This is a genomic window from Streptomyces sp. NPDC056224 (assembly GCF_042267665.1).
Taxonomy (GTDB): Bacteria; Actinomycetota; Actinomycetes; order Streptomycetales; family Streptomycetaceae; genus Streptomyces.
In genome coordinates this window covers 1-54,005 of record NZ_JBHJTK010000035.1, presented here as the reverse complement: position 1 = coordinate 54,005, position 54,005 = coordinate 1, and the positions used below count along the sequence as shown (strand labels likewise).

Genomic DNA, 54,005 nt, shown 5'->3' with positions numbered 1-54,005 from the left:
CGCCCCGCACCACGCCGTCCTCGTCCTGACCCCCGAGGCCGACGCCGAGCGCGCCGCCGAGGCCGTGCGGGTCGGCGCCCAGGACTTCCTCTTCCGGGACGAGCTGGACGGCAGGCTGCTGAGCCGCGCCATCCGCTACGCGGTCGAGCGGAAACGGGCGGACATCGCCCAGTACAAGCTTGCAGAATCGAAACTGCGCGCCCAGGAGAACGCCCGTCTGGAGCGCGGGCTGCTCCCCAACCCCCTCCTGGAGGGCTCCGACCTCCGCTTCGCCGCCCGCTACCGTCCCGGCCGCAGCCGGGCCCTCCTGGGCGGCGACTTCTACGACACGGTCCGCACCCCCGACGGCACCGTCCACGCCATGATCGGCGACGTCTGCGGCCACGGCCCCGACGAAGCCGCCCTCGGCGTCGAGCTCCGCATCGCCTGGCGCGCCCTGACCCTGGCCGGCCTGTGCGGCGACGACCTGCTGGCCACGCTCCAGGAGGTCCTGGAGGTGGAGCGCCCCTGCGAGGAGATCTTCGCGACGCTGTGCACCGTGGACATCTCGCCCGACGGCCGCCGCGCGGGCCTGTGCCTGGCCGGGCACCCGGCCCCGCTGATATCCAGGCCGGGCCGCCCCGCGCGGCTCCTGCCGTACGAGAACAGCGGCCCCGCACTGGGCCTGCTGCCCAAGGCCCGCTGGCCGCGGCGTCAGGTCGAGCTCGGCGGCACCTGGAGCCTGATGCTCTACACCGACGGGCTGATCGAGGGCCGGATCGGCGAGGGCAAGGAACGTCTCGGGCAGGACGGCATGGTCGAGATGATCAACCGCCACCTGGACCGGGGGCTGAGCGGCGAGGGGCTGCTGGAGGCCGCCGTCACCGAGGCGCGCCGCCTGAACGGGGGCGAGCTCACCGACGACGTGGCCGTGGTCCTGCTCTCCCGCGCCGAATCCTGACGGCGGTCTTGAGGGCGGTCCTGACGGCGGGTCTGGCGACCGGCACACCGCAGCAGCCGTGAGCGGCGGGAGCGGCGGAAGCGGCTACCGCCCGCCGTTGTACGGCCCGTACGGCCCGTCGCTGCTGCTGCCGCCGCTGCGCCGCCCGCCGCCCGAGACCTGCTTGAGCGCGGGGCGCACGTCGACGAGGAACACGATGGTCGCGACCAGGCCCGCGATCGTCAGGAACAGCATCCCGGGCAGGAAGAAGTCCACGACGACGGTGATGCCCAGGATGACCAGCCAGAAGGTCTTGGTCTGCTTGCCGGCCGCCCGGTAGGCGTCCTCACGCCCCAGCAGCGCGAACACGAAGGCCACCACGGCGAGCGCCAGCATGGCGAGCCCGAGCAGCGGGATCACGCCTCGATCGAACCCATCCATCAACATCGCTTCGACCGCCTTCTCATGCTCGTGTTGCACGCGCCTGATTCCACGCTACCGGCACGAACGCCCTCATGAACCACAACGGGCCGGACACCCTCAAGGTGCCCGGCCCGCCGTCGGTCATGCTGTTCAGCTCTCGTCGCCCGCCGTGACGGTGGCCTTCTTGGCCGTGCTCTTGCGCGCGGTGGTCCGCTTCGCGACGGGCTTCTCCTCACCGGCGGACGCCTCGGCGGCGGCGGGCTCGGAAACGGACCCGGCGGCCGGCTCGGCGTGGGGCTCGACGGCCACGGCGATCTCGACGATCTCCTCGGAGACCTCGCCCCGCCAGGCGCGGACGGCCTGCTCGCCGTGCTCGGCGACCTTGTCGTACGTCTCCTTGGCGCGGACCGCGTATTCGGCGGCCACGCCGACGCCGCGCAGCGCCAGGTCCTGAGCGGTCTCCCCGAGCTTCTTCGGGTCGATCGCGCCGAACACCTCGGTGACCTTGGCGGCGACCGCCTCCTGCGCCTCCCTGGCCGCCTCCCTGGCCTTCTCCTGCACGACCTTCGGGTCGGTGTTCTTCACGGCCTCGATGCGCGCGGGGGCCTCGGCGCGCAGCTGCTCGATGAGCCCCGGCACCTTCTTGGCCTGCTGCACGGCGAGGTCGGCCGTGCCGGCCGCGAAGTAGAGCGGGGTGGGGTCGGTGAGGGTCTTCTTCAGGTCATCGGCGATGGCCATGTGCTGGTCCTCCCGGATCAAGTTCAGTCCGTCGTTTTCGACGGGGTCTCTTCGTCGGCCTCATCAGGCGTGTCGAGCGCGTTCTCCTTGCGGAACGACTCGTAGATCTGGAGCAGCACCTGCTTCTGCCGCTCGTTGATGGACGGGTCGGCGAGGATGACGGCCCGCGTCTCCACCTCGTCCCGGTCCCGTTCATCCAGGATCCCGGCCTGCACGTACAGCGTCTCCGCGGAGATCCGCAGCGCCTTGGCCAGCTGCTGGAGGATGTCCGCGCTCGGCTTGCGCAGCCCGCGCTCGATCTGGCTCAGGTACGGATTCGACACCCCCGCGGCGTCGGCCAGCTGCCGCAGCGAGAGCTGGGCCTGCCGACGCTGCTCACGGAGGTACTCGCCGAGGTTTCCGACGTTGAGCGTTGCCATGTACTGAATCCTGCCCCATCTTGCTAACTATTGCAAGCAGACGCTTGCAACATCTCCCACCCGTGAAGCGGTCAGACCGCGGCGACGACCACCGTCGCGTACAACTCCTCCGAGGTCACCACGCGGGTCGCGAGGCCGGCCGAGGTCAGGGCCGCGGCCGTCGACGGGCACTGGCGATCGCTCGTCTCGATCAGCAGGTGCCCGCCCGGGGCCAGCCAGGGCAGGGCGCCCGCCGCGACCCGGCGGTGGACGTCCAGGCCGTCCGCGCCGCCGTCCAGGGAGACCAGGGGCTCGTGGTCCCGCGCCTCCGACGGCATGAAACCGATCTCCTCCGTCGGTACGTACGGGGCGTTGACCACCAGCACGTCCACCCGTCCGCGCAGCGACGCCGGGAGCGGGGCGTACAGGTCGCCCTCCCACACGCTGCCGCCGTACGGAGCCACGTTGCGCCGCGCGTACGCCAGCGCCGCCGCGTCGACGTCCGCCACGTGCAGCTCCACACCGCCCGGCACCCGCGCCGCCACCGCCGCGCCCAGGGCGCCCACGCCGCAGCACAGGTCCAGCACGACCGCGCCGGGCGGGGCCAGCGCCACCGCCTCCGCCACCAGGAACTCGGTGCGCCGGCGGGGCACGAAGGCCCCGGCGCCCACTTCCATCCGCAGCCCGCAGAAGTCGGCCCAGCCCACCACGTGTTCCAGCGGTTCGCCGCCGACCCGCCGGCCCAGCAGCTCCGCCAGGTGGCCCTCGTCCCGCGCGGCCGCGACCAGCAGGTCCGCCTCCTCCTCCGCGAAGACACAGCCCGCCGCACGCAGTTGTTCCACGACAGTCGTCAAATACCTCAGTCCTCGGTGCTCACAGGTCGGCCATCAGAATGATCAAACGATAGGGTCGCCGCCCCGCACGCGCCGCCGTCCAGCGGTCCGGAGGCGAAGCGGCCCAGGGGCAAAGCAGCCCGGGGGCGACGGTTCACGCGGCCGAGGGCTCAGAAGACGTCCGGGCACCACGGCCGGCGCGCCGTGCGGAACACCGCGTCGGCCAGCGCCAGCGCCCCCGGCCGCTCCTCGGCCACCCGGCCGAGCGCGCCCAGCCGCACCGCGGACTCGTCACCCAGGTACAGGGAGCCCAGTACGGACACGTCCAGCCGCAGGTCCGCGGCCTCCCCGGTCCGCTCGCACGTACCGGCGCCCGCGTCCAGCCGGTAGCGGCCGCCCGCCGGGCCCGTCGCGTCCGTCACGTCGAGCACGAGCACCCCGCCCACCGCGTACGTCCGCGCGCTCAGCGCCCGTACGACGTCCAGCAGCCGCACCCACAGGAAGTCCGCGCAAGTCACCGGGCGGGCGGAACGCGGGTCGGGCAGAAGCTGCGTGACCAGGTCGTCGGGGGCCCGGTAACCGGTGCGGACCTTGAGCACCCAGTCGATGGAGCACAGGAAGTGCCACAGCGCCCGCTGCGCCTCGGGAGTGACCGCCAGCAGGTCCCTGACCTGCACGGTGTTCTGCGGGAGCTTCGCGTCCGTCCAGTGGTCGTCGGCCTGGTAGGTGACCAGGCCCGCCACCTCACCGGCCGCCGTGCGGTACACGGCGTGGAACTTGTCCCGGTACGGGCGGTACGACATCTCCTCCAGGCCGGTCGTCAGGCTCCACCAGCGCTCGTCACGGTCCACCGCCCCGTGCGTGACCGCGCGCAGCCGCTCGTGCAGCCCGGGACCCACGCGCCGGACCTCGGCGGCGTCCACGAAGTCGATCCGGCCGCCGTCCAGGTCGGGGGGCAGGTGCCGGTCCAGTCCGGTCCGCGGTACGTCGATCTCCCATTCCGACGCAGTGGCCGCGGGCCCGTAGCCGTACCGCCCGTAGATCGGGTACTCGGCGGCGACCAGCGTCGACACCACGTCCCCGCGGGCGTGGGCGGCGGCGAGCTCCGCGGCCATCATCCGGGTCAGAATGCCCTGGCGGCGGTGCGTGGCCAGCACCGCCACGTTCGATACGGCGCTCGCGGGAACGGCCGCCCCGCCGGGCACGGTCAACTCCTGCGCGAAGGAGCGGAAGGCCGCCACGCAGCGGCCGGTGTCGGTGTCGAACGCGCCCTGGACGCGGGCGAGGTCGTTGTGCTTGGCCCGCTGGGCGACATCGGCCTCCGTGACCCGGGCCGGGGTCAGGAACCCCGCGTTCAGGGTATTCGACCACTCGTGGAGTTCGGATTCGGCGATCGGCCGGACGTCAGCACTCATAATGTTCCACGCTAATCGCCGGGCCTGCCCAAGTCGCCCGGTTTTCCGGCGCCCTGCGACGGCCTGCGACGGCCTGCGGCGCCTCAGACCAGCAGGTCGTCCACCTGCGCCTCGCCCTCCCGGTAGCGGCGGGTGATCTCCTCGCTGCACTCGTCCACCGTGCGCTGGAGCTGCTGGCGGCGCCACGAGACCTGCTGCTCGTAGCGGACCAGTTTGCCCATGCCGTCGTACAGCTCGCCGTCCGTGCGCGCGCCGAGGTCCGAGAGTTCCACGTCGGCCAGCATCTCCGCCGCCAGCAGCCGGTACTCCTCGCTGTGCGGGGTGCCGAGCGTGACGTGCCGGGCCGAGGCGCTGCGGCGGGAGGGCGCGTCGGCGAGGATCTCGGAGAGCCGGTCCACCACCGGCGTCTCGGGATCGGTCCGCCGGGCCAGCTCGGCCCGCAGGATGTCGATGCGGCCCTGGAGCAGGCGGCGCACGTAGCTCAGGTCGGCCTCGTCGCGCTGCGCGTCGCGGCGCAGCGCGCGCAGTTCGGGCAGCCCGAGCGCGCTGGTCGGGGCGGCCGCCACCGTGACGGCGGTCGTCGCCGTGGCCGTTCCCGGCGCGTCGGAGGTGCGCTGCGCGGGCGGTCGTACCGCGGCAGCGGACATGGGCCCGGGCGATGCCGGTACCGAGGTACCAGAAGTATTCATGCGAACGAGTCCGTCCCCTCGACCGGTGCGGCGCACCCGCACCGCCTGCGTGCATCGTGCCACTCTCCGTGGTGCCGGTGCAGTCCCACGCCACCCGATCGGCCCCTGATGGGTGCACGCCTGGTACACAGGTGGTATGCGAGCTGTGGTGCAGAGGGTGGACGGCGCGAGCGTCGTCGTGGCCGGCGAGACGGTGGGCGAGATCGTCGGCGAGGGGCTGTGCGTGCTGGTGGGGGTGACCCACGACGACACGCCGGAGAAGGCGGCGGTGCTGGCACGCAAGCTGTGGTCCGTGCGGATCCTGGACGCGGAGAAGTCCTGCAGTGACGTGGACGCGCCGCTGCTGGTGATCTCCCAGTTCACGCTCTACGGGGACGCCCGCAAGGGCCGTCGGCCCACGTGGAACGCGGCCGCGCCGGGACCGGTGGCCGAGCCGCTGGTGGACGAGGTCGTGGCGCAGCTGCGGGCGCTGGGCGCGACGGTGGAGACGGGCCGGTTCGGCGCGGACATGCGGGTCTCGCTCACCAACCACGGCCCGTTCACCATCGTCATCGACGTATAGGCCCGTCGGCCCGTGAGCCCGTGAGCCCGCAGGTTCGCGGGCCGGTGGCACCGCAGGTCAGGGCGCCACGACGACCTCCTGCGCGGCGGCCGTCCCGCCGGCCAGCAGCGGCGCGTCCACCGGCACGTTCCGCTTGACCAGCGCGAGCGCGATCGGGCCCAGTTCGTGGTGGCGGACGGCTGTGGTGACGAACCCCAGCTGTCGGCCCTCCTCCCCGTCGGCGGCGAGCCGGACGGGCGCGCCGTGCGCCGGGAGCAGCACCTCGGAGCCGTCCAGGTGCAGGAAGACCAGGCGGCGCGGGGGCTTGCCCAGGTTGTGGACGCGGGCCACCGTCTCCTGGCCGCGGTAACAGCCCTTCTGGAGGTGCACGGCGGTCCCGATCCAGCCCAGCTCGTGCGGGATGGTGCGGTGGTCGGTCTCCAGGCCGAGCCGCGGCCGGTGCGCCTCGACGCGCAGGGCCTCGTAGGCGAGGAGGCCCGCGGCCGGGCCGTGCGAGGCGGCGAAGGCCTCCAGCTCGGCACGGGGCAGGAAGACGTCCCGGCCGTGCGCGGTCTCCCGTACGACGAGCTTCTCGGCGACCTCGGCGATGGAGCCGGCCGGCAGGTGCACGACCGCGAACTCCCCGGTGCGGTCGGCCACTTCGACGCGGTAGAAGAACTTCATGGACTCCAGGTAGGCGATCAGCTCGCCCTCGGTGCCCGGCTCCACGTGCGCCCACGTGGTCTCGCCGTCGTCGACGAGGTAGAGCGCGTGCTCGATGTGTCCGTGGGCGGAGAGGATCAGCGCCTCGGTGGCCTGCCCGGCCGGCAGCTCGGTGAGGTGCTGGGTCAGCAGCAGGTGCAGCCAGCTCAGCCGCTCCGGTCCGGTGACGGTGACGACTCCGCGGTGCGAGAGGTCGACGAAACCGCGGCCGTCCGCGAGGGCGCGCTGTTCGCCGTACAGCTCTCCGTAGTGGGCGGCGACGCCCTCGTCACGGCCTTCGGCCGCTACGGCGCCGGGGAGATGGAGCAAAGGGCTGCTGGTCATGGGACCAAGCGTACGACCCTGCCCGGACGGGGCCCACGCTGCCTACGCGTGGCCGTCGCGGTGCTTGGCGGCGCACTTCTTGCACAGGCCGAAGATCGCGAAGTGCTTCATGTCGGTCTCGAACCCGAACGTCTCGCGGAGCTTGGCGGTGAACTCGGCGGCGATGTCCACATCGGCCTCGATGACGTCGCTGCAGTCGCGGCAGACCAGGTGGATGTGGTGGTGCCGGTCGGCGAGGTGGTACGTGGGCGCGCCGTGGCCGAGGTGGGCGTGCGAGACGAGCTTCAGCTCCTCCAGCAGCTCCAGCGTGCGGTAGACGGTGGAGATGTTGACGCCGGAGGCGGTCTTGCGCACCTCGGCGAGGATCTCGTCCGGGCTGGCGTGCTCCAGGGCGTCGACCGCTTCCAGGACGAGCTGGCGCTGCGGCGTCAGGCGGTATCCGCGCTGCCGCAGGTCGGTCTTCCAGTCGGTGCCTTCGGTGCTCTCGGTGCTCACCACCCGGCCAGTGTAAGCGCGCGGAGGGGACCGCGGACTGCCCGCGGTCCCCTTCCTGCACAGCCTGTGGATATGTCCGGCCGGTCCGGCCCGGCTCCGGTCAGCGGAAGAAGGCGATGCCGTCGTCCGGCATGTCCGGGAGGTTGCGCGCCATCTCGGCGACCTCCTCGGGCGTGACGACCTTCTTCAGCTGGGCCGACATGTACGGGCGCAGCTCGACCTCCGGGGTGGCCTTCTCGCCGACCCACATGAGGTCGCTCTTCACGTAGCCGTAGAGCCGCTTGCCACCGCTGTAGGGGCCGGAGGCGGCGGTGCGGGCGACGGCGTCGGTGGCCAGGTCGATCTGGGGCTTCTGATCGGCGAGCTCGCCGTACCAGATCTCGACGACGCCCTGGTCGCGGACCATGACGATCTCGACCTTGCGGTCCTTGTCGATGCGCCAGTAACCCGACTCCGACTCCAGCGGCCTCACCTTCTGGCCCTCGGAGTCGAGGACCCAGGTGTGGGACGTGTAGTGGAGGAAGTCCCGGCCGTCGTGGCTGAAGACGACCTCCTGGCCGAAGTTGCACTTCTCCTCGCCCGGGAAGTCGAAGACTCCCGCGCCCTCCCAGTTGCCGAGGAGGAAGGCGAGGGGGACGAGTCCCGGATTCAGGTCGGACGGGATCTGGATCATGATTGGCTGCTCAGGCGATCTGTGGGAGGGGTTCCGGCGCGGTCTGCTGGGCGGATGCTCAGCGCTGACCCTGGTACAGCTTCTTGACTGCCAGGCCGGTGAAGGCGAGGACGCCGACGCAGACCAGGACCAGCAGGGAGGTGAAGACTGCCTCAAGCACGGGGTGCTCCTCGGAGGATTCGTTCGGGGGAGGTACGGCCGGTCCCCAAGCCTACTGGCCCGGGGACCGGCGCACTCTGTGAGGTGGCCCGTTGCGCCCGTTGCGCCCGTCGCGGGGGCCGCCGGGGCTCAGCCCAGCAACTGGTGCTGCAGGATCACCGTCTGGTGGAGGGGGACGGCGGCCACCTCGCCCTTGCGGGTCTGCAGGATCACGGCCTGGATGTCACCGGACTGGATGCACGCGGCCCTGACCTGCTCGTCGCCGAACGGGGCCGATTCCTTGCGGACCGAGATCCCGCGCAGGTACGGCTGGGACTGGGACGCCTTGGCCTTGGCCCAGTCGCCGTCGGCCTCGATGCGCTTGACCCCGTTCAGCGTCATGTCGGCGCCGCAGCCCGTGAAGGCGTCGGCGAAGCCGGACGAGTGGAAGCGCAGCATGTAGGCCCGGGTGCGGGTGCCGTCCGCGGTGGTCCAGCCGCGCGCCACGATCTGGCGCAGACCGTTGTCGGTGAAGCCCTGCTTCAGCTTCTCGCGCACGGTGGGGTCGTACTCCTCCAGGAAGGTCTCCTGGGACACCACGGAGTCCTTCTCCAGCTTGAGCGCGGCGTCCGGCGTGGAGCCCTTCGGTGCCGGGAGGAGCAGCTCGGTCAGGCCCGCGTAGTGGATGCCGTCCGGGTTGTCCTTGGCGAAGGGCAGGGGCGCGCCGGGGGGCAGGGGCGGCTTGGCCAGGGCCGGGTAGACCCAGCGGCCGTCGTCGTGGGTGGAGAGACCCGGGACGTCGGTGCGCGCGGGCTGGCTGATCGCGTACGCGGCGCCCGTGCCGAAGCCGGCGAACGCGACGGCCGCGGCCGTCCAGCGCAGGACGGCGTACAGCGTGCGCCGGTCCTTGGGCGCCGCCGACCCGGCGGGGGTCTGCACCGGCTCGGGAGCCGCGGTCTCCGGGGCCGGGTCCGGAGCCTGCGCGGCCGGAGCTGCCGGAGCTGCCGGAACGGCCTCGGGGGCCTCCGCTGCGGGGGCCCCGGGGGCCGACGGCCGCCCGGAGGGAGCGCCGGAGACGCTTTCGGCGGTGTTCTGCTCGGTCACACGGACTCCCCGGGGGACTTCAGGTGGCTCAGCTGGTTCTTGAGGAACCCGACGGCATCGGAGGTCGGGAAGGGCTTGCGGCCGTACGCGCGGAAGTTGAGCATCACGTCGCCCTCGACCGCCACGCAGTAAAGGGAGTCGATCTTCTCCTTCTTCTCCTCGCCGACGGCCACCAGCGCACACCTGGCATCCGGGTAGCCGTCCACCTTCGGCGCCTCGCGGCCGTCGCCGGTGATGTCGAGGAGCTTCTTGCTGACCTCGGAGAAGGCCCCCAGCGTCTGCGGGTCGGCCTGCGTGATGCGGACCTCGATGACCAGGTCGCCTTGGCGCCCGGTGTAGCCGCGCCCGGCCAGGCCCTTGAGCTTCAGGCCGGCCAGGGCCTCGTCACGCTTCTTGCGCTCCGAGGTGGACAGTCCGCCGCCCGCCTCCTTGAGGCCCTCGATGGCCTTCTCTCCGGTGACGAAGAAGTCGTTGCCGTCACCGTCGAGGTCCGGTCCCGGCGAGTAGTCCTGCGGCACCGGGAGCAGCTTGCCCGTGAGGGCGTTCGCGGGCACCGGGCCCGTCTCCCCGGCCTTCGGCATCCGCTCGCCCTCAGCGACCCAGTAGGCCGTGGGCGCGCTCCGGTCGGCGTTCCCGAGGGCCGAGGCCGCCCAGACACCGCCGCCCGCGAGGACGGCAACGGCCACGCCCGCGGCGACGAGCGCGAGCTTCCTGCGGCCGACCTTGCGCGCGGGCTCCACCGGCTCGGACTCGGGCGGCCGGGGAGCCTCGGTCGCGTCGTTCTGCGGCTCGGTCACAGGCGCTCCAGCTGTCGCTTGGCCAGCTCGATGAGGTCGCTCTCGGCGATGTTCCTGCCGCGCTGGTCGTTGTGGAAGATCTGCACGACGATGTCGCCGCGGCGGACGACGGCCCGGGACTGGCGCACCGGGTAGTACCCGGGCTTCTCGTCGGTCTCGGAATGGACCCAGACGTGTCCGAGGCCCGGGGGGACGCCCGGGATGGCCACCCCGCCATTGCCCGCGTAGTCCTTCTCGCCCATGTAGGACGACTGGTCCCGCTGGTACTCGTCGGCACCGGAGAAGTCCCTGAACTGGACCAGCCGGACCTCCGTGATCTGCTCGTCCTTGCGCCAGGTGACGGCCGCGATCCGCCGGAGGCCGTCGTGCGCCAAGTCGCTGAGGACGGCGTCCGGCGCCTTGAAGCTCGTCGCGAAGGAGTCGAGCGTCTCGTAACCGGGTTCCTCGAGGGTCTCGGCGCCGTCCGGCGCCCCGATCAGGAGCTTGGTGAGGTCGCCGTCCGACGTATGCCAGCGGTTGGCGTTGATCGTCTGGTGCGTCGTCGCGTCGTCCGGCGCGAGCGCCCCGGGCGCGGGGAGCTTCTGCTGCGCGAGCGGCGGCAGCGGGGTCGGCGGACGGTGGTACTGGACCGCGTAGCCGGTGATCGTGCCGGCCAGGATGCCGAGGACGGACGCGCCGGCGATCAGCAGGGGCGTGCGCGCCCGGCCCCGGCGGGGAGCCGGTGTGGTGCCGGGGACGGGGGCGTCGGCGGCCGCGGGAGCGGCGGAGACGGCGGAGGGAGGGGCCGAAGTGTCCGGCGCCGGACCGCCCTCCCCCTCTCCGCGCTGCTCGGGGCTGGTTCGTTCGTGTTCCAAAGGGTCCCCCCACAGGACGTGCGACACGGGTTCGATTACCCGCGCGTATCCATGATCCGTTCCGGGGGGACGCAGTTGTATGAATGCTTATTACATTCTTATCTCGTTGGGTGCGCGCCGCGTTTCAGTCCTCGTGACGGCGCTTTCCGTCCAGCTCGTCCCACCACTCGTCGGACTTGGGATCGCCCGAGGGGTCGTCCCACCAGCGGTCGTCCGGGCCGCGCCGGTTGGCGATCATCGCGGCGACCGGCGGGATGACCATGGCGACGACGCACATGGCCACCGCGGCCTCCACCGAGAGCAGGCGCACGAAGGTCCAGGCGGAGACGAAGAGGACCAGGCATCCGCCCATGAGCAGGAAGTAGACGCGCCGGCGCCGGGCGTACATGCCTCCAGCGTAGGGCCGGCCCGTGCGAAGGCAAGGCCACGCGGACGGCACGAAGGGCCGCACCCCGTTCCAGTGGCGTCCAACCCCTGGGGTGCGGCCCTTCGGCCGGTTCGGCTGTCGGTCAGACCGCGATCGCCACGTCCGTCACGCCGCCGGCCTCGGCGACGACGACCTGACGGTCCGCCGTGCCACCCGGGACGAGCGCCCGCAGCGTCCAGGAGCCGGTGGCCGCGTAGAAACGGAACTGGCCGGTCGCCGAGGTCGGGACCTCGGCGGTGAACTCGCCGGTCGAGTCCAGCAGTCGGACGTAGCCGGACACCGGCTCGCCCGCCTTGGTCACCTGACCCTGGATCGCGGTCTCACCGGGCTTGAGCGTCGCGAGGTCGGGCCCGCCGATGGGTGCTCCACACATGTTCTCTGTCCTGTCCTAGAGAGGTCGTACTGGCTTCTACGGGCCCTGCGTGCCCGGCGGGGTTACTTGTTGGCGCCGAGCTCGATCGGCACGCCGACCAGCGAGCCGTACTCGGTCCACGAACCGTCGTAGTTCTTGACGTTCTCCTGGCCCAGGAGCTCGTGCAGCACGAACCACGTGAGCGCGGAGCGCTCGCCGATGCGGCAGTAGGCGATGGTGTCCTTCGCCAGGTCGACCTGCTCCGCCTGGTAGAGGGCGGTCAGCTCCTCGTCCGACTTGAAGGTGCCGTCGTCGTTGGCGTTCTTCGACCACGGGATGTTGCGGGCGCTCGGCACGTGGCCGGGACGCTGCGACTGCTCCTGCGGGAGGTGGGCCGGGGCGAGCAGCTTGCCGGAGAACTCGTCGGGCGAACGCACGTCGACCAGGTTCAGGGAGCCGATCGCGGCCACGACGTCGTCGCGGTAGGCACGGATCGACGTGTCCTGGGGCTTGGCCTTGTACTGCGTGGCCGGGCGGTTGGGCACGTCCTTGCCGTCGACCAGGTCGCGGGAGTCGAGCTCCCACTTCTTGCGGCCGCCGTCGAGGAGCTTCACGTCCTGGTGGCCGTAGAGCTTGAAGTACCAGTAGGCGTACGAGGCGAACCAGTTGTTGTTGCCGCCGTAGAGGACGACGGTGTCGTCGTTGGAGATGCCCTTGGCGGAGAGGAGCTTCTCGAAGCCCTCCTGGTCCACGAAGTCGCGGCGGACCGGGTCCTGGAGGTCCTGCTTCCAGTCGATCCGGACGGCGTTGGTGATGTGGTTCTTCTCGTAGGCGGACGTGTCCTCGTCCACCTCGACGATGACGACGTCGGCGTCGTTCAGGTGGGCCTCGACCCAGTCGGCGTCTACGAGGACGTCGCTGCGGCTCATGGTGTTCTCCTCCGGGGCAGTGTGCGGCGGGGCGGTGCGGATACTGCTGCGAACCGGCGGGACCGGTTGCGGGTGCTGCTCGTGCGTGCGTCCGGGTGCCTCGGAGTCTCCCCCGGTGCAGGAAGGCGTCAGGGGATCAGGAGGCAGGTGCGGTCACGCGGGAAGGGGCAAGTCGTCCGGCTGATGGAGCGGATGCGCTCACAGGTCACATGGATCGACAGAGCATGGCGGCGACGCGACACAGGTCTACTGCCCGCCGCTTCGTGAGGTCCGCCTGCTGATGCTTCATAGCCATGGATCGTAGGGACGAATCGGCCGCCCTGTCACCGGTGTGTCATATTCCGAGACAGGATCGTCCGGATAGTGGGACCACTGCTCCGTAGGCGGCCCCCGCGCCGCCCTCCGGAGCCGCCGTGCGGCCCGCCCTTCTGCGGATCGGACCGCTCCGTCTCACGATCCGGCCAGCGCCACGTCCGTACCGCCCAGCGTGAGGTGCACACCGGACTCGTCCGAGGTCAGGGCGGACAGGTGCAGCCCGGACGGCAGCCCGCTGTCGAGGGTGCGGTCGAAGTCGGTCTTCCTGCGGATCAGCTTCTCGACACCGGGGATGCCCTCGCCCGGCACCTCGTCGGCGCGCACCCGGACGATCCGGCCGCCCTTGCCGTCCTGCGCGTCCTCCAGCGTGATGGTCGACACCACACTGCGCGTCAGCGTCTTGCCGAGGACGTCCACCGCCGCGGTCACCTTCACCTTGCCCGGCGCCCCGCCGTAGGAGAGGGTCGCGCCGGTCTGCGAGGCCGCGGTCAGGTCCGCGTACGTGATCAGGCCGGTGCCCTCGGCACGCTCGGCCGTACCGCCGCTGTAGTCCCCGTTCAGCTTCACCCCGCGGAAGCTCGCGTCGAGCTCGGAGAGCCGCGTCTTGCGGCCCTCCGCGGCGATCTCCACACCGCGGAGCCTCAGGTCCACCCGCTCCAGGTCGCGGCTGAGCGCCTGCGTGAGGAACGGGAATCCGTGGATCTCCACCTCCGAGCTCCCGGCCAGCCCCTGCCGGGCCTGGATCCGGTCGGCCAGCCGGTTCTCGGCATAGCCGACCGCCCAGCGGTCCACGCCCACGAACAGGGCCCCCAGAACCACTCCGATGATCACTATGGCGCGCAGGAAACGCACGGGCCACCCCCTACTAGTCGGTACGTGCGTTCTAGTTGACCATGTCCGTTGTCGGGGACAGATCAGCTCACCACCCGGCCGATCAGGTACACGGCCGGTGCGGCGGCCGCCAGCGGCAGCGCGACACCGGCCGTCATGTGGACGAACTTCGACGGGTAGTCGTACGCCGCCACGCGCAGCCCGATCAGCGCGCACACCCCGGCGGCGAGGCCGAGCAGCGCCCCGCCCACCCCGATGTCGGTCAGCCCGCCGACGGCGATGCCCGCACCGCCGGCCGCGGCCAGCGAGACGCCGACGGAAGCCGGGGTGGGCAGCGGCAGGGCGCGGGCGAACACGGCGACGGCGACGGCGGCCGCGCCGACGGTGACGGCGGCGGCGTCCGCGGCCAGGTATCCGGCGCAGATGATGGCGAGCGCGGCCGAGGCCACCGAGGCCATCAGGCCGTACATCCGCTCGTCGGGGTCGGCGTGGCTGCGCAGCTGGAGCACGAGGGTGAGCAGCACCCAGGCTCCGAGGGTGCCGATGATCGCGCCGGGGCCGTTCACCCCGTCCACCGCGAGCACGGCCACGTCGGCGACGACGGCTCCGGCGAAGGCGAGGGCGATGCCCTGGCGGGCCGGCCACATCCCGTTGAGGCGGAACCAGCCGGCCGCGGTGAGGCCCTGGAGGGCGACCAGCGGCAGGAGCAGCGCGTACTGCCCCAGGGCCGCGGCCACGGCGAGCAGCACCCCGAGGGCGGCCGTCAGTATGGCCGACTGCGGACCGGGGTCGATGATCGGCGACCGGCCCTCGGCGCGGGCCTGTGCCGGGTCGACGGCGCGGACGGTGTTGCCGGCGAGGGTGGGCGGGGAGTACTCCGGCTCCTCCTCGGGAGTCTCCGGCAGGACCGGGACCGGGACCGACGCCGATGCCGGGGCCGACGCCGGGACCGGAGCCTCGGGGGACCAGTGCGGGGCCGGAGCCGGAGCCGGGACCTCGTCGCGGAACCACCCCTCCGGCGTCGCCTGCTGCAGCTGCTGCGGCTGCTGCTGCTGCTGCGCGGGATCCGGGTACGGCGGCAGGTACGCGGTCTCCTCGGCCGCGGCCGGACCCGGGTAGGGCGGCAGGTACGCGGTCTGGGCGGCGGCGGGTTCCCGGGACCAGTCCTGGGCCGGAGCCGGAGCCTGGGGCCGTGCCGGGGCCGGGGCCGGGGCCGGGGCCTCCTCGCGGTACCACCCCTCCGGGGCCACCGGCTGTTGCGGCTGCGGTTGCGCGGGGTCCGCGTACGGCGGCAAGTACGCCGTCTCGGCCGCCCACTCCTGGGCAGGGGCCGGGGCCGGGGCGGCCTCGTCGCGGAACCAGCCCTCGGGCGCGAACGGCTGCCCCGGCACCCCGCCCGGCGGCGGCACCGGCTGGTAGCCGGTGTCCCAGGTGTCGGACTGCCAGGTCTGCGTCCCGTACGGATCCTGCTGTTGCGCGTACTCCTGCTGGTGCTGCTGGTGCTGCTGGTGCTGCTGGTACTGCTGCTGTTCTTCAGGCGTGCTCATGGCTCCCGCTCACCCGCCCGCGAACGGCGGGAGCACCTCGACGGTGCCCCCCTCGGTCAGCAGGACGGAATCGTGCGGGCGCTTGCCCACGGGCTGATCGTTCACGAGGAAGGAGCAGCGCAGCAGGACCCGGGTCAGCTCCCCGGGGTGGCGTTCCCGCACGCCGTCGAGCGCCTCGGCCAGTGTGCGCGCCGAGTACGGCTCCTCCGCCGTCTTGGCCGCGGCCTTGGCCGCCGCCCAGTAGCGGATGGTTCCGGTTGCCACTGCAGCTCCTATCGTCGGCTCTCTACCGTCGGCCTCCATGATGACCCCTCCCACCCCGCACTCCCGCGTGCCCGCGCACGCCCCCTTTGCGCCCGGCGGGCCCGGCGGTACCCCTCGGCGGGCCCCCGATCCGGTGAAACCGGGGCATACACGGGGCGGGGCGTGGCAGGAACCACAGAATGGGAAGGAACACAGGCCTCGGCCACGTAACGGCCAGTGGGCTATTCTGCTGCGAAGAGGATCCGGGCAACGTTGCCCCCGGGTCCTTTTGTGCTTTCAGCGCGTTGAACGAACCGAGAACAGACGAGAACGAACGAGACCGACGGCATCCGGCCGGGCCTCAGGGCGCGGGGCCGGGCGGACGCCGCACAGACGCACCACGTACGAAGCAGTACCGCGCACGTCCTCGACGGGACCGAGGAGGAACCGACGTGATGGACCAGCGAAACGTGTTCGACCGACCGACCGGCGGCGGGCGGGGTGGTCGGGCATGAGTTCACTCCTGCTGCTGACCAACGCCCTGCAGCCGTCCACCGAAGTACTGCCCGCCCTCGGCCTGCTCCTGCACAGCGTGCGGGTGGCCCCCGCCGAGGGCCCGGCCCTCGTGGACACCCCGGGTGCCGACGTCATCCTCGTGGACGGCCGCCGCGACCTGCCGCAGGTGCGGTCGCTGTGCCAGCTGCTCCGCTCCACCGGGCCGGGCTGCCCGCTCATCCTGGTCGTCACCGAGGGCGGCCTCGCGGCCGTCACCGCCGACTGGGGCATCGACGACGTGCTCCTGGACACCGCCGGCCCCGCCGAGGTCGAGGCGCGGCTGCGGCTGGCCACCGGCCGCCAGCAGCTGGGCTCGGACGACTCCCCCATGGAGATCCGCAACGGCGACCTGTCGGTGGACGAGGCGACGTACTCCGCCAAGCTCAAGGGGCGGGTGCTGGACCTCACCTTCAAGGAGTTCGAGCTGCTCAAGTACCTCGCGCAGCACCCGGGCCGGGTCTTCACCCGCGCCCAGCTGCTGCAGGAGGTGTGGGGCTACGACTACTTCGGCGGTACCCGGACGGTCGACGTCCACGTACGGCGGCTGCGCGCGAAGCTCGGTCCCGAGCACGAGTCGCTGATCGGCACGGTCCGCAACGTCGGCTACCGCTTCGTCACGCCGGAGAAGGTCGAGCGGGCGGCGGCGGAGGCCGCCGCACAGGCGGCGGCGAAGGCGGCGGCCCAGCCCGCCACCCAGCCCGCCGCGCCGACCGGGGCGGGCGTCACCCATCCGGAGGAAGACCCTGTGAGCATCCACTCGGCCGGACGCCCTGCCCAGAGGTAGGTCACCCCGCGTAGACTTCCGCGCGTGGCCAAGGTGACGCGGGACGACGTGGCGCGACTTGCGGGTACCTCTACCGCCGTCGTGAGCTACGTCATCAACAACGGACCCCGGCCGGTTGCCCCGGCCACGCGCGAGCGTGTCCTCGCCGCGATCAAGGATCTGGGCTACCGCCCGGACCGGGTCGCACAGGCGATGGCGTCGCGGCGCACCGACCTCATAGGCATGATCGTCCCCGATGCCCGTCAGCCGTTCTTCGCGGAGATGGCGCACGCGGTCGAACAGGCCGCCGCCGAGCGCGGAAAGATGGTGCTCGTCGGGAACTCCGACTACCGCGACGAGCGCGAGGTCCACTACCTGAGGGCCTTCCTCGGGATGCGGGTCTCGGGCCTGATCCTGGTCAGCCAGGGCATGAGCGAACGGGCCGCCTCGGAGATCGAGGCCTGGGACGCGCGGATCGTGCTGCTGCACGAGCGCCCCGAGGCCATCGACGACGTCGCGGTGATCACCGATGACATCGGCGGCGCGCAGCTCGCCACCCGGCACCTGCTGGAGCACGGGCACGCGTACGTGGCCTGCATCGGCGGGGTCGAGAACACCCCGTCGGTCGGCGACCCGGTCGCGGACCACGTGGAGGGCTGGCGGCGGGCCATGCTGGAGGCCGGGCGCTCGGTGGAGGGCCGGCTCTTCGAAGCCCCGTACAACCGCTACGACGCGTACACCGTGGCCCTGGAGGTGCTGTCGGGGCCGGACCGGCCGCCGGCGATCTTCTGCGCCACGGACGACCAGGCCATCGGTGTGCTGCGGGCCGCGCGCGAGCTGCGGATCGACGTGCCCGGGGAGCTGGCCGTCGCCGGGTTCGACGACGTCAAGGAAGCGGCCCTCACGGACCCGCCGCTCACCACCATCGCCTCGGACCGCCCGGCGATGGCCCGCGCGGCGGTGGACCTGGTCCTGGACGACTCCCTGCGCGTGGCCGGCTCCCGACGGGAACGGCTGAAGCAGTTCCCGTCGGCCCTGGTGATCCGCCGGTCCTGCGGCTGCCGCTAAGGGCACCCGGTTCTGTCGAGCCGTCCGGCAGCGCGCCGGACGGCGTGCCCCGGCCCGGTCGGCTCCGGGCACCGGCCCCCGTCTTCATATCGGGCATACGCGGTTCTGTCGGGCTTCTCAGCCGGAACTCAGGTAGCTCTCATGATCCGCGGACAGGGTCATCACCATGACCGACAGCTTCCGCCGCGAAGGCGAGTACCCGCAGGAGAACCGCCCGACCCAGCCGGCGCAGGGCGCCGCGGCAGGGAGCTACCCGCCGCCGCCCGGGTTCCCGCCCGCCGCGCCGGGGTGGTACGAGGCGCACCAGCCCCCGGTCGTCATCCAGGGCGAGACCGTCCCGGCGGCCCCGGCGGCCCCGGCTGCTTCCCCCGCCCCCGCCCCTGCGGCGCACGCCGCCCCCCGCGCCAAGCGGCCGGTCGCGCTGCTGGCCGCCGTCGCCCTCGCCGCGGCCGTGGTCGGCGGCGGTACCGCGGCCGCCGTCCAGCAGCTGATGGGCTCCCGGATCGCCGCCGGCGGCGCGGGCGTCAACGGCACCAACGTCTCGCAGTCCAGCAACGGCACCGTCGCGGGCGTCGCCGAGCAGGTCAGCCCCTCCGTCGTCCGCATCGACACCCGCACCGGCTCCGGCCAGGGCACCGGCTCCGGCATCGTCGTGACCGCCGACGGCGAGATCGTCACCAACAACCACGTCGTCGACGGCGCCACCGAGATCCAGGTGACGATGAGCGACGGCAAGAAGTACCGGGCCAAGACCGTCGGGACCGACCCCGACAAGGACCTGGCCCTGATCAAGCTGGAGGGCGCCACCGGTCTCAGGCCCGCCGTGCTCGGCGACTCCGACGGCCTGAAGGTCGGCGACCAGGTCGTCGCCATCGGCTCCCCCGACCGCCTCACCGGCACGGTCACCAGCGGCATCGTCTCCGCGCTCGACCGCGAGGTCAACGTCCCCAAGTCCGAGCAGCAGTCCCCGCAGCGCCGTCAGGGCGGCAGCGGCAGCTGGCCGTTCTCGTACGACGGGCAGCAGTTCAACGGCGACACCGGCTCGCAGACCACCTCGTACAAGGCCATCCAGACGGACGCCTCCCTCAACCCCGGCAACTCCGGCGGCGCCCTCGTCAACCTGAACGGCGAGATCGTGGGCATGCCCTCGGCGATCTACTCCCCCGCCGGCGACAGCTCCGCCGCCGGCAGCGTCGGCCTCGGCTTCGCCATCCCGGTCAACACGATCAAGGCCGACCTGGCCTCGCTGCGCAAGGGCGGCCCCGGCGGCACGGGCTCCGGCGGCGGTTCCGGCGGCAGCGGCTCCGGCAGCGCCGCCAACGGCTTCGGCACCTCCTACTGAGACCCTGGATCCTGGTACGTGCCACCGAACACCACCCCTGGGGGACCGAGATGAATCCGGCCGAAGGCGACCAGCAGCGGATCCTCGTCGTGGACGACGAGCCGGCCGTACGCGAGGCCCTCCGCCGCAGCCTCGCCTTCGAGGGGTACGCCGTGCAGACCGCCGTCGACGGGCTCGACGCCCTCGACAAGGCGGCCTCGTACGCCCCCGACCTGATCGTCCTGGACATCCAGATGCCCCGGATGGACGGCCTCACCGCGGCCCGCAGGCTGCGCGCCGCCGGCAGCGTCACCCCGGTCCTGATGCTCACCGCCCGCGACACCGTCGGCGACCGCGTCACCGGCCTCGACGCGGGCGCCGACGACTACCTCGTCAAGCCCTTCGAACTCGACGAGCTCTTCGCCCGCGTCCGCGCCCTGCTGCGCCGCAGCTCCTACGCCGTCCCGCAGGCCGGCGAGGCGGGCCACGAGGACGCGCTGACCTTCGGCGACCTGCGCATGGACCTGGCGACCCGCGAGGTCACCCGGGCCGGGCGGCCGGTGGAGCTGACCCGTACCGAGTTCACGCTGCTGGAGATGTTCCTCGCGCACCCGCGCCAGGTCCTGACCCGCGAGCAGATCCTCAAGACCGTCTGGGGCTTCGACTTCGAGCCCAGCTCCAACTCCCTGGACGTGTACGTGATGTACCTGCGCCGCAAGACCGAGGCGGGCGGCGAGCCGCGCGTGGTCCACACCGTGCGCGGGGTGGGCTACGTCCTGCGCGCCGGCGAGAGCGGGCCCGAGTGAGCCGCATGGGCCCGGCCGCCAGATTCCGCGCCCTCCCGCTGCGCTCCCGCCTCGCGCTGCTGGTCACGGTGGCGGTGGCGCTCGCCGTGGCGGCCGTGGCCGCGGTGTCCTGGGTGATGGTGCGGACCCAGCTCCGCAACCAGCTGGACCAGTCCCTGCGGGCGACGAACCCGAGCGAGCAGGTGCTCCGCCGACTGAACCAGGGCTGTGCGTCCCCGCCGGCCCAGGCCCAGCCGGACATCGCCGGAAACCTCAACCCGACGGTCCAGATCCTCGCCGCCGACGGCAGTCACTGCTGGGTGAGCGGCCGGACCGACCTGCCGGTCACCCAGACCGACAAGGACGTGGCGGCCGGACGGCTCGGCAGGGTCCTGCACGACGAGACGACGGACGACGGCGTCGGCATGCGCGTCTACACCATCCCCGCGCGGGCCCAGCCCGGCGGCCCGCTCTTCGCGATCGCGGTCGCCAAGCCGCTCGCCGACATCGACAAGCCGCTGTCCACCCTGGCCTGGGTGCTGCTCCTGGTCTCCGGGATCGGAGTCGTCGGCGCGGGCGCGGCCGGGCTGTGGGTGGCCCGTACGGGGCTGCGGCCGGTCGACGAACTCACGGGCGCCGTCGAGCACATCGCCCGGACCGAGGACCTGACCGTACGGATCCCCGACGAGGGCGACGACGAGATCGCCCGCCTGTCGCGGTCCTTCAACTCCATGACCGCCGCGCTCGCCTCCTCCCAGGACCGGCAGGCCCAGCTGATCGCCGATGCCGGGCACGAGCTGCGCACCCCGCTCACCTCGCTCCGCACGAACATCGAGCTGCTCGTGCGCAGCGAGGACACCGGCCGGGCCATCCCGCCCGACGACCGCAAGGAGCTGCTGGCCTCGGTCAAGGCGCAGATGACGGAGCTGGCCGCGCTGATCGGGGACCTCCAGGAGCTGTCCCGCCCGGACGCGGTGTCCCCGGGCCCGCTGCAGGTGGTGGCCCTGCACGAGATCGCCGGGGCCGCGCTGTCCCGGGCCCGGCTGCGCGGTCCGGAGCTGGACTTCAGCTCGTCCCTGGAGCCCTGGTACGTACGGGGCGAGGCGGCCGCGCTGGAGCGGGCCGTGGTCAACGTCCTGGACAACGCGGTGAAGTTCAGCCCGCCGGGCGGCGCGGTCGAGGTGACGCTGCGGGCGGGCGAGCTGACGGTGCGGGACCACGGTCCGGGCATCCCGCCCGAGGACCTGCCGCACGTGTTCGAGCGGTTCTGGCGCTCCCCCTCGGCCCGCGCCCTGCCCGGCAGCGGCCTCGGCCTGTCGATCGTGGCCCGTACGGTGGCCCGCGCGGGCGGGAGCGCCGAGCTGCGGGCGGCGGCGGGCGGCGGCCCGGGCACGGAGGCGGTGCTCCGCATCCCGGGGGCGCCCACGCCGCCGCCTCCCGGGCCGTCAGTTGTGCCGGATCAGTGAGGCGACCAGGCCGGAGCGGGTGTTCGGGAAGTCCATCGGGACGATGCCGAGCCCGGTCCGGCCGGCCAGCTCCCCGCCGTCGACGAAGGCGTGCACCTGGGGGTTCAGGCGGTCGGAGTTCCAGCGGGGCGGCATGTACGCCGAGGTGCTGGTGTAGTTCACGAAGAGCTTGCCGGGCTGCTGGACGGCCTTGCGGAAGTGGTTCTCGATCTTGCCGCGCTTGGCGAAGGGTTCGGCGTTCCAGTCGTCCTGGATGTCGAAGACGTTGCCGTCCCCGTAGCGCAGGCCCGGCAGGCCGCCGTTGTCTGCGAGCAGGACCACCTTGCCGCGGGCCTGGCCGAGCGCGGGCAGGGTGTCGGCGATCCGGAACAGCGGGCGCCAGCCGCGCTGGTCGAGGTAATCGTCGAAGACGGCGCGGAAGGTGGCGTCGCTGTCCTCGGAGTACTCCTGCTTGAGCCGCATCAGCACCGTCTCGGTGGGGTGCGCGGCGAGGAAGTTCCAGCAGGCCACGAGCACGTCGCCGAACATCAGGTTCTGGTAGAAGGCCCCGTGGTGGATGGCGAAGGAGCCGCCCGTCACCCGGCAGCGGACGTCGAGGAACCGGATGCCCGAGTCGAGCTGTTCGGCGATCGAGGTGTTCTGGCAGGCGACGTAGAGCCCGCCCTGGCGGGCGCCGGAGTCGTGCGTGCCGGGAATGGTCATCCGCTGGAGGGCCGTGGAGTCGGCCAGGCCCGCCATCCAGTCCTGGGTGCCGAGCGTGCCGGCGGCGGCGGGCGTCGCCACCGCCGTCCCCGTCACCGCCGCCGCTCCGGCCGCCGCCGCTCCGATCAGAAATGCCCGACGATCCAGTGCCATGCCCGCCCCTTTGCCGACCCGGTTGGTGGCTCCGGATTATGGCGTGCGGCACCAGGCTTTACTACCCGTCGGTAGAGGTCAGCTTTCGAGCAACTCGGCCATCCTGCGCAGCCCTTGGGCGAGCTCGCGGCCGTTCGGGGCCTGCTCCGGGTCGGTCAGGGTCTGCACCATCACCCCGGTCAGCAGCGCGATGTGCAGCGACCCGAGGGACCGTACGTCCTCCTCGGCGACCTCCTCCTCGGACACCCCGGCCAGCACGGCGGCCACCATGCGCCGGTTGCGGCGCTGACCCTCGGCCAGGATCGCGAGCAGCTCCGGCCGGGACTGCGCGTGCACGAAGGCCTCGACGGAGGCGGTCCAGAGCCAGCGCATCTCGCCGAAGTCCCGGATCTTGCGGTCCCAGGTGTCCGCGTACCGCTCCCCGGCGGTGTCCCCCTGGCCGCGGAGCCTGCCCGACCCGGCGGCCCACTCCTCCATGGCGTCGAACAGCGCCTGGTTGAGCAGGGCGTCGCGCGATCCGAAGTGGTAGCCGATCGCGGCCATGCTCACGTTCGAGGCCGTGGCGATGTCGCGCACGGTCGTACGCAGATACCCCTTCTCCTCCAGGCAGCGCCGGGCTCCGGCCAGCAGGTCCTCGCGATTTCCCATGCCGGGATCGTATCCGCGCCCCTTTTTGGGCAAGCGCGCTATACGAACGTATTGCGCGCTTGCCCAACTCCTGGCAGGCTGATGACCGGCCCACCGACCAGCACACAGGGGAGAGCAACGCCATGCGCCACGAGCTGAAGATCGACGACCGCGTCCTGTCCTACCTCGACTTCGGCGGCGCCGGCCGGCCGCTCCTCGCCCTGCACGGCGGGATGGCCGAGGGCCTCGCCTTCACCGGCCTGGCCGAGCACCTCGGCGACGGCTGGCGGGTCATCGCCCCCGACCAGCGCGGCCACGGCGACTCCGACCGGGCCCCCGACTACCGGCGCGAGGGCTACGTCCGCGACGCCGTCGCCCTGCTCGACCACCTGGGCCTCGACGCCCCCGTGGCCCTCCTCGGCTACAGCCTCGGCGGGCTCAACGCCTACCACCTGGCCGCCGCCCACCCCGGCCGGATCGCCGCCCTCATCGGCATCGACGCCAACATCGAGATCAACCCGAACACCGAAGGGACCCTCTTCGACTTCCTCCGCGGCATGCGGTACACCGCGCCCACCCGCGAGGAACTCCTCGACGCGGCCGGACCCGTGGGCGCCCAGTTCGTCGCCCAGGCCCTGCGCCCGCTGCCCTCCGGCGAGGGCTGGCGGCTGCCGTTCCACCCGCAGGACATGCTCGACTCGATCGAGGCCTGCCGGGGCGACCACTGGGACGCGTGGCTCGCGAGCACCTGCCCGGCCGTACTGATCCACGGGACCCGCAGCCAGGGACTCCCGCAGGGCACCGCCGACGCGATGGTCACACGGCGCCCCAAGACCTCGTACGCCCCGCTGGACGGGGACCACTTCGTGCCCTTCACCGACCCGCAGGGCGTCCACGAGGCCGTCGCAGCGTTCCTGTCGACCCTCTGACCGCCCCCGTCCGACCGCTCCGGCACGGGGGGACGGAGCGGAAAGGCCGGAGCGGAAAGGCCGGAGGGGCGGCGGGCCGTCTCGGGCCCACCGCCCCTCCGGGCGTGCTGTACGCGGGTACTGCCGGGTGCTACTTGACGACGGTGATCCGGCCCGCCGCCGGCGGGGCGATCGGGGTCGTCGCCGTCGACTTCGCCAGGAAGGCGTTGAAGCACTCCAGGTCGGGCGCGCCGACCAGCTTGTTCTTGTGCTCCTTCAGGACGGTGAAGCCGTCACCGCCGCCCGCGAGGAACTCGTTCATCGCGACCCGGTAGGTCTTGGCGGGGTCGATCGCCGCGCCGTTCAGCTTCACCGAGTCCACGACGATGCGGTCGGCACCGGTCTTCGTCATGTCCAGGGTGTAGGTGAAGCCCTTCGACACCTGCAGGATCTTCGGGTTCGGACCGTTGACCGGCCCGCTGACCTGCTGCTGGAGCGCGGTGATCAGCTGCGCGCCGGTCAGGTCCACGATGTTCATGAGGTTGTTGAACGGCTGGACCGTGTAGGACTCGCCGTACGTCACGACACCGTCGCCCTCGGTCCCCGAGGCCTTGTACGCGAGGTCGGCGCGGATGCCGCCCGGGTTCATGAGGGCCAGCTGCGCACCGCCCTTGTCGGCCGGAGCCAGCGCTTCGAGCTGCGCGTCGGCGATCAGGTCGCCGAGCGGCTTCTCGTACGCCTCCGAGCCGCGGCCCGGGATGTCGGCGGAGATGAAGCCCTGCGGGCGGTTGGCGACCGGGGCCGCCAGCGCGCTCCAGCGCTGGATCAGCTCGGTCATGTCCGCGGCCTTGGGCTGGTCCCGGGTGACGACCTTGTTGACCGGCTTGGGCGCGCTGACCGGCGTGCGGACGATGTCCTTGGTCTGCCGGTCGTAGGTGAGCGCGGTGTCCGTGAACAGCCGGCCGTAGGAGGCGGCCGAGGTCACCATGCGCGGGTTGCCCGCCGGGTCGGGGATGTTGCAGGCGTACGCCTGGTGCGTGTGGCCGGTCACCAGGGCGTCGACCTTCGGGTCCACGTTCTTGGCGATGTCCACGATCGCGCCCGAGATGCCGGCGCCGGCGCCCGGGGCGTCGCAGTCGTAGTTGTAGGCGCCGTTCGCGGGCAGGCCGCCCTCGTGGATCAGCGCGACGATCGACTTCACGCCCTGCTTGTTCAGCTCGGCGGCGTACTTGTTGATCGTCTCGACCTCGTCGCCGAACTTGAGGCCCTTGACGCCCTCGGCGGTCACGACGTCCGGAGTGCCCTCCAGGGTGACGCCGATGAAGCCGATCTTCACGTCCCCCTTCTTCCAGATGAAGGTGGGGTTCATCATCGGACGCTTGGTCTTCTCGTCCGTGACGTTCGCGGCGAGGTACTTGAACTCGGAGCCCGTGAACTCCTTGCCGTACTCGAAGCAGCCCTCGACCGGGTGGCAGCCGCCGTACGCCATGCGGCGCAGCTCGGTCTTGCCCTCGTCGAACTCGTGGTTGCCGACGCTGGTGACGTCCAGCTTGAGCTTGTTCAGCGCCTCGATGCTCGGCTCGTCGTGGAAGAGCCCGGACAGCATCGGGCTGCCGCCGATCATGTCACCGGCCGCTGCGGTGACGGAGTACTCGTGGCCCTTGCGGGCTTCGCGCAGGCTGGTCGCGAGGTACTCGACCCCGCCCGCGGGTATGGCCTTGGTGGTGCCGTCGGCCTGACGTTCGGTCACATTGCCGGAGGAGCCCTGCGGGGGCTCGAGCGTGCCGTGGAAGTCGTTGAACGACAGCAGCTGCACGTCGACGGTCCGGCTCTTGGCGGCACCGCCACCACTCGCGGCTCCGGCCGGCAGTGCGGCGGCGACCATCGCCCCGGCCCCGGCCGTGACGGCGAGGGCGGTGAGGGTCAACCGGCGGGCGCGGGGGTGCCGTTGTGGCGTCGCTGACATTTAGTCCCCTTTGTGGACAGCGAGACAAACTTGGGAGGTCCGCCGCAGCCTATTGTCAACGCGCGTAGCACGACAGGGGGTAGCCGGTATCGAGCTGGTTACGCGCAGAAGACGGATCGCCGCTGGGGCGCACTCCGCCATGCGTGCCCGGCGGTCGTAGGCTCGGGGTATGACTGACGCAGCAGCAGCGGCCCTGGAGCCGGGACGGCAGATCGAGACCCTCGACGAGCTGACGGAGGAACAGGCAGAAGCCGTACTCGCCCTGATCGAGGACGCGGCGCGCACCGACGGCACCACCGCCGTGTCCGAGCAGGGCCGGCTCCAGCTGCGCGGCGGGCCGCGCGAGGGCATCCGGCACTTCCTGCTCACCGAGGGCGGCCGCCTCGCCGGATACGGGCAACTGGAGGACACCGACCCGGTGGAGGCCCCGGCCGCCGAGCTGGTCATCCACCCGGCACTGCGCGGGCGCGGCCACGGGCGGGCACTGGGCACGGCCCTGCTGGCCGCCTCCGGCAAGCGGATCCGGGTGTGGGCCCACGGCGGCAAGTCGGCCGCCCGGCACCTGGCCCAGGTGCTCGGCCTGACCCTCTTCCGCGAGCTGCGCCAGCTGCGCCGGCCGCTCGGCCCGGACGCGGACCCGCTGCCCGAGCCGGCGCTCCCGGCGGGCGTGACCGTACGGACCTTCGTGCCGGGCAGCGACGACGCGGCCTGGCTCGCGGCGAACGCGGCCGCCTTCGCCCACCACCCCGAGCAGGGCGCGCTGACCCAGCGGGACCTCGACGACCGGATCGCCCAGCCGTGGTTCGACGCCAAGGGCTTCTTCCTCGCCGAGCGCGCGGGAGAGCTGGTCGGCTTCCACTGGACGAAGATCCACGCGGCCGAGCGGCTGGGCGAGGTCTACGTGGTCGGCGTCCGCCCCGGCGCCCAGGGCGGCGGCCTCGGCAAGGCCCTCACGGCGATCGGCCTGCGCCACCTCGCCGCGGCGGGCCTGCCGACGGCGATGCTGTACGTGGACGCCGACAACCCGGCGGCCCTCGCCGTCTACGCGGGCCTCGGCTTCACCACCCACGAGGTCGACCTGATGTACCGCACGGAGAGCTGAACGCAGGGGCGGCGCCGGATCCGGCCGCGACCGGGAAAGGGTCCGGGCAGCGCCCCCGGCGGCGGCGCCGTACCGGAACACGCTCCGGCGCACCCCGGCCCCGCCACGACGCAGTCGTGCACCCCGGCAGACCCGGGAGGCCACGCGCCATTAACCGGGCATTAAGACGCGCTTGCGACTCTCCCCGCATGCACCCCCGACTCCGACTGACGGCCGACGCTTCCGACGCGCCTGTCCTCCCGCTTGCGCGGAAGAATGGAGTCATGAGCCACAAGCCCAGCGCAGGCCCCACCGAGGTCCCCGCCCAGCACCCGTCTCACACGTACGGCGCCACAGGCAACACGGCCGCAGGCAACACGGCCGTCACCGGCGCACACGCGCGGATAGGCTCCATCTCCGCGCACCGCCCGCACGTCGATCTCGAGCCCGATCTCGACGCCGACCTGGACGCCTACGACGACAAGGACAGCGGCGAGCTCCCGCCCGGCCGCTTCCTCGACCGCGAGCGCAGCTGGCTGGCCTTCAACGAGCGGGTGCTGGAGCTCGCGGAGGATCCGACGACGCCGCTCCTGGAGCGCGCCAACTTCCTGGCGATCTTCGCGAGCAACCTCGACGAGTTCTTCATGGTCCGCGTGGCCGGCCTCAAACGGCGCATCGCGACCGGTGTCGCCACCCGTTCGGCCTCCGGCCTGCAGCCCCGCGAGGTGCTGGACCTCATCTGGACGCGCTCGCGCGAGCTCATGGCCCGCCACGCCGCCTGCTTCCAGCAGGACATCTCCCCGGCGCTGGCCGAGGAGGGCGTGCACCTCATCCGCTGGCCGGACCTCACCGAGAAGGAGCAGGCCCGCCTCTTCACCCTGTTCCGCAACCAGATCTTCCCGGTGCTGACCCCGCTGGCCGTGGACCCCGCGCACCCGTTCCCGTACATCTCGGGCCTCTCCCTGAACCTGGCCGTGGTCGTACGCAACCCCGTCAGCGGCCACCGCCACTTCGCCCGGGTCAAGGTCCCGCCGCTCCTCTCCCGCTTCCTGGAGGCCTCCCCGCAGCGCTACGTCCCGCTGGAGGACGTCATCGCCGCGCACCTGGAGGAACTGTTCCCGGGCATGGAGGTGCTCGCGCACCACATGTTCCGCGTGACCCGCAACGAGGACCTGGAGGTGGAGGAGGACGACGCCGAGAACCTGCTCCAGGCCCTGGAGAAGGAGCTCATGCGGCGCCGCTTCGGGCCGCCCGTGCGTCTGGAGGTCGAGGAGTCCATCGACCCGGGCGTCCTGGACCTCCTGGTGCAGGAGCTGAAGGTCAACGCCTCCGAGGTGTACCCGCTGCCCGGCCCGCTGGACCTGACCGCGCTCTTCGGGATCGCCTCCCTGGACCGGCCCGAGCTGAAGTACCCCAGGTTCATCGCCGGCACCCACCGGGACCTGGCCGAGGTCGAGTCCGCGTCCGCACCGGACATCTTCGCCGCGCTGCGCGAACGGGACGTGCTGCTGCACCACCCGTACGACTCCTTCTCCACGTCGGTACAGGCCTTCCTGGAACAGGCCGCGGCCGACCCGGACGTCCTCGCGATCAAGCAGACCCTGTACCGGACCTCCGGCGACTCCCCGATCGTGGACGCCCTGATCGACGCCGCCGACTCCGGCAAGCAGGTCCTCGTCCTCGTCGAGATCAAGGCCCGCTTCGACGAGCAGGCCAACATCAAATGGGCCCGCAAGCTGGAGGAGTCCGGCTGCCACGTCGTCTACGGGCTGGTGGGCCTGAAAACCCACTGCAAGCTGTCCCTCGTGGTCCGCCAGGAGGGCGAGACGCTGCGCCGCTACTCGCACGTGGGCACCGGCAACTACCACCCCAAGACCGCCCGGCTCTACGAGGACCTCGGCCTGCTCACCGCGGACCCGCAGGTCGGCGCCGACCTCTCCGACCTCTTCAACCGGCTGTCCGGCTACTCGCGCCGCGAGACCTACCGCCGGCTGATGGTGGCGCCGCGCTCACTGCGCGACGGGCTCATCGCGCGGATCGACAAGGAGACCGCCCACCACCAGGCCGGCCGCCCCGCGTACGTGCGCCTGAAGATGAACTCGATCGTCGACGAGGCCCTCATCGACTCGCTGTACCGGGCCTCGCAGGCGGGCGTCCCGGTCGACATCTGGGTCCGCGGCATCTGCGCGGTGCGTCCCGGAGTCCCCGGGCTCTCGGAGAACATCCGGGTCCGCTCGGTCCTCGGCCGCTTCCTGGAGCACTCCCGGGTCTTCGCCTTCGGCAACGGCGGGGAGCCCGAGGTGTGGATCGGCAGCGCCGACATGATGCACCGCAACCTCGACCGCCGTATCGAGGCACTGGTCCGGGTCGCCGACCCGGCCCACCGCGCGGCCCTGGACCGGATGCTGGAAACCGGGATGTCCGACGCCACCTCCTCCTGGCACCTGGGCCCGGACGGCGAATGGACCCGGCACAGCACGGACGCGGAAGGCCAGCCGCTGCGGCACGTACAGGAGATGCTCATAGACGCCCGGAGGCGCCGGCGTGGCTCAGCCAAACCATGAATCGACGGCCTGCGCGGGTGACGTGCTCGGCGCGTACCTGCGCGCCCAGGCCACCGCTTTCCTCCGCGCGCTGCGCCTGCACGACGAAGGCGCGGCGGGCGGGACCGGTGCCGCGGAGGGCAGCGGTGCGGCGCGCAGCCTGCGGGGGGCCGCGCGCCGGATCAGCGGGTCCCTGGCCACCTTCCGGGTGGTGACCGAGTCCTCCTGGGCGGACGGGCTGCGCACCGAGCTGGTGTGGCTGTCCTCGACCCTGGCCGACGAGCACGCGTACGCCTCCCGGCTGGACCGGCTGATGGACGCACTGCACCGGCTGTCGGGGAGCCCCGGGGTCCCGGCGCCGCGCGCCTCGGCCGGCGCGCTCACGGTGGGCGCGGCACGGGCGGGCGCCTTACTGGAACGCCAGCTGACCCTGGCCCGGACCCGCTCGCATTCGGCCACGCTCCAGGCACTCGGATCCGCCCGCTTCCACGCGGTGGCGGACGCTGTCGCGGTGCTCGCCTCCGACGTCCCGCTGGACGCGGTCGCGGCCCGGGGGCGGGTGGGCGACGTCCTGGTCCCCCTGGCAGCCGCGGCTGAAACCCGCCTGTCGGCCGCGGTCGCGACGCTGCCGCCGGCCGGGGACACACACCCGTACAACGCGGACCACGACGGCCGCTGGCACGAGGTGCGCCGCCTCCTGCGGGTCCACCGGTACGCCCGGGAGGCGCTGGGCGAGGACGTGACACGGGAGGCGGCGGCGGGCCAGGCCCTGGACCGCCACCGCGACGCGGCCGAGGCCGCGGCCGCCTCGGCGACCGCGGCGCGCACCCCGCGCATCGCCCCGGCCACGGCGTACGCCCTGGGCGTCCTGCACGCGGACCAGCGCCACGAGGCCGAGGCCGCGCGCTTCGACTTCCGGCAGGTCTGGCTCCCCGAGCCTGCGATCACGCCGAGATAACGGCAGGATAACGACTGGTTACACCCGCGTGCGGACCCGCCGGGACGCACCGGGTCGTACGCCACGGTTCACCATCCGTTCACTCGCCCCGGTCGGCCGCTTCACCTGTTCTGCCTAATTTCGTTGATGCAAGGAGCGGATCGCCGGAAGCACGAGCGACCCCCGCCCGGGCAACCGACGCAGTCCTCTTCGCACGCCGCCCCGATTCAGAAAGCGGCCGGCGGCTTCTGGAAGGAACACCCGAAAGTGAAGCTTCAGCGCAAGAACATGCTTCGTGCCTCCGCCCTCGGCGCGCTCGTCGTGTCCGGCGCCCTGGTCCTCACGGCGTGCGGCTCGGACGACAACACCAAGACCGCCGACGGCACGGCGAAGCCCTCCGCGGCCGCCGCGGGCGACATCAAGTGCGCCGACGCCAAGGGCAAGCTCCTGGCCTCGGGTTCGTCCGCGCAGAAGAACGCGGTCGAGCTGTGGGTGAAGAACTACATGGCCGCCTGCTCCGGCGTCGAGGTGAACTACAAGTCCTCCTCCTCCGGTGAGGGCATCGTCGCCTTCAACCAGGGCACCGTCGGTTTCGCCGGCTCCGACTCGGCGCTGAAGCCGGAGCAGGTCGAAGAGTCGAAGAAGACCTGCACCGGTGGCCAGGGCATCAACCTCCCGATGGTCGGCGGCCCGGTCGCCCTCGGCTTCAACGTCGCCGGCGTGGACAAGCTGAACCTCGACGCCGCCACGGTCGCCAACATCTTCAACGACAAGATCAAGAAGTGGGACGACGAGGCGATCAAGAAGCTGAACCCGGGCGTCACGCTTCCCTCCACCGCCATCCAGGCCTTCCACCGCTCCGACGACTCGGGCACCACCGAGAACGTCACCAAGTACCTCAAGTCCGCCGCGCCCGACGCCTGGCCGCACGAGCCCGCCAAGAAGTGGGCCGCTCCGGGCGGCCAGGCCGCTTCCGGCTCCGCCGGTGTCGCCGCCCAGGTCAAGCAGGTCGACGGTGCGATCGGCTACTTCGAGCTCTCCTTCGCCAGCTCGCAGAGCATCAAGACGGTCGACCTGAACACGGGCGCCACCGCCCCGGTCAAGGCCACCGGCGAGAACGCCTCCAAGGCCATCGCCGCCGCCAAGATCGCCGGCACCGGCTCCGACCTGGCCCTGAAGCTCGACTACACCACCAAGGCCGAGGGCGCCTACCCGCTGGTCCTGGTGACGTACGAGGTCGTCTGCGACAAGGGCAACAAGGCCGAGACGCTCCCGACCGTCAAGTCCTTCCTGAACTACACCGCCTCGGACGCGGGCCAGAAGGTCCTCCTCGACAACGGCTACGCCCCGATCCCGGCCGAGATCAACACCAAGGTCCGCGAAGTCATCAACTCGCTGGGCTAAATCCTGACCCCCGAGGTGTCGGCCGCCCCCGTCCGGGCAGCCGACACCTCGGGGGACCCTCCCCCACTCCACCCGGTGGGGGTCCCTCCCGGACGGAGTCCGGGGGAATCCGGTGCACCGCCGCCAGGGGGCCCGCCCCCCACACAGACCGGAAAGACCATGGCTTCCACCACACCCACCCAGATGGACACGGCTCCGCCCGTCGCCAAGAGCGGAAGGTCCACCGGCCGCGCCGGTGACAAGATCTTCTCCGGGCTCTCCAAGGGATCCGGCATCCTGCTCCTGGTGATCATGGCGTCGATCGCCGCCTTCCTCACCTACCGCGCCTCGATCGCCCTGTCGAAGAACGAGGGGAACTTCCTCACCACCTTCGACTGGAACGCGTCGGCCAACCCGCCCGTCTTCGGCATCGCCGTCCTGCTCTTCGGCACCGTCGTCAGCTCGGTCATCGCGATGGCCATCGCGGTTCCGATCGCCGTCGGCATCGCCCTGTTCATCTCGCACTACGCCCCGCGCAAGCTGGCCTCGCCCCTCGCGTACGTGGTCGACCTGCTGGCCGCCGTGCCGTCGATCATCTACGGCATCTGGGGCGCCCTCTTCCTCGTCCCGCAGCTGAACGGCCTGAACCTCTGGCTCGACGAGTACCTGGGCTGGACCTACGTCTTCGACAAGACCCAGATCGGCGTCGCCCGCTCGCTCTTCACCGTCGGCATCCTGCTCGCGATCATGATCCTGCCGATCGTGACCAGCGTCAGCCGCGAGGTCTTCCTCCAGGTCCCGCGCATGAACGAGGAGGCCGCCCTGGCCCTCGGCGCGACCCGCTGGGAGGTCATCCGGATGTCGGTGCTGCCCTTCGGCCGCTCCGGAGTCATCTCCGCCTCGATGCTCGGCCTCGGCCGCGCCCTCGGCGAGACCATGGCCGTCGCGACCGTCCTCTCCCCGAGCTTCCTGATCTCGTTCCACGTCCTGAACCCGGGCGGCGGCACCTTCGCGCAGAACATCGCCGCGAAGTTCGACGAGGCCAACGAGTTCGGCCGGGACGCGCTGATCGCCTCGGGTCTGGTCCTCTTCCTGCTCACCCTGCTGGTCAACGGTGCAGCTCGGCTGATCATCGCTCGCCGCAAGGACTTCTCGGGGGCGAACGCCTGATGAGCCACGCACTTCAGGACCAGCGGCCCGCCCGGGCCACCAAGTCCGCCGCCCCCGCCGGCCTCACCCGCGGCGGCCTGCCCCGCTGGGCCCCGGCCGGCATCGCGGTCCTCTCGACCGCCCTCGGCTGCGGCATCGGCGTCGTCTTCGGCCTCCAGAGCAAGGTCCAGTGGGGCCTGCTCGCGGCCCTCCTGTTCGTCGCCATCACGTACACCGCGAGCGCGGTGATCGAGAACGGCCGTCAGGCCAAGGACCGCGTCGCGACCTCCCTGGTGTGGGTCTGCTTCGTCCTCGCGGTCGTCCCGCTGCTCTCGCTGATGTGGACGACGATCAGCCGCGGCCTCGAAATGCTGGACGCGAACTTCCTCAGTCACTCCATGAACGGCGTGACCAGCTTCGACGAGGGCGGCGGCGTCTACCACGCCCTGCTCGGCACCATCGAGCAGGTCGCCCTGGCCACCCTGATCGCGGCTCCGATCGGCCTGCTGACCGCCGTCTACCTGGTCGAGTACGGCCGGGGCTCGCTCGCCAGGGCCGTGACCTTCTTCGTCGACGTCATGACCGGCATCCCCTCCATCGTCGCGGGCCTGTTCATCCTGACGACCTGGAACCTGATGCTCGGCTTCGGCCCCTCCGGCTTCGCCGGCGCCATGGCCCTGTCGATCCTGATGATGCCCGTCGTGGTCCGCTCCACCGAGGAGATGCTCAAGCTCGTCCCGAACGAGCTGCGCGAGGCCGCCCTGGCCCTCGGCGTGCCGAAGTGGCGCGTGATCCTCAAGGTCGTGCTCCCCACCGCCATCGGCGGCATCGCGACCGGTGTCATGCTGGCCGTGGCACGCATCGCCGGTGAGACCGCGCCGATCATGCTGCTGGTCTTCGGCACCCAGCTGATCAACGCCAACCCCTTCGAAGGCGCCCAGTCCTCGCTCCCGCTCTACATCTGGGAGCAGTACAAGGTCGGCAGTGAAGCCTCCTACGACCGGGCATGGGCAGCAGCGCTCGTCCTGATCGCCTTCGTCATGATCCTCAATCTGGTGGCCCGCGGCATCGCCCGCTGGAAGGCCCCGAAGACCGGTCGCTGACGCGACTGTATGAAAGCGAAGTGACCCTCATGGCGAAGCGAATCGACGTCAGCGGACTGTCGGCCTTCTACGGAACCCACAAGGCCATCGACGACATCTCGATGACCGTGGAACCCCGCTCCGTGACCGCCTTCATCGGCCCCTCCGGCTGCGGCAAGTCCACCTTCCTGCGCACCCTCAACCGCATGCACGAGGTCACCCCGGGTGGCCGCGTCGAGGGCAAGGTGCTCCTGGACGACGAGAACCTGTACGGCGCCGGCGTGGACCCGGTCGCGGTCCGCCGCACGGTCGGCATGGTCTTCCAGCGCCCGAACCCCTTCCCCACCATGTCGATCTTCGACAACGTGGCGGCGGGCCTGCGCCTGAACGGCAACTTCAAGAAGTCCGAGCTCGCGGACGTCGTGGAGCGGTCGCTCAAGGGCGCCAACCTGTGGAACGAGGTCAAGGACCGCCTGAACAAGCCGGGCTCCGGCCTCTCCGGCGGCCAGCAGCAGCGTCTGTGCATCGCCCGCGCGATCGCGGTCGAACCGCAGGTCCTGCTGATGGACGAGCCCTGCTCGGCTCTCGACCCGATCTCCACCCTCGCGATCGAGGACCTGATCGGCGAGCTCAAGGAGCGCTTCACGATCGTCATCGTGACGCACAACATGCAGCAGGCGGCCCGCGTCTCGGACCGCACGGCCTTCTTCAACCTCTCCGCGGTCGGCCAGCCCGGCAAGCTCGTCGAGATCGACGACACGGACCGGATCTTCTCCAACCCGTCCGTCCAGGCGACCGAGGACTACATCTCGGGCCGTTTCGGCTGAGCCTCCCGAGGTCACGAACGTCCTGCGGTGCTGCATGGCGGTGCCACCGCAAGGCGAAAGAAAGAAAGGGCCGGCTCCCCCTGGGTGGGGGGAGCCGGCCCTGTTTCGTTCGGGGGCTAGACGAACGCCAGGTCCACGACCCAGAAGCTCAGCGCCGCCACCAGGGCCGCGGCCGGCATGGTGATGAACCAGCCCAGGACGATGTTCTTGGCGACGCCCCAGCGGACGGCGTTCACGCGCTTGGTCGCGCCCACACCCATGATCGCCGAGGTGATCACGTGGGTGGTGGAGATCGGCGCGTGGAAGAGGAACGCCGAGCCGAACATGATCGAGGCGCCGGTGGTCTCGGCCGCGAAGCCCTGCGGCGGGTCCAGCTCGATGATCTTGCGGCCGAGGGTGCGCATGATGCGCCAGCCGCCCGCGTACGTACCCAGCGACAGCATCACGGCACACACGATCTTGACCCAGACCGGGATCGCCTCGTCGGCCGTCTGCACGTCGGCGATGACCAGCGCCATCACCACGATGCCCATCGTCTTCTGCGCGTCCTGGAGCCCGTGGCCGAGGGCCATGGCGGCCGCGGACACGGTCTGCGCGATACGGAAACCGTGCTTCGCCTTGTGCGGGTTGGACCGGCGGAACATCCACAGGATGGCCACCATCACCAGGTAACCGACGACCAGACCGACGACGGGCGAGACGAACATCGGGATGACGACCTTGTCGAGCACACCCGACCAGATCACCTCCGTGCCGCCGGCCAGCGCCGCACCCACCATGCCGCCGAAGAGCGCGTGCGAGGAGGACGAGGGCAGGCCGAAGTACCAGGTGATCAGGTTCCAGACGATCGCGCCGACCAGCGCCGCGAAGAGGATCCACATGCCGGTGGCGCCCGTGGGCGTCTCGATCAGGCCACTGCTGACCGTCTTGGCCACACCGCTGCCCAGGAAGGCGCCGGCGAGGTTCATCACGGCGGCCATCGCGAGGGCCGCCCGCGGGGTCAGCGCCCGTGTGGAGACGGACGTCGCGATCGCGTTCGCCGAGTCGTGGAAACCGTTCGTATACGTGAAGCCGAGCGCGACACCGATGGTCACGACCAGAGCAAAGGTGTCCACGAGGTTCAGGACTCCTTGACCGCGATGGTCTCCACCGTGTTCGCGACGTGCTCGAACGCGTCGGCCGCCTCTTCGAGCACGTCGACGATCTGCTTGAGCTTCAGTACCTCGATGGCGTCGTACTTGCCGTTGAAGAGCTGGGCGAGCAGCTTGCGGTGGATCTGGTCGGCCTGGTTCTCAAGGCGGTTGACCTCGATCCAGTACTCGGTGAGGTTGTCCATCGTCCGCAGGTGCGGCATCGCCTCGGCGGTCAGCTCGGCCGCGCGCGCCAGCACCTCGATCTGCTGCTCGACACCCTTGGGGAGCTCCTCCACGTTGTAGAGGACGACCAGGTCGACCGCCTCCTCCATGAAGTCCATGATGTCGTCGAGCGACGAGGCCAGGTTGTAGATGTCCTCGCGGTCGAACGGCGTGATGAAGGAGGAGTTCAGCTGGTGGAAGATCGCGTGGGTCGCGTCGTCCCCCGCGTGTTCCGCTGCCCGCATCCGCTCCGCGATCTCGGCCCGGGCGGAGGAGTCCGCTCCGAGCAGTTCCATCAGGAGCTTGGAGCCCGTGACGATGTTGTCCGCGGATGCGGCGAACATGTCGTAGAAGCTCGTCTCCCTGGGGGTCAGACGAAATCGCACGTGAGGTCCTCGGGGTGCATTGGATTCGGTCAGGCTGATGCTAGGCGCATCCCCCGGCCACGGCTAACCGGCGGTTCCCCAGTGTCCTCCATCAGGCAGAGTGAGGGCGACGGGGCCCTGTCCCTCACGGCGCGGCCCAGTACCCTATACCCATGAGGGGTATGCACGGTTCGTTTCGACCACGGGAGGAAGCATGACGACCATCGAGGCGGAGGGCTCCGGAGCCGTCCACGGCTACCACCACCAGAAGGACGAGCACCTCAAGCGGCTGCGCCGGATCGAGGGCCAGATCCGCGGACTCCAGCGGCTCGTCGACGAGGACGTCTACTGCATCGACATACTCACCCAGGTTTCGGCCAGTACGAAGGCGCTCCAGTCCTTCGCGCTCCAGCTGCTCGAAGAGCACCTCCGTCACTGCGTCGCCGACGCCGCCGTCAAGGGCGGCACCGAGATCGACGCGAAGGTGGAGGAGGCCACCAAGGCCATCGCCCGCCTCCTGCGCACCTGATCCCGCCCCGGGCAGCGGCCGGTCAGCCGGACCAGATCCCCATCAGCACCTCGTCGATCCGGTCCTGACTCAACCGCTCCTCGGCCGCCGCCGACGCCGCGATGATCAGCTCACCGCACAGCTCGATCTCGGCGAGCGCCACGTGGTCCTGCACCGTCGTACCGCCTGCGGGAGTCACGCGTTTCACCTCAGTCTGCCGTCTTCGGTCTTCGGTCTTCGGTTGTCAGTCGCGGGCGCGCTCGGCTTCTCAGCGTAGGGAAGGCGTGGCATCCGGCACATGACACGGATGGACCATTTCCGGATACCCGGCCCTGGCCCGATCGCGCCGCCCGCCCTGGCCCGCCCCCACTACTCGGCGATCTTCCCGGCGAAAATGTCCCTGCTTTCGGGCAATACGACGGTCACCGGCGTCCCGAACCCGTACAGCAGCGTGGTCGACGAGACATCGATCACGCCATTGTTGACGTACGTGAAGCGGTGGCGGACCTTCCGCAGCCGCCCCTCTCCGTCCAGGTACGCGTCGAACGGCACGGTGTCCGTGCTGAACCCTTTCGCCGCCGCCTCCAGTGCACCCCTTGCCTCCGGTGACGCGCTCGCCGCGGCCCGCCCGATGTCGGTGGTCCCCCGGTAGTGCCGCACCTTGGTGCCGGCCACCTCGGTCTCCCCCACGTACGTGACCTCCAGCGCGCCCCGCAGCAGCTCGGCCGCGATCAGCGGATCGGTGGCCCCGCCGGTGACCAGGTTCCCGTCGGCGAGGGCCGTCGTGTCGACCCGGACCCACTTGTCGTCGGGGACGCCCGCACCCCGGTTCTTCATGTAGAGCGCTCCCGGCACCAGCAGCTCGGTGATGGGCCGGTGCTCGGCCTTGCCCTTCACATCGGCCGGGAGCATGACCAGCAGCTGGCCCATGCGGCTCTTGAAGTCGACCCCGCCCTCGCCGCGGATCGTGACCCGGGTGCCGCCGGTGGCCATCTCCATGGCCGTGCGGGCCTGGGCGCTGCCCGCCCTCGCGAGCGCGTCGGCGGCCCCGCGGACCACCGCCGCCGCGTCCGCCTTGTCCGCCTTGCCCGCCTTGTTCGTCTTGCCCGCCGGGGGCCGGTCGTCGCCGGCGCCGCCGCCGGCGCCCGCGCAGCCGCTCAGCGCCGAGACCGCCAGGGCGACCCCGGCGGCGAGCAGCGCCCCACCCGCCCGTCCGCGCGGCCGCCTGTGCTGGTGAACCACCATCGCCTGCCAACCCCCAACGCGTGACCGCTGTTTGCCCGAGGCCCCCACCCGCTCCGCTTAACGAGGTCAGGGGTTTCCCGTCACGGCCCCGACCCCTCCCCGGCCCCCGTCCGGCCCGGTACGGTGGTGGCGTGGAACCGCACACGAAAGCGACCCTGTCTCCTCCGCTTGCCTCTTCCGTGCCGCTCCAGCCGCCGCGGCCCGCCCCGGAAGGCCCGATGCCGCCACAGCCGCTACAGCAGCCCCAGCAGCCCACCGGGCACTCCGCCTCCACCACCGAACGCGGCGCGTTCTGCCTGGCCGTCTGCAGTTGCGGATGGGCCGGCCCGGCCCGCCGCTCCCGCGATCTGGCGCGCAAGGACGCCGCCCGGCACACCGCGGGCTAGCGGGCCGGGGCCTGGTCGCCCGTTCGGACGGCCCGGCTGGCCGGTGCACCGCGCAGCGGATGCCCTTGACTCATGCCAGGACCCGCTGCCCGCCCCGCGGCCCTTCTCTGGGCCCTGCTCCTCGCTCTCGACATCCTGGGGGCCACGGCCGCCACGGCCTGGGCCCGTCCCCTGGGCTCGGCGGACGGACCTGGCGATGTGGCCCTGGCCGTCGGACTGACGACCCTGGCGGCCGCCGCCACCGGGCTGTGGCTGCGCTCCCACCGCCGCCGCTCCGACGGTACGGACGGGCCGGCCGACGCGGCGGCCGAGGGCGGCGACCCGTGACGCCGCCGAGGAATCGTCCTACGGCGGTGCGCGTCTGTTTCGCGGTGGCGGGGCTGTGCCTGCTGGCGGCCCTGCTGCTCACCGTATGGAGGTCGTACGCCCGCGCTTGACCGGCCGCGTCACATCACAGCGCGCCAGGGTGTCAGGGTGTCAGGGCGCGTGCGGAACCAGGGCGTCAGCAGGTCGGCGGGTCAGCAGGTCGGCGGGTCGGCGGGTCGGCGCCTCAGCGGATCGCGGCCTCAGCGGATCGCGGCGTCATGCGGCGAGGTCGCTCTCGTGCGTGCGCTGCCCCGCCGGCGGCGTCTGCGGCTGGGCCAGGCCGACGGGCCGGGGCCAGGTCCGCCCCTTGGCCCGTACGAGACGACCCAGGCGCGGCGAGCCGGCCACCGCCCGCACCACCGGGGTCAGCAGCGCCATCGCGAGCGGCGCGAGGACCAGGACCACGGCGGTGCCGAGCGCGAACCCGCCGATCACGTCGGTGGGGTAGTGGGCGCCTGAGTACACACGGCAGACCCCCTCGGCGAAGGCCAGCCCGATACCGATCAGCCCGAACCTGCGGCTGGCCACGAACAGGCCGACGCCCAGGGCCATCGCGAGGGTGGCGTGGTCGCTGACGAAGGAGAAATCCGGCTGCGCGAAGCGCGTGCCGAGGCCGGGGCGGAAGGCGGGATCGAGCACCTGCAGGCCCTCGTGCTGGAGGAACGGTCGCGGCCGGCCGACCAGTTCCCGCAGCGGCGCGTTCACGAGCAGCGCCAGCCCGGCGGCCAGCGGGGCCCACACCAGTGCGGCGAAGGACTCCACGGCCGCGCTCTCGTCCTGGTGGCGGGCACCGTGCCAGCACCACAGGACCAGGAGGACCAGGGTCAGCGGGATCCCGTACTCACCGGCCAGGACCACGGTCCGGTCCAGCCAGTCCGGCGCGTGCCGGGCCGCTCCGTTGATCTCGTACAGCAGGCTGACATCCAGGTTCGGCCCACCGGTCGTGAGTCCAGCCATGGTGATGCGGCCCCTTGCCCTTGCCGTGGTTCGCCTGCGGGCGCACGCCGGTGTGCGCCCCTTCGACCCCCGTTGTGATCAACCCCCGCGTCCATGGAACGCCCGTTCTGGCGACTGCGTTCCACTCTCCACCGAATGATCACTCCAACGTTATCGAAGAGAGACTCGTCGTCGCAGCTCAGGGCCTTGGCTTAACGGGGCGTCACTAAGGCGCCTTGCTCGCCGCCGCGCGGTCCGGAAGGGCCTGCGCACCGTCCTTCGTCACGCGCGTGGCGCCGAAGTAGTCGGGCGTGTCGATCTTGTCGAAACGGATCACGGCGCCGGTGTACGGGGCGTTGATCATATAGCCGCCGCCCACGTAGAGCCCGACGTGCCGGATCTCCCGGGAGTTCGTCAGATCATCGGAGAAGAACACCAGGTCACCGGGGAGCAGTTGGTCGCGCGAGGGATGCGGTCCGGCGTTGTACTGGTCGTTCGCCACGCGCGGCAGCTCGATCCCCACCGTCTCGTACGCGGCCTTGGTCAGCCCCGAGCAGTCGAACCGCCCGTCCTGGTCGGGCGTCCCGTTGCCGCCCCACAGGTACGGAGTGCCGAGCTGCTTCTGCGCGAAGTAGATGGCTCCCGCAGCCTGTTGCGAGGGCGCGACCCGGCCGACGGGCCGCTCGAAGCTCTTCGCCAGCGTCGTGATCGTCTTCACATAGCCCTGGGTCTCCTTGTACGGCGGCACGCCCGCGTACTTGATGACCGCGTAGGCACCCGCGTTGTAGGCCGCGAGCATGTTGGACGTCGCGTCACCCGGCACGCTCGCCACGTCCTTGGCCAGCTCGCAGTCGTACGAGGCGGCCGAGGGGATCGCGTCGTTCGGGTCCCAGATGTCCCGGTCTCCGTCGCCGTCACCGTCGACGCCGTGCCCCGCCCAGGTACCCGGGATGAACTGGGCGATCCCGCGCGCGTCGGCGGGACTGACGGCGCTCGGGTTCCAGCCGCTCTCGGAGTACAGCTGGGCAGCGAGCAGCGGCGGGCTGATGGCCGGGCAGAGGTTGCCCCACTTCTCCACCAGCGCCTGGTACTTCGCGGGGACCGCCCCCTTCGCGAGGCCGACGGCACGACCGCCCGCCCCCGCACCGACCAGGCCCGCGGCCGCGGAATACGTCCCCACGACGAGCAGCACCACGAAGGTCAGACACAGCCCGATCCCGATCCCGCCGGCCATCCAGAATCTACGCACCCGTCAACCCTCCCCCATTGCCGTCACTTCAACGTGTGATTCGGCCGTGTCGCATGTCGTACTACCCCACTCGGAAGCCCGAACAGACGACGCCCACGTACTTCGTAGGATCATCCTCGACGCGGGAGAAGACCGCAGTCCAGTCCGCACGACCGGCGGCCGGGGGCACGGCGGCCCGGGCGTGCGCCCGTCCGGCCGCTCCCCGGGAACCGCTACCTGGGGGCGACGAAGAGGCTCTGCGCGCTGCGCCCGATGGGGCCCTTCTCGTCGTGGAGCCGTGCGTCGACGAGGCCGATGCCGGCCGCGTCCACACTCGTACGGGACTCCACACAGGCCCATTCACCGACGGGATGGCGGTGCAGGTGGACCGTGAGGTCACCGTTGACGAACACGAACCGGCCGAAGTCCATCACCGAGCTGATGCCGTTGCCGGAGTCCGCGGCGACCAGCACCCGGTCCAGCGGACGGATCTCCTCCCCGGCGACGAGCGGCACCCTCATCCGCATCCAGCAGGTGCCGGGGCCGAGCTCCACGAAGGCGCCCTCGGTGAAACGGGCCTCCATCGCCGTGTGGTAGCCGGTGTCCCACGGCACCGGGAAGAACGGCGTGACCACGGCTTCCCCGGGCGTCGGCAGCTGCGGCCCCGGCACCACGGCCGGCACCGCCTCCTCGGCCACCCGGATCCGCAGGGCCCGCGCCAGCATCACCGGGGCGTCCGCGCCCGCCGGGGTGAGCGCGGCCTCCACCACCTCCGTACCGCGCCCGGCCCGCAGCACGCTGGTGGTGATCTCCAGCCCGCCGATCGGCACCGGGCGCAGGATCTCGTACGTGATCCGGGCGATCCGCATGTCCGTACGCGCACCCGGCCGCTCCTCGACGGCCCGGCCGAGCAGGGCCGCCGGCGGACCGGCGTGCTGCGCGCCCGGGTCCCACGGCCCGCGCGTGTACTCGGTGGCGGTGAACCGCCCGGTGTCCACCCGTTCGAAGAACCCCTCGACAGCACCCATGCCCCGCACGCTACCGACAGGTAATCAGGGACACCACCCCCGCACCGACCGCCGGACCGACCACGCGCAGGCCGCCTGTCGGCCGCCCGCAGGCCGCCCGCAGGCCGCTCAGCGAGCGAACCCCAGCCCCACCCCCAGCCCCACCAGCACCGATCCGATGGCCCGGTTCAGCGTCTTCTGCGCCTTCAGCATCCGGTCCCGCAGCCGGGAGTTCGAGAAGAACAGCGCCACCGCCCCGAACCAGCCGAAGTGCGCCGCCGACATGAACAGCCCGTAGCCCGCCTGCTGCCACACCGGCGTGCCCGGATCGACCACCTGCGTGAAGGTCGACACCACGAACAGCGTCGTCTTCGGGTTCAGCACATTGGTCAAGAACCCCGACCGCATCGCCCCGAGCCGGGTCAGCCCCGCTCCGGACTCCAGATCCAGGGCCACCTCGGCCCGCGCCCGGAAGGTACGGATCCCGATCCACACCAGGTAGGCCGCGCCCGCCAGCTTGATCACGGTGAACAGGGCGGTGGAGGAGGCGATCAGCAGACCGACCCCGAGCATCGTGTACGAGACGTGGACCAGGACCCCGGCCGCGACCCCGGCGGCCGCGAACAGCCCGGTGGGCCGCCCGTAGAGGTAGCTGTTGCGGACCACCATGGCGAAATCGGCGCCGGGACTGATCACGGCGAGAAGGGTGATGACGGCGACTGCGATCACTTCTGTCATACCGGCATGCTCACCGGGGCCGGGCTGCCGATCAACACCGTTATCAACACCGTTCGCCATCCGGATACTTGAGGGATGACCTTCCCCCACCTGCTCTCCCTGCACCCCTACCGGCCCGCCGAGGACGCCCCGCTGCTGCGCGAGTGGGTGACCACTCCCGCCGAGCTGATGACCTGGGCGGGCCCCGCCTTCACCTGGCCGCTGGACGACGCGCAGCTCGCCGCCTACGCCGCCGAGCCCAGCCGCCACATCTGGACCGCCGTGACCCCCGACAGGTACCGCGTCGGGCACGTATCGGTGTCCGGCACCCGCCTCGGCCGCATCCTGATCGCCCCCGACACCCGCGACATGGGCTACGGCCGGGCCCTGGTCACCCAGGCCGTCGAACTCTGCTTCGGCGAGCTGGGCCTGCCGGAACTCAGCCTCGGCGTCTGGGCCCACAACACCGCGGCGATCCGCATCTACGAGCGGCTCGGATTCCGTACCGAGGAGATCATCGAGGACGTCGAGGAGGTCGACGGCGTCCCGTGGACCGCCCACCAGATGCGGCTCACCGCCCCCGGGCGGTGACAATGGACGACGTGTCCTCCAGTACCCCCGCCGCCCAGCCCGACCCGGCCGCCCGGCCCGGCCTGCCCGAGCTGCCGGTCCTGCCCGTCCTGCAGGCCGACTGCGCGAACTGCTTCGCACTGTGCTGCGTCGCCCTGCCCTTCGCCAAGTCCAGCGACTTCGCCGTCAACAAGCCCGCCGGAACCCCCTGCAAGAACCTCCGGGAGGACTTCCGCTGCGGCATCCACACCCGGCTGCGCGACTCGGGCTTCCAGGGCTGCACCGTCTTCGACTGCTTCGGCGCGGGCCAGCAGGTCTCCCAGGTCACCTTCGGCGGACACGACTGGCGCACCGACCCCGGCACGGCCCGCCGGATGTTCGACGTCTTCCCCGTGATGCGGCAGCTGCACGAACTCCTCTTCTACGTCGCCGAGGCCCTGGCCCTCCCCGACGCCGCCCCGGTCCACGCACAGCTGCGCGACGCGCTCGCGGAGACCGAACAGTGGACGCGCGCCGACGCCCGGGCCCTGGCGGACCTCGACGTGGGCGCCCTGCGCCAGAAGATCAACACCCTGCTGCTGAAGGCCAGCGAACTCGTACGGGCCAAGGTGCCGGGCCGCAAGAAGAACCACCGCGGCGCCGACCTGATGGGCGCCCGCCTCTCCGGCGCGGACCTGCGCGGGGCGAACCTGCGCGGCGCCTACCTGATCGCCGCCGACCTCAGCCGCGCCGACCTCCGCACGGCCGACCTGATCGGCGCGGACTTCCGCGACGCCGACCTCCGCGGCGCAGACCTGCGCGACGCCGTCTTCCTCACCCAGCCCCAGCTCAACGCGGCCCACGGCGACCCCGCCACCCGCATCCCCTCGTCCCTGACCCGCCCCACCCACTGGACCTGACCGAGCCGACCGAGCCCGGCAACCGCCCGGCGTTCGAGGCGCGGGGGCCGGGGGCCGGGGGCCGGGGGCCGAGACAACGGCGCCGCGCCCGCACCCGCACCCCGCCCCGCACGGCGGCCGCCCCCCCCCGCTCACAGCCGCGCCAAGAACCCCCGCACCGCCGCGTAGAAACCCTCCGGGTCCCCGGCCCGCACGGCATGCCCGGCCGGCAGTTCGACCAGCCGCACCCCGGCCCTGCGCACGGTCATCTCCCGCGCGTGCTCGGCGGACAGCACCCCGCTCCGGTCCCCCCGCACCAGCAGCGTCGGCTTCCGCACCGCCAGCCAGTCCTCCCAGTGGTCCCCGTTCAGCCCCCGCTGCGACTCCACCACGTCCTCGACATCGCTCGCGGTCCCCCACCCGTCCGTGTACTCCCGAAGGGACCCCTCCAGGTGCGGCGCCGCGCTCCCCACCCCCGCGAGGAAGCCCGCCCGGGTCACGGCCCGCCTCGGCCACTCCCGCACGTACGCCAGGTCGCCCTCGACCACCGCCCCGATGTCCTCGACCACCACCGCCCGCACCAGATCCGGCCGCCGCGCCGCGAGCTGGTACGCGTTGACCCCGCCCAGCGAGTGCCCCACGACCACCGCGGGCCCCAGCCCCAGGTGCTCCAGGACGGCCGCGGCGTCCGCCACGTACCCCTCCCGCGTGTACTCCGCGGCCCGGTCCGACGCCCCGTGCCCCCGCTGGTCGAGACCGATCACCCGCCACCCGGGCCCCACCTCCCGGGCCAGCCCCTCGAAGCTCCCGCCGTCCTGGAAGTGCCCGTGCAGCGCGAGCAGCGGCGCCCCCGGACCGCCGAAGTCCGCGTAGGCCAGCCGCCGCCCGTCCGCCGTCTCCGTCACGCCCGGCAGCGGCCCCAGCTTGTCGATCACCCGCCGGCGCAGCAGCTGGTACTCCTCCCAGCGCCTCGACAGCCGCCCCGGCGGCCGCTTCACGACCCGCCCCGGCGTCACGGTCTCGCCCCGCCGGAACTGCTCCCGCGTCAGGTCGATCCGCATCCCCCCGGGCAGCTGGTTCCACCAGTGGTACCCCTCCTGCCGGCCCTCGTGGAACACCTCGCCCAGCACCAGCTCCCCGCCCACGACGTCCTGCACGAGCACGGCGGTGATGTCGCAGTGCCCCCAGGCCGGATTCTCCGCCGTCCAGGGGATCCCCGTGATGTCGGCCGGCTCGGCGGTCTCGGCCGACCAGCCCGCACGGATGGCCGCCTCTACATCGGCAAGGGTCCACGGAGTCGTCGTCATGCCCCCAGCGTGCCGGACCCCACTGACAACGCCGGTGACGGCGCCGCCGACGGGGCACGCCACCCCCCGTACGCCGAGACGACAATCATTGCCCGGCGTCACCCCCCGTGATACACAGAGTGACCGTACGTTCTTTCGCACACTCACCGCCCCCGCCCAGGTCAGAGCGCAGGGACGGGGCGCGGACCGGAGGATCGGGTAAAGAGAGCCGTCAAGTCGACGACGGCGGCGGTTTCATCAGCGAAGATAGTGCGTGACCCCTGCCGTCGGGCACGGGCTTTCGGAACTACCCATACAGGGGCGGTGAGTTACATGATCCTGGCAGCCGAAAAGGGCGACATCACCACCATCATCGGCGGAATCGCCCCGAACTGGGGGCCGTTCGGCAGTCTCGGCAACGAAGCGAAGGTCATGATCGAGGTGGTCATGGCCGTGGCGATCCTCCTCTGCCTCGGCATCGCCATCTGGGGCGCGGCCAAGCAGCGCATCGGCGCGACCGCCCTGCGCGACACGTTCAGCGCGGAACAGGGTAAGGGCCTGATCGTGGCCGGCCTCACGGGCGTCTTCATCATCGGCTCCCTGGGCACCCTCTTCACCATCGTCTACGGAATGGCCGTCTAGCGGGCCACCGCGGCCGTACTTGATGAGGAATCACCACACCGCGCCTACGCGGGAACGAGGGGGCCGAAACGCAATGAGCAACGACGACCAGTACGGCGGCACGGGCCAGACCCGTACCCGCCTCCCGGACTCCCCCGCCGACCCGTACGGCCCCGCCCGCCGCACCCCCCGCACCTCCCGCAGCCTGATCACGGTGGTCGGCGTGGTGGTCCTCCTGATCGCCGCAATCGCGTTCGCGAACCAGGGCCCGGACACCCCCGGCCCCCCCTCGCAAGACAAGCCCCCGACCACGACCTCCACGTCCCCAACGGGCACGGACCCGGTCACGGGCAAGACCTCGGGCATCCCCAAGGGCTTCGCCCACGACGAACAGGGAGCCCAGTCGGCGGCCGCCAACTACGCGGTGGCGCTCAGCTCTGACGGCATGTTCGACGCCGCCCGCAGGCGGGCGATCGTCCAGGCCGTCTACCTGCCCGACGTGGCCGCAGCGCGCCAGAGCGACCTCGACAAGGTGTACGCGGACCAGGGGTTCCTGGCCCGCATCGGTCTCGAAGCCGGCGGCAAGGCCCCCAAGGGCCTGACCTTCATCTCCCGCGTCAACCCGGTGGGTACGAAGGTCGAGAAGTTCAGCGGCGACACCGCGACCGTTTCCGTCTGGTACTCGGCGCTGTTCGGCCTCGCGGGCGAGGGCTCGAAGAACCCGGTCTCCGAAAGCTGGTACACGAACACGTTCGAGCTCCGGTGGCTGGGCGACGACTGGCGCGTCTCCGACTTCACGCAGAAGGACGGCCCCGCTCCGGTGGGCCGTGACCAGTCCGCTGCCTCGGCGGAAGAGATGGCCGCCGCGGTGTCACAGTTCGGGGGACTCACCTATGCGCGCTGACCGCCGCGGCTTGTCCCTCACGGCCGTCGTGGCCGTGGTGCAGGCCACCGCCGTGCTCCTCGCGACCCGAGCAGTCGCGGCGCCCACCCCCACCCCGACTCCCGGCGCAACTCCTGGTCCACAGGCGAGCAACAACCCCTGTGACCTGATCCGCGGCCCCGCCAAGGACTACTGCGAGCGCGGAGCCAGCGGCCAGGCCCCCACAACCGGCCTCGCCCCCAGCAACCCCTCCGACGCCCTCAACCCCCTCGCCTCCCTGGCCAAGGGCTGCGCCGACGCCGCAGCCTGGATCGTCGGCAAGCTCAGCGAAGCGGTCAAGGGCAGCGCCAACGTCGACTTCACCAACCCCGCCTTCCTCAAGCAGTACGCCGTCGTCTTCGCCGCCTCCACCATCCTCACCCTCGTCCTCTGGCTCTTCGCCGTCGCCAAGCGAGCCGTCCGCGGCGTCCCCCTCACCACCGCCCTCTCCGAAGCCATCGGCTTCCTCTGGCTCACCGTCCTCGCCTCCGCCTTCACCCCCCTGATCCTCTACACCGTCGTCTCCGCCACCGACGGCGTCACCGAGGTCATCGCCTCCGCAGGCGGCGGCCAGACCGACGTCTTCTTCGGCTCCTTCTCCGAGGCCCTCAAGAAGGGCGACGACATCGGCGGCGGCCCGATCATGCTGATCGTCGTCGCCCTCGTCACCGTCCTCGCCGCCGGCGTCCTGTTCCTGGAGCTCTTCATCCGGGCCGCCCTCCTCTACGTCGGCGCCCTCCTCGGCGTCGTCGTCTACGCGGGCCTCGTCGACCGGAACCTCTGGGGCCACGTCCGCCGCTGGGCCGGCATCATGATCGCCGTAATCCTCGTGAAGCCGGTCATCGTCATCGTCCTCGGCCTCGCCGGAGCCCTCACCGGCGAAAAGGGCCAAGGCGCCTTCTCCGCCGTCGTCACCGGCCTCGCCATCATCCTCCTGGCGATCTTCGCCTCCGCGATGATCTACCGCTTCGTCCCCGGCTTCGGCGACGAGATCGCCTCCGCCCGCTCCAACCGCAGCAAGGCCACCGACGGCGCCCAGGCCGCCGCCGTCATCAGCTCCCCGGCCTCCCTCGTCTCGCAGGGCATCAAGACCCACAGCAGCCGCGGCGCCCACCGCGGCGGCGACGGCGGCGCCAACAGCGCGCCCCGCCCCGCCAACCCCATCTCCGGAGGCGTGGCCGCCCACAGCAGCCGCCCCACCTCCGGCGGCGGCTCCGGCGGCGGATCTGTCCCCTCCGCCGCCCCCCCGCCCCGCACGAGTTCGAGCACGAGGAACACAGGAGGTGACGGGCGTTGACGACCCAGTCCCACCAGCTGCACCCGGTCGCGCCCCGCCGCACGTATCTCATCGGCCGGGCCCGGCCGAACGCGATCGTCGGCAAGAACCGCGAAACCGGCGAGATCGCCCTGATCATCGCGGGGGCCTTCTTCGGCATGATGAGCGGACTACTCGTCCCCGACCTCACCCTGCGCATCGTCAGCCTCGCCGGCTTCCCCATGCTCGCGCTCGCCGCCGTGTACGTCCCGTACAAGGGCCGCACCTTCTACCGCTGGTTCGAGATCAGCCGCAGCTACAAGCGCACCCTGCGCCGCGGCACGACCTACCGCTCGGGAGCCATGGAAGCCGGCGTACGCGGCGCCGACGGCCGCGAGGTCGAGGTCGGCCCGCCCCCCGGCATCGGCCGCATCAACTGGCTCGCCGCCCCCTTCGGCCCCGACGAGATCGCCGTCCTCCTCCACGCCGACCGCAGAACGGTCACGGCCGCCATCGAGATCGAGGGCCCCGGCGTCGGCCTGCGCGACAGCGAGGACCAGGAAGCCCTCGTCGACCGCTTCGGCACCCTCCTCAAGCACGTGGCCAACGGCGACGGCTTCGTCACCCGCCTCCAGATGCTCGCCCGCACCCTGCCCGCCGACCCCGACGCCCACGCCAAGGACGTCGCCCTGCGCGGCGACACCCAGGCCCCCGGCTGGCTGCGCGAGTCCTACGACCAGCTCCAGTCGATGGTGTCGACCTCCTCCGAGCAGCACCGCGCGTACCTCGTCGCCTGCATGCACTACAGCCGCGAACTCGCCGCCGAGGCCCACACCATCGCCCGCGCCGGCACCCCCCACAAGGGCCGCAAGCTCGACCGCGACGCCGGGCTCGCCATCGTCATGGCCCGCGAGCTCACCGACATCTGCGCCCGCCTCGCCGAAGCCGACATCCGCGTCCGCCAGCCGCTGGGCCAGGGCCGCCTCGCCTCCCTCGTGCACTCCATGTACGACCCGGACCACCCCATCGACCACATCCAGGCCATGACCAAGCGCAACGCCTGGCCCGCCGAACTCGACGCGGTCGAACCCACCTACCTCCAGGCCAAGACCCGCGAGTCCTCCACCCGCGCCCCCTGGTGCCACGCCACCGCCTGGGTGAAGGAATGGCCGATGACCCCCGTCGGCGTCAACTTCCTCGCCCCCCTCCTCGTCCACACCCCGGACGTCATCCGCACGGTCGCCGTCACCATGGACCTGGAGCCCACCGAGGTGGCCATCGAGCGCATGCTCACGGAGAAGACCAACGACGAGGCCGACGCCTCCCGCGCCGCCAAGATGAACCGGACCGTCGACCCGCGCGACATCGCCGCCCACGGCCGACTCGACCAGAGGGGTGAAGATCTCGCCAGCGGTGCGGCAGGAGTCAACCTGGTCGGGTACATCACGGTGTCCTCGCGTTCACCCGAAGCCCTCGCCCGCGACAAGCGGACCATCCGCGCCTCGGCCGGCAAGTCCTACCTGAAGCTGGAGTGGTGCGACCGCGAGCACCACCGCGCCTTCGTCAACACCCTGCCGTTCGCCACCGGCATCCGACGCTAGCTGGAGGGAAGTGCCGCCCATGCGAGATCCCATGTCCGCCCTGACGGACGCCTTCACCAGCTTCCTCTTCGGCAAAGTCGAAACCACGCGCCTGCCCGTACGCACCTCCACCGGGCAGGCGCAAGCCGTCTACCTGCCCACCGCCGCCCCCGGCCTCGGCGACTCCGGCGTCATCATCGGCCGCGAGGTCTACAGCGGCAAGGGCTACATCTACGACCCCTTCCAGCTCTACGGACAGCAGCTCCCGGCACCCCACTGGCTCGTCCTCGGAGAATCCGGCAACGGCAAGTCCGCCCTGGAGAAGACCTACGTACTGCGCCAGCTCCGCTTCAAGGACCGCCAGGTCGTCGTCCTCGACGCCCAGGGCGAAGACGGCGTCGGCGAATGGAACCTCATCGCCCAGCAGCTGGGAATAACCCCCATCCGCCTGGACCCCATCGCCGCCAACGACGACGGGATCCGCCTCAACCCCCTCGACCCGGCGATCACGACGACCGGACAGCTCGCGCTGCTCCGCACCATCATCGAAGTCGCCATGGGCCACGGCCTCGACGAGCGCGCCGGCTTCGCCCTCAAGGTCGCGCACGCCTACGTCGTCGACTCCATCCGCGACCGCCAGCCGGTCCTCACCGACATCGTCGACCAACTGCGCCACCCCGAAGCCGAGTCCGCCGAAGCGATGAACGTCGACATAGACGATGTCCGGGCCTGGGGCCTCGACGTGGCACTCGTCCTCGACCGCCTCGTCGACGGCGACCTGCGCGGCATGTTCGACGGCCCCACGACCGTCGGCATCGACCTCGACGCCCCGCTGATCGTCTTCGACCTCTCCCACATCGACCGCAACTCCATCGCGATGCCGATCCTCATGGCGATCGTCGGCGTCTGGCTGGAGCACACCTGGATCCGGCCCGACCGCAAGAAGCGCATCTTCCTCGTCGAAGAGGCCTGGCACATCATCAACAGCCCCTTCGTCGCCCAGCTGTTCCAGCGCCTCCTGAAGTTCGGCCGTCGTCTCGGCCTGTCCTTCGTCGCCGTCGTCCACCACCTCTCGGACGTCGTCGACGGCGCGGCCGCCCGCGAAGCCGCAGCCATCCTCAAAATGGCCTCCACGCGCACCATCTACGCCCAGAAGGCGGACGAGGCACGCGCCACGGGCCTCGTACTCGGCCTGCCCCGCTGGGCGGTCGAGATCATCCCGACCCTCACCCCCGGCATCGCCGTCTGGGACGTCAACGGCAACGTGCAGGTGGTCAAACACCTCATCACCGAAGCCGAACGCCCCCTCGTCTACACGGACCGCGCCATGACCGAGTCCTCCGCCCCCGCGCGGCTCCACGACGACATGCTCGCCGCCGAACTGGAAGCGGAGGAACGCGCCCTGTCCATCGAACGCCGCCGCGGCAACGGCGGCCCGGGATCCGCGACCACGGTGGCCTGACCATGCACGACGCGAGACGTACGGAGCCCCCCGCGTCCGGCGGCGTCCCGGACGGCCTGCTGGTCGGCCTCCTGGCCTTCCTCCTCGGCCTCGCGTGCCTGGTCTGGTCCGCCACCGGCCTGGCCGCCTTCTTCGCCAAGGGGGCCTGGCCGGACACCGTGACCTTCACCCGTACGCCGGGAGCCGTCCGCGCCCTGATAGCGCAACCGCACGACGTCCCGGGCGCCTGGCCGGACACCGACCCGGCGGCCCTCTCCGGCTGGGGCCTGTTCTGGGGTCTCTTCATCAGCCAGCTGCTGGTGATGTTCGTGCTCATCGTCTTCGCCATCGGCGTGTTCGCCCGCACCAAGTCCCGCCGCGCCCTGGCCGGACGGTCCCCGGCGGAGCACCCCGGACCGCCGCAACCCCGGCATCCGGACCCGGCCCCCCAGCCGGCTCCCCCCACGACCGCCACCACGCCAGCCCCAGCGCCCATCCCCGCGCCCGCGCCCGCGGAATCGCCCGTACCCGCCGCGGAGCCGCTGTTCGCGGCGTCCCCGGCCGGACCGCAGCCACCGGTCCGCGCACGCGCAGCCGCCCCTACGGCGCCCCCGGACGACGAGGCCTACCGCTACGGTTTCGGCCACGCCCCGGCCGTCCCCACCGCCCGGCAGCCCCGCATGGGCTACGGCGGCCCGAACGACAGGTTCCGCGCGGCGGCACACCGCCTCCAGGAGACGGAGGGCGCCGCGCTGGTCGTGACCTCCTCCCCCACGCTCTGGGCCGAGACCAAGGACGCCCGGGCCAAGCTCGGCCCCGTCCTCCTCTACGACCCCTCGCACCTGTGCGACACCCCGGCCCGCATGCACTGGAACCCGGCCGAGGGCTGCGCCGAGCGCGACACCGCCACCGCCCGCGCGATCGCCCTCCTGGCCCCCGTACGCCCGCAGGCCCGTCTGGACGCTGCCGTCGCGGACACCGCGGAAACCCTCCTGCGAAGCTGGCTCCATGCGGCCGCCCTGGACGGCCGCCCGTTCAAGCAGCTCCACCGCTGGACCCAGGGCAACAGCGCCCAGGAGCCGGTCCGCATCCTGCGCACCCATCCCGAGGCCGCCCCCGGCGCGGCCGGCGAGCTGGAAAGCGCGCTCACCGCCCACCCCGAACGGCGCGAGCAGGCCCAGTACCTGACGGCCCGTGCCCTCGCCTGCCTGACCTCGATCCACATCCGCGAGGCCTGCAACCCGAACCGAAGCGATTCCCTCACCCTGGCTTCGTTCCTGGCCGAAGGGGGCAGCCTTTACGTGGTGGGCGAGCCTCTGGAAGACCCCCGCACCCACCCGGGTGCGATGCCCTTGCTCACCGCACTCGCCGCTCACGTGGTCGAGCACGGCCGTCGCATGGCCGCACGGTCATCCCACGGTCGGCTCGACCCACCACTGTCCCTGATCCTGGACGACGTGGCGGCCGTAGCCCCCCTCCCCCAGCTCCCGGAACTCCTGACCGACGAGACGCTCCCCCTCCTCGCCCTGTGCCGCAGCCGCGAACAGGCCCGCAACCGCTGGCCCGGAGCCGACCTCCCGTAAGCCGTCTACCGGCCCTACGGCCTCTGGAAGACGAACTCCAGCTCCTTGGCGGACGGATCGCTCACCAGAGGCACCCGCACACCGCTGTCCGCGAACCCGACGCGACGGTAGAAGGCCTGGGCCCGCTCATTGCGCTCGTGCACGTAGAGCCGTACGCGTTCCAGCGCGGGATCCTCCAGCGACCAGGCCCACTCCAGCGCGGCCCGGAACAGTTCCTCCGCCAGCCCGGTACCCCGCCGACCCTCGCGGACGAAGACGCCGACGATGTGTCCCTGGGTGGTCTCGATCTCCCGGTCGAGGAAGTCGGTGGTCCCCAGCTCCTCCACCAACACGGCCACGGTCCCGTCCCACACCCCGTCAGGCCCCACGGCCACGAACTGCCGCACGGCCCGTCCCGAGGCCGCGCCGGCAGTCCGCTCCTGCCAGAAACCATCCGGCCGGGCCTCGGCGAGCTCGGCGGTGTCGAGGAAGGCGATGGGGGCCACGGGATCGCGGAGCGAGGCGATCCGCAGCTCCTTGACCTGCTGCCATTCCTCGGCGCGGACGGGACGTATCTGGTACTGGTTCTGTTCGGCACTCATACCGGGAATTTTAGGCTTGAGCCCTGAACGCAGAAAAGCCCCGCACCGGACCCCGAAGGGTCTGGTGCGGGGCTTCCGCAATGATTGTTCGGCGGCGTCCTACTCTCCCACAGGGTCCCCCCTGCAGTACCATCGGCGCTGAAAGGCCTAG

The 54,005-nt window shown here is 71.6% G+C and carries 58 protein-coding genes (1 of these 58 running past the window's edge); 26 read left to right on the top strand and 32 right to left on the bottom strand.

Translation table 11 applies throughout. From position 1 onward, the window contains the following. On the top strand, positions 1–940 hold the 3' portion of the coding sequence (locus ACFCZ1_RS29580; protein ID WP_376681334.1) for a PP2C family protein-serine/threonine phosphatase. The gene continues 413 nt to the left of window position 1, outside the view; the window shows 940 of its 1,353 coding nt (coding positions 414–1,353); its start codon lies off the left edge, out of view; the stop codon is at positions 938–940. Between the two features lie 84 nt (positions 941–1,024). On the opposite strand, the gene ACFCZ1_RS29575 is transcribed toward ACFCZ1_RS29580, so the two are convergent. The 6 genes from ACFCZ1_RS29575 to ACFCZ1_RS29550 all read right to left on the bottom strand — a co-directional run bounded on the left by ACFCZ1_RS29575 (position 1,025) and on the right by ACFCZ1_RS29550 (position 5,415). After that, positions 1,025–1,366 (bottom strand): DUF2516 family protein, encoded by a 342-nt coding sequence (locus ACFCZ1_RS29575; protein ID WP_376681351.1) that lies wholly within the window; start codon positions 1,364–1,366, stop codon positions 1,025–1,027. Between the two features lie 126 nt (positions 1,367–1,492). Next, positions 1,493–2,080, bottom strand: a complete 588-nt coding sequence (locus ACFCZ1_RS29570) for a hypothetical protein (protein ID WP_376681333.1) — start codon at positions 2,078–2,080, stop codon at positions 1,493–1,495. 23 nt (positions 2,081–2,103) lie between these two features. Further along, positions 2,104–2,499, bottom strand: a complete 396-nt coding sequence (locus tag ACFCZ1_RS29565; protein ID WP_376681332.1) for a helix-turn-helix domain-containing protein — start codon at positions 2,497–2,499, stop codon at positions 2,104–2,106. A gap of 71 nt (positions 2,500–2,570) precedes the next feature. Then, on the bottom strand, positions 2,571–3,332 hold the full coding sequence (locus ACFCZ1_RS29560) for a putative protein N(5)-glutamine methyltransferase (protein ID WP_376681331.1): 762 nt from the start codon (positions 3,330–3,332) through the stop codon (positions 2,571–2,573). Positions 3,333–3,481: 149 nt separating this feature from the next. Further along, positions 3,482–4,726, bottom strand: a complete 1,245-nt coding sequence (locus ACFCZ1_RS29555; RefSeq protein ID WP_376681330.1) for a GNAT family N-acetyltransferase — start codon at positions 4,724–4,726, stop codon at positions 3,482–3,484. A gap of 83 nt (positions 4,727–4,809) precedes the next feature. Continuing rightward, positions 4,810–5,415, bottom strand: a complete 606-nt coding sequence (locus ACFCZ1_RS29550; RefSeq protein ID WP_376681329.1) for an AmfC protein — start codon at positions 5,413–5,415, stop codon at positions 4,810–4,812. 136 nt (positions 5,416–5,551) lie between these two features. Between ACFCZ1_RS29550 and dtd the strand changes: the two genes are divergently transcribed. Then, complete coding sequence (gene dtd, locus ACFCZ1_RS29545) at positions 5,552–5,977, top strand: D-aminoacyl-tRNA deacylase (protein WP_376681328.1); 426 nt, start codon at positions 5,552–5,554, stop codon at positions 5,975–5,977. A 57-nt stretch (positions 5,978–6,034) separates the two neighbouring features. Here dtd and ACFCZ1_RS29540 read toward each other — a convergent pair whose 3' ends face one another. The 13 genes from ACFCZ1_RS29540 to ACFCZ1_RS29480 form a co-directional block, all read right to left on the bottom strand. Further along, positions 6,035–7,003, bottom strand: coding sequence for a YgfZ/GcvT domain-containing protein (locus tag ACFCZ1_RS29540; protein WP_376681327.1), 969 nt, complete (start codon positions 7,001–7,003; stop codon positions 6,035–6,037). A gap of 42 nt (positions 7,004–7,045) precedes the next feature. Continuing rightward, positions 7,046–7,501: a Fur family transcriptional regulator gene (locus ACFCZ1_RS29535; RefSeq protein ID WP_376681326.1), complete on the bottom strand. Its 456-nt coding sequence runs from the start codon at positions 7,499–7,501 to the stop codon at positions 7,046–7,048. Positions 7,502–7,598: 97 nt separating this feature from the next. Next, on the bottom strand, positions 7,599–8,171 hold the full coding sequence (locus ACFCZ1_RS29530; RefSeq protein WP_376681325.1) for an FABP family protein: 573 nt from the start codon (positions 8,169–8,171) through the stop codon (positions 7,599–7,601). A 288-nt stretch (positions 8,172–8,459) separates the two neighbouring features. Next, complete coding sequence (locus tag ACFCZ1_RS29525) at positions 8,460–9,413, bottom strand: hypothetical protein (protein ID WP_376681324.1); 954 nt, start codon at positions 9,411–9,413, stop codon at positions 8,460–8,462. Beyond that, a complete protein-coding gene (locus ACFCZ1_RS29520; RefSeq protein WP_376681323.1) occupies positions 9,410–10,210 on the bottom strand; it encodes a hypothetical protein in 801 nt (266 codons plus the stop codon). The genes ACFCZ1_RS29525 and ACFCZ1_RS29520 overlap by 4 nt, the downstream gene beginning before the upstream one ends. Next, on the bottom strand, positions 10,207–11,064 hold the full coding sequence (locus ACFCZ1_RS29515; protein WP_376681322.1) for a hypothetical protein: 858 nt from the start codon (positions 11,062–11,064) through the stop codon (positions 10,207–10,209). Before ACFCZ1_RS29515 ends, ACFCZ1_RS29520 begins: the two co-directional genes overlap by 4 nt. 124 nt (positions 11,065–11,188) lie before the next feature. Further along, positions 11,189–11,452, bottom strand: coding sequence for a DUF3099 domain-containing protein (locus tag ACFCZ1_RS29510; RefSeq protein ID WP_376681321.1), 264 nt, complete (start codon positions 11,450–11,452; stop codon positions 11,189–11,191). A gap of 121 nt (positions 11,453–11,573) precedes the next feature. Then, entirely contained in the window at positions 11,574–11,864 is a 291-nt protein-coding gene (locus ACFCZ1_RS29505) for a DUF1416 domain-containing protein (RefSeq protein ID WP_376681320.1), read from the bottom strand. Between the two features lie 62 nt (positions 11,865–11,926). Beyond that, positions 11,927–12,772 carry a sulfurtransferase gene (locus ACFCZ1_RS29500; RefSeq protein ID WP_376681319.1) on the bottom strand — a complete coding sequence of 282 codons (846 nt, stop codon included), beginning with the start codon at positions 12,770–12,772 and terminating at the stop codon, positions 11,927–11,929. 205 nt (positions 12,773–12,977) lie between these two features. After that, complete coding sequence (locus tag ACFCZ1_RS29495) at positions 12,978–13,061, bottom strand: putative leader peptide (RefSeq protein ID WP_350206375.1); 84 nt, start codon at positions 13,059–13,061, stop codon at positions 12,978–12,980. A gap of 161 nt (positions 13,062–13,222) precedes the next feature. Continuing rightward, positions 13,223–13,939, bottom strand: coding sequence for a DUF2993 domain-containing protein (locus ACFCZ1_RS29490; RefSeq protein ID WP_376681318.1), 717 nt, complete (start codon positions 13,937–13,939; stop codon positions 13,223–13,225). Positions 13,940–14,001: 62 nt separating this feature from the next. After that, on the bottom strand, positions 14,002–15,465 hold the full coding sequence (locus ACFCZ1_RS29485) for a hypothetical protein (RefSeq protein ID WP_376681317.1): 1,464 nt from the start codon (positions 15,463–15,465) through the stop codon (positions 14,002–14,004). A 9-nt stretch (positions 15,466–15,474) separates the two neighbouring features. Beyond that, a complete protein-coding gene (locus ACFCZ1_RS29480; protein ID WP_376681316.1) occupies positions 15,475–15,729 on the bottom strand; it encodes a MoaD/ThiS family protein in 255 nt (84 codons plus the stop codon). Positions 15,730–16,219: 490 nt separating this feature from the next. Between ACFCZ1_RS29480 and ACFCZ1_RS29475 the strand changes: the two genes are divergently transcribed. The 5 genes from ACFCZ1_RS29475 (at position 16,220) to ACFCZ1_RS29455 (ending at position 21,666) form a co-directional block, all read left to right on the top strand. After that, positions 16,220–17,047, top strand: coding sequence for a response regulator transcription factor (locus tag ACFCZ1_RS29475; RefSeq protein ID WP_376681315.1), 828 nt, complete (start codon positions 16,220–16,222; stop codon positions 17,045–17,047). Between the two features lie 24 nt (positions 17,048–17,071). After that, positions 17,072–18,094, top strand: a complete 1,023-nt coding sequence (locus tag ACFCZ1_RS29470; protein WP_376681314.1) for a LacI family DNA-binding transcriptional regulator — start codon at positions 17,072–17,074, stop codon at positions 18,092–18,094. 166 nt (positions 18,095–18,260) lie between these two features. Further along, positions 18,261–19,436 (top strand): S1C family serine protease, encoded by a 1,176-nt coding sequence (locus tag ACFCZ1_RS29465; RefSeq protein WP_376681313.1) that lies wholly within the window; start codon positions 18,261–18,263, stop codon positions 19,434–19,436. Positions 19,437–19,486: 50 nt separating this feature from the next. After that, positions 19,487–20,221: a response regulator transcription factor gene (locus ACFCZ1_RS29460; protein WP_376681312.1), complete on the top strand. Its 735-nt coding sequence runs from the start codon at positions 19,487–19,489 to the stop codon at positions 20,219–20,221. Between the two features lie 5 nt (positions 20,222–20,226). Beyond that, the gene (locus ACFCZ1_RS29455; protein ID WP_376681350.1) at positions 20,227–21,666 is read left to right on the top strand and encodes a sensor histidine kinase; all 1,440 of its coding nucleotides are present in this window, start codon (positions 20,227–20,229) and stop codon (positions 21,664–21,666) included. On the opposite strand, the gene ACFCZ1_RS29450 is transcribed toward ACFCZ1_RS29455, so the two are convergent. Together ACFCZ1_RS29450 and ACFCZ1_RS29445 are read right to left on the bottom strand one after the other, a co-directional pair. Continuing rightward, positions 21,646–22,521: a phosphatidylinositol-specific phospholipase C gene (locus ACFCZ1_RS29450; protein WP_376681311.1), complete on the bottom strand. Its 876-nt coding sequence runs from the start codon at positions 22,519–22,521 to the stop codon at positions 21,646–21,648. The genes ACFCZ1_RS29455 and ACFCZ1_RS29450 overlap by 21 nt on opposite strands. Positions 22,522–22,599: 78 nt before the next feature. Then, on the bottom strand, positions 22,600–23,169 hold the full coding sequence (locus ACFCZ1_RS29445; RefSeq protein WP_376681310.1) for a TetR/AcrR family transcriptional regulator: 570 nt from the start codon (positions 23,167–23,169) through the stop codon (positions 22,600–22,602). Between the two features lie 122 nt (positions 23,170–23,291). Between ACFCZ1_RS29445 and ACFCZ1_RS29440 the strand changes: the two genes are divergently transcribed. Then, positions 23,292–24,077 (top strand): alpha/beta fold hydrolase, encoded by a 786-nt coding sequence (locus tag ACFCZ1_RS29440; protein ID WP_376681309.1) that lies wholly within the window; start codon positions 23,292–23,294, stop codon positions 24,075–24,077. Positions 24,078–24,207: 130 nt separating this feature from the next. Here the strand turns inward: ACFCZ1_RS29440 and ACFCZ1_RS29435 are convergent, their stop codons facing one another. Beyond that, on the bottom strand, positions 24,208–26,022 hold the full coding sequence (locus ACFCZ1_RS29435) for a bifunctional metallophosphatase/5'-nucleotidase (protein WP_376681308.1): 1,815 nt from the start codon (positions 26,020–26,022) through the stop codon (positions 24,208–24,210). A gap of 169 nt (positions 26,023–26,191) precedes the next feature. Here ACFCZ1_RS29435 and mshD point away from each other — a divergent pair, with 169 nt between their 5' ends. The 7 genes from mshD (at position 26,192) to pstB (ending at position 35,024) form a co-directional block, all read left to right on the top strand. Then, positions 26,192–27,124, top strand: coding sequence for a mycothiol synthase (gene mshD / locus ACFCZ1_RS29430; RefSeq protein ID WP_376681307.1), 933 nt, complete (start codon positions 26,192–26,194; stop codon positions 27,122–27,124). A 263-nt stretch (positions 27,125–27,387) separates the two neighbouring features. Then, positions 27,388–29,667: an RNA degradosome polyphosphate kinase gene (locus ACFCZ1_RS29425; RefSeq protein ID WP_376681306.1), complete on the top strand. Its 2,280-nt coding sequence runs from the start codon at positions 27,388–27,390 to the stop codon at positions 29,665–29,667. Further along, on the top strand, positions 29,648–30,604 hold the full coding sequence (locus ACFCZ1_RS29420; RefSeq protein ID WP_376681305.1) for a CHAD domain-containing protein: 957 nt from the start codon (positions 29,648–29,650) through the stop codon (positions 30,602–30,604). The genes ACFCZ1_RS29425 and ACFCZ1_RS29420 overlap by 20 nt, the downstream gene beginning before the upstream one ends. A 246-nt stretch (positions 30,605–30,850) precedes the next feature. Then, on the top strand, positions 30,851–31,987 hold the full coding sequence (gene pstS, locus ACFCZ1_RS29415; protein WP_376681304.1) for a phosphate ABC transporter substrate-binding protein PstS: 1,137 nt from the start codon (positions 30,851–30,853) through the stop codon (positions 31,985–31,987). Between the two features lie 159 nt (positions 31,988–32,146). Beyond that, on the top strand, positions 32,147–33,136 hold the full coding sequence (gene pstC / locus ACFCZ1_RS29410; RefSeq protein WP_376681303.1) for a phosphate ABC transporter permease subunit PstC: 990 nt from the start codon (positions 32,147–32,149) through the stop codon (positions 33,134–33,136). Further along, complete coding sequence (gene pstA, locus ACFCZ1_RS29405; RefSeq protein ID WP_376681302.1) at positions 33,136–34,218, top strand: phosphate ABC transporter permease PstA; 1,083 nt, start codon at positions 33,136–33,138, stop codon at positions 34,216–34,218. Before pstC ends, pstA begins: the two co-directional genes overlap by 1 nt. Positions 34,219–34,247: 29 nt before the next feature. Beyond that, positions 34,248–35,024 (top strand): phosphate ABC transporter ATP-binding protein PstB, encoded by a 777-nt coding sequence (pstB, locus tag ACFCZ1_RS29400; RefSeq protein ID WP_376681301.1) that lies wholly within the window; start codon positions 34,248–34,250, stop codon positions 35,022–35,024. Between the two features lie 116 nt (positions 35,025–35,140). Here pstB and ACFCZ1_RS29395 read toward each other — a convergent pair whose 3' ends face one another. Together ACFCZ1_RS29395 and ACFCZ1_RS29390 are read right to left on the bottom strand one after the other, a co-directional pair. After that, positions 35,141–36,139: an anion permease gene (locus tag ACFCZ1_RS29395; RefSeq protein WP_376681300.1), complete on the bottom strand. Its 999-nt coding sequence runs from the start codon at positions 36,137–36,139 to the stop codon at positions 35,141–35,143. 5 nt (positions 36,140–36,144) lie between these two features. After that, a complete protein-coding gene (locus ACFCZ1_RS29390) occupies positions 36,145–36,765 on the bottom strand; it encodes a DUF47 domain-containing protein (RefSeq protein WP_008742369.1) in 621 nt (206 codons plus the stop codon). Between the two features lie 193 nt (positions 36,766–36,958). On the opposite strand from ACFCZ1_RS29390, the gene ACFCZ1_RS29385 reads away from it, so the two are divergent. Beyond that, a complete protein-coding gene (locus tag ACFCZ1_RS29385) occupies positions 36,959–37,273 on the top strand; it encodes a metal-sensitive transcriptional regulator (RefSeq protein ID WP_030009310.1) in 315 nt (104 codons plus the stop codon). Positions 37,274–37,295: 22 nt separating this feature from the next. Here ACFCZ1_RS29385 and ACFCZ1_RS29380 read toward each other — a convergent pair whose 3' ends face one another. Both ACFCZ1_RS29380 and ACFCZ1_RS29375 read right to left on the bottom strand, forming a co-directional pair. After that, on the bottom strand, positions 37,296–37,451 hold the full coding sequence (locus ACFCZ1_RS29380) for a hypothetical protein (protein WP_199808149.1): 156 nt from the start codon (positions 37,449–37,451) through the stop codon (positions 37,296–37,298). A gap of 170 nt (positions 37,452–37,621) precedes the next feature. Continuing rightward, positions 37,622–38,497: a hypothetical protein gene (locus ACFCZ1_RS29375; RefSeq protein WP_376681299.1), complete on the bottom strand. Its 876-nt coding sequence runs from the start codon at positions 38,495–38,497 to the stop codon at positions 37,622–37,624. A 218-nt stretch (positions 38,498–38,715) separates the two neighbouring features. Between ACFCZ1_RS29375 and ACFCZ1_RS29370 the strand changes: the two genes are divergently transcribed. Together ACFCZ1_RS29370 and ACFCZ1_RS29365 are read left to right on the top strand one after the other, a co-directional pair. Beyond that, positions 38,716–38,883 carry a hypothetical protein gene (locus ACFCZ1_RS29370; protein ID WP_376681298.1) on the top strand — a complete coding sequence of 56 codons (168 nt, stop codon included), beginning with the start codon at positions 38,716–38,718 and terminating at the stop codon, positions 38,881–38,883. A gap of 72 nt (positions 38,884–38,955) precedes the next feature. After that, positions 38,956–39,210 (top strand): hypothetical protein, encoded by a 255-nt coding sequence (locus ACFCZ1_RS29365; RefSeq protein WP_376681297.1) that lies wholly within the window; start codon positions 38,956–38,958, stop codon positions 39,208–39,210. A gap of 255 nt (positions 39,211–39,465) precedes the next feature. On the opposite strand, the gene ACFCZ1_RS29360 is transcribed toward ACFCZ1_RS29365, so the two are convergent. The 4 genes from ACFCZ1_RS29360 to ACFCZ1_RS29345 form a co-directional block, all read right to left on the bottom strand. Beyond that, complete coding sequence (locus ACFCZ1_RS29360; protein ID WP_376681296.1) at positions 39,466–40,206, bottom strand: phosphatase PAP2 family protein; 741 nt, start codon at positions 40,204–40,206, stop codon at positions 39,466–39,468. Between the two features lie 205 nt (positions 40,207–40,411). After that, positions 40,412–41,419: an NlpC/P60 family protein gene (locus ACFCZ1_RS29355; protein ID WP_376681349.1), complete on the bottom strand. Its 1,008-nt coding sequence runs from the start codon at positions 41,417–41,419 to the stop codon at positions 40,412–40,414. Positions 41,420–41,646: 227 nt separating this feature from the next. Further along, a complete protein-coding gene (locus ACFCZ1_RS29350) occupies positions 41,647–42,441 on the bottom strand; it encodes a thioesterase family protein (RefSeq protein ID WP_376681295.1) in 795 nt (264 codons plus the stop codon). A 108-nt stretch (positions 42,442–42,549) separates the two neighbouring features. Further along, positions 42,550–43,158, bottom strand: a complete 609-nt coding sequence (locus ACFCZ1_RS29345) for a LysE family translocator (RefSeq protein WP_376681294.1) — start codon at positions 43,156–43,158, stop codon at positions 42,550–42,552. 75 nt (positions 43,159–43,233) lie between these two features. On the opposite strand from ACFCZ1_RS29345, the gene ACFCZ1_RS29340 reads away from it, so the two are divergent. Together ACFCZ1_RS29340 and ACFCZ1_RS29335 are read left to right on the top strand one after the other, a co-directional pair. Then, complete coding sequence (locus ACFCZ1_RS29340) at positions 43,234–43,728, top strand: GNAT family N-acetyltransferase (RefSeq protein ID WP_376681293.1); 495 nt, start codon at positions 43,234–43,236, stop codon at positions 43,726–43,728. Between the two features lie 2 nt (positions 43,729–43,730). Then, the gene (locus tag ACFCZ1_RS29335) at positions 43,731–44,606 is read left to right on the top strand and encodes a pentapeptide repeat-containing protein (RefSeq protein WP_376681292.1); all 876 of its coding nucleotides are present in this window, start codon (positions 43,731–43,733) and stop codon (positions 44,604–44,606) included. 131 nt (positions 44,607–44,737) lie between these two features. Here the strand turns inward: ACFCZ1_RS29335 and ACFCZ1_RS29330 are convergent, their stop codons facing one another. Next, complete coding sequence (locus ACFCZ1_RS29330) at positions 44,738–45,892, bottom strand: alpha/beta fold hydrolase (protein ID WP_376681291.1); 1,155 nt, start codon at positions 45,890–45,892, stop codon at positions 44,738–44,740. A 312-nt stretch (positions 45,893–46,204) separates the two neighbouring features. Here ACFCZ1_RS29330 and ACFCZ1_RS29325 point away from each other — a divergent pair, with 312 nt between their 5' ends. The 6 genes from ACFCZ1_RS29325 to ACFCZ1_RS29300 all read left to right on the top strand — a co-directional run bounded on the left by ACFCZ1_RS29325 (position 46,205) and on the right by ACFCZ1_RS29300 (position 53,273). Beyond that, positions 46,205–46,513, top strand: coding sequence for a hypothetical protein (locus ACFCZ1_RS29325; RefSeq protein ID WP_008742356.1), 309 nt, complete (start codon positions 46,205–46,207; stop codon positions 46,511–46,513). Between the two features lie 73 nt (positions 46,514–46,586). Beyond that, positions 46,587–47,396: a hypothetical protein gene (locus tag ACFCZ1_RS29320; RefSeq protein ID WP_376681290.1), complete on the top strand. Its 810-nt coding sequence runs from the start codon at positions 46,587–46,589 to the stop codon at positions 47,394–47,396. Next, on the top strand, positions 47,386–48,711 hold the full coding sequence (locus ACFCZ1_RS29315) for a hypothetical protein (RefSeq protein ID WP_376681289.1): 1,326 nt from the start codon (positions 47,386–47,388) through the stop codon (positions 48,709–48,711). Before ACFCZ1_RS29320 ends, ACFCZ1_RS29315 begins: the two co-directional genes overlap by 11 nt. After that, on the top strand, positions 48,708–50,270 hold the full coding sequence (locus ACFCZ1_RS29310; RefSeq protein WP_376681288.1) for an SCO6880 family protein: 1,563 nt from the start codon (positions 48,708–48,710) through the stop codon (positions 50,268–50,270). The genes ACFCZ1_RS29315 and ACFCZ1_RS29310 overlap by 4 nt, the downstream gene beginning before the upstream one ends. 19 nt (positions 50,271–50,289) lie before the next feature. Next, a complete protein-coding gene (locus tag ACFCZ1_RS29305; protein ID WP_376681287.1) occupies positions 50,290–51,711 on the top strand; it encodes an ATP-binding protein in 1,422 nt (473 codons plus the stop codon). A gap of 2 nt (positions 51,712–51,713) precedes the next feature. After that, on the top strand, positions 51,714–53,273 hold the full coding sequence (locus tag ACFCZ1_RS29300) for a type VI secretion protein (protein ID WP_376681286.1): 1,560 nt from the start codon (positions 51,714–51,716) through the stop codon (positions 53,271–53,273). A 14-nt stretch (positions 53,274–53,287) separates the two neighbouring features. Here ACFCZ1_RS29300 and ACFCZ1_RS29295 read toward each other — a convergent pair whose 3' ends face one another. Next, the gene (locus tag ACFCZ1_RS29295; RefSeq protein WP_376681285.1) at positions 53,288–53,854 is read right to left on the bottom strand and encodes a GNAT family N-acetyltransferase; all 567 of its coding nucleotides are present in this window, start codon (positions 53,852–53,854) and stop codon (positions 53,288–53,290) included. Between the last annotated feature and the right edge of the window lie 151 nt (positions 53,855–54,005).

Excerpts from the sequence above, each read along its gene's own strand:
- ACFCZ1_RS29435 (WP_376681308.1), bottom strand. The coding sequence starts at position 26,022 with ATGTCAGCGACGCCACAACGGCACCCCCGCGCCCGCCGGTTGACCCTC.
- ACFCZ1_RS29300 (WP_376681286.1), top strand. The coding sequence starts at position 51,714 with ATGCACGACGCGAGACGTACGGAGCCCCCCGCGTCCGGCGGCGTCCCG.
- ACFCZ1_RS29325 (WP_008742356.1), top strand. The coding sequence starts at position 46,205 with ATGATCCTGGCAGCCGAAAAGGGCGACATCACCACCATCATCGGCGGA.
- ACFCZ1_RS29465 (WP_376681313.1), top strand. The coding sequence starts at position 18,261 with ATGACCGACAGCTTCCGCCGCGAAGGCGAGTACCCGCAGGAGAACCGC.
- ACFCZ1_RS29570 (WP_376681333.1), bottom strand. The coding sequence starts at position 2,080 with ATGGCCATCGCCGATGACCTGAAGAAGACCCTCACCGACCCCACCCCG.
- ACFCZ1_RS29485 (WP_376681317.1), bottom strand. The coding sequence starts at position 15,465 with ATGAGCACGCCTGAAGAACAGCAGCAGTACCAGCAGCACCAGCAGCAC.
- ACFCZ1_RS29495 (WP_350206375.1), bottom strand. The coding sequence starts at position 13,061 with ATGAAGCATCAGCAGGCGGACCTCACGAAGCGGCGGGCAGTAGACCTG.
- ACFCZ1_RS29340 (WP_376681293.1), top strand. The coding sequence starts at position 43,234 with ATGACCTTCCCCCACCTGCTCTCCCTGCACCCCTACCGGCCCGCCGAG.
- ACFCZ1_RS29425 (WP_376681306.1), top strand. The coding sequence starts at position 27,388 with ATGAGCCACAAGCCCAGCGCAGGCCCCACCGAGGTCCCCGCCCAGCAC.
- mshD (WP_376681307.1), top strand. The coding sequence starts at position 26,192 with ATGACTGACGCAGCAGCAGCGGCCCTGGAGCCGGGACGGCAGATCGAG.
- ACFCZ1_RS29370 (WP_376681298.1), top strand. The coding sequence starts at position 38,716 with ATGCCGCCACAGCCGCTACAGCAGCCCCAGCAGCCCACCGGGCACTCC.
- ACFCZ1_RS29510 (WP_376681321.1), bottom strand. The coding sequence starts at position 11,452 with ATGTACGCCCGGCGCCGGCGCGTCTACTTCCTGCTCATGGGCGGATGC.
- pstC (WP_376681303.1), top strand. The coding sequence starts at position 32,147 with ATGGCTTCCACCACACCCACCCAGATGGACACGGCTCCGCCCGTCGCC.
- ACFCZ1_RS29565 (WP_376681332.1), bottom strand. The coding sequence starts at position 2,499 with ATGGCAACGCTCAACGTCGGAAACCTCGGCGAGTACCTCCGTGAGCAG.
- ACFCZ1_RS29360 (WP_376681296.1), bottom strand. The coding sequence starts at position 40,206 with ATGGCTGGACTCACGACCGGTGGGCCGAACCTGGATGTCAGCCTGCTG.
- dtd (WP_376681328.1), top strand. The coding sequence starts at position 5,552 with ATGCGAGCTGTGGTGCAGAGGGTGGACGGCGCGAGCGTCGTCGTGGCC.
- ACFCZ1_RS29305 (WP_376681287.1), top strand. The coding sequence starts at position 50,290 with ATGCGAGATCCCATGTCCGCCCTGACGGACGCCTTCACCAGCTTCCTC.
- ACFCZ1_RS29320 (WP_376681290.1), top strand. The coding sequence starts at position 46,587 with ATGAGCAACGACGACCAGTACGGCGGCACGGGCCAGACCCGTACCCGC.
- ACFCZ1_RS29385 (WP_030009310.1), top strand. The coding sequence starts at position 36,959 with ATGACGACCATCGAGGCGGAGGGCTCCGGAGCCGTCCACGGCTACCAC.
- ACFCZ1_RS29575 (WP_376681351.1), bottom strand. The coding sequence starts at position 1,366 with ATGTTGATGGATGGGTTCGATCGAGGCGTGATCCCGCTGCTCGGGCTC.
- ACFCZ1_RS29355 (WP_376681349.1), bottom strand. The coding sequence starts at position 41,419 with ATGGCCGGCGGGATCGGGATCGGGCTGTGTCTGACCTTCGTGGTGCTG.
- ACFCZ1_RS29540 (WP_376681327.1), bottom strand. The coding sequence starts at position 7,003 with ATGACCAGCAGCCCTTTGCTCCATCTCCCCGGCGCCGTAGCGGCCGAA.
- ACFCZ1_RS29440 (WP_376681309.1), top strand. The coding sequence starts at position 23,292 with ATGCGCCACGAGCTGAAGATCGACGACCGCGTCCTGTCCTACCTCGAC.
- ACFCZ1_RS29315 (WP_376681289.1), top strand. The coding sequence starts at position 47,386 with ATGCGCGCTGACCGCCGCGGCTTGTCCCTCACGGCCGTCGTGGCCGTG.
- ACFCZ1_RS29365 (WP_376681297.1), top strand. The coding sequence starts at position 38,956 with ATGCCAGGACCCGCTGCCCGCCCCGCGGCCCTTCTCTGGGCCCTGCTC.
- ACFCZ1_RS29295 (WP_376681285.1), bottom strand. The coding sequence starts at position 53,854 with ATGAGTGCCGAACAGAACCAGTACCAGATACGTCCCGTCCGCGCCGAG.
- ACFCZ1_RS29450 (WP_376681311.1), bottom strand. The coding sequence starts at position 22,521 with ATGGCACTGGATCGTCGGGCATTTCTGATCGGAGCGGCGGCGGCCGGA.
- ACFCZ1_RS29445 (WP_376681310.1), bottom strand. The coding sequence starts at position 23,169 with ATGGGAAATCGCGAGGACCTGCTGGCCGGAGCCCGGCGCTGCCTGGAG.
- ACFCZ1_RS29505 (WP_376681320.1), bottom strand. The coding sequence starts at position 11,864 with ATGTGTGGAGCACCCATCGGCGGGCCCGACCTCGCGACGCTCAAGCCC.
- ACFCZ1_RS29335 (WP_376681292.1), top strand. The coding sequence starts at position 43,731 with ATGGACGACGTGTCCTCCAGTACCCCCGCCGCCCAGCCCGACCCGGCC.
- ACFCZ1_RS29500 (WP_376681319.1), bottom strand. The coding sequence starts at position 12,772 with ATGAGCCGCAGCGACGTCCTCGTAGACGCCGACTGGGTCGAGGCCCAC.
- ACFCZ1_RS29350 (WP_376681295.1), bottom strand. The coding sequence starts at position 42,441 with ATGGGTGCTGTCGAGGGGTTCTTCGAACGGGTGGACACCGGGCGGTTC.
- ACFCZ1_RS29530 (WP_376681325.1), bottom strand. The coding sequence starts at position 8,171 with ATGATCCAGATCCCGTCCGACCTGAATCCGGGACTCGTCCCCCTCGCC.
- ACFCZ1_RS29455 (WP_376681350.1), top strand. The coding sequence starts at position 20,227 with ATGGGCCCGGCCGCCAGATTCCGCGCCCTCCCGCTGCGCTCCCGCCTC.
- ACFCZ1_RS29555 (WP_376681330.1), bottom strand. The coding sequence starts at position 4,726 with ATGAGTGCTGACGTCCGGCCGATCGCCGAATCCGAACTCCACGAGTGG.
- ACFCZ1_RS29330 (WP_376681291.1), bottom strand. The coding sequence starts at position 45,892 with ATGACGACGACTCCGTGGACCCTTGCCGATGTAGAGGCGGCCATCCGT.
- ACFCZ1_RS29550 (WP_376681329.1), bottom strand. The coding sequence starts at position 5,415 with ATGAATACTTCTGGTACCTCGGTACCGGCATCGCCCGGGCCCATGTCC.
- ACFCZ1_RS29345 (WP_376681294.1), bottom strand. The coding sequence starts at position 43,158 with ATGACAGAAGTGATCGCAGTCGCCGTCATCACCCTTCTCGCCGTGATC.
- pstB (WP_376681301.1), top strand. The coding sequence starts at position 34,248 with ATGGCGAAGCGAATCGACGTCAGCGGACTGTCGGCCTTCTACGGAACC.
- ACFCZ1_RS29460 (WP_376681312.1), top strand. The coding sequence starts at position 19,487 with ATGAATCCGGCCGAAGGCGACCAGCAGCGGATCCTCGTCGTGGACGAC.
- pstA (WP_376681302.1), top strand. The coding sequence starts at position 33,136 with ATGAGCCACGCACTTCAGGACCAGCGGCCCGCCCGGGCCACCAAGTCC.
- ACFCZ1_RS29375 (WP_376681299.1), bottom strand. The coding sequence starts at position 38,497 with ATGGTGGTTCACCAGCACAGGCGGCCGCGCGGACGGGCGGGTGGGGCG.
- ACFCZ1_RS29475 (WP_376681315.1), top strand. The coding sequence starts at position 16,220 with ATGAGTTCACTCCTGCTGCTGACCAACGCCCTGCAGCCGTCCACCGAA.